At 72.4% G+C, this 57,671-nt stretch carries 40 protein-coding genes and 1 pseudogene (2 of these 41 cut by a window edge); 24 read left to right on the top strand and 17 right to left on the bottom strand.

Features of this window, described 5'->3' with window-relative positions; translation table 11 throughout:
- The 7 genes from AQJ84_RS08115 to AQJ84_RS08085 all read left to right on the top strand — a co-directional run.
- On the top strand, positions 1 to 3,583 hold the 3' portion of the coding sequence (locus tag AQJ84_RS08115; protein WP_053191981.1) for a non-ribosomal peptide synthetase. 4,064 nt of this gene lie to the left of the window's left edge; 3,583 of the gene's 7,647 nt are visible here — the last part of the coding sequence; its start codon lies off the left edge, out of view; the stop codon is at positions 3,581 to 3,583.
- Positions 3,584 to 3,589: 6 nt separating this feature from the next.
- The gene (locus AQJ84_RS08110) at positions 3,590 to 9,838 is read left to right on the top strand and encodes a non-ribosomal peptide synthetase (RefSeq protein ID WP_053191979.1); all 6,249 of its coding nucleotides are present in this window, start codon (positions 3,590 to 3,592) and stop codon (positions 9,836 to 9,838) included.
- A gap of 48 nt (positions 9,839 to 9,886) precedes the next feature.
- The gene (locus tag AQJ84_RS08105; RefSeq protein ID WP_053191977.1) at positions 9,887 to 13,984 is read left to right on the top strand and encodes a non-ribosomal peptide synthetase; all 4,098 of its coding nucleotides are present in this window, start codon (positions 9,887 to 9,889) and stop codon (positions 13,982 to 13,984) included.
- Between the two features lie 24 nt (positions 13,985 to 14,008).
- Positions 14,009 to 14,221 (top strand): MbtH family protein, encoded by a 213-nt coding sequence (locus AQJ84_RS08100; RefSeq protein WP_030044764.1) that lies wholly within the window; start codon positions 14,009 to 14,011, stop codon positions 14,219 to 14,221.
- 52 nt (positions 14,222 to 14,273) lie between these two features.
- Entirely contained in the window at positions 14,274 to 15,002 is a 729-nt protein-coding gene (locus AQJ84_RS08095) for a thioesterase II family protein (RefSeq protein ID WP_037804549.1), read from the top strand.
- A gap of 36 nt (positions 15,003 to 15,038) precedes the next feature.
- Entirely contained in the window at positions 15,039 to 15,863 is an 825-nt protein-coding gene (locus tag AQJ84_RS08090; RefSeq protein ID WP_030044766.1) for an SDR family oxidoreductase, read from the top strand.
- A 201-nt stretch (positions 15,864 to 16,064) separates the two neighbouring features.
- Positions 16,065 to 18,620: a non-ribosomal peptide synthetase gene (locus AQJ84_RS08085; RefSeq protein WP_053190684.1), complete on the top strand. Its 2,556-nt coding sequence runs from the start codon at positions 16,065 to 16,067 to the stop codon at positions 18,618 to 18,620.
- Between the two features lie 192 nt (positions 18,621 to 18,812).
- On the opposite strand, the gene AQJ84_RS08080 is transcribed toward AQJ84_RS08085, so the two are convergent.
- The 4 genes from AQJ84_RS08080 to AQJ84_RS08065 all read right to left on the bottom strand — a co-directional run bounded on the left by AQJ84_RS08080 (position 18,813) and on the right by AQJ84_RS08065 (position 24,767).
- Positions 18,813 to 20,237 (bottom strand): family 43 glycosylhydrolase, encoded by a 1,425-nt coding sequence (locus AQJ84_RS08080; protein ID WP_030044769.1) that lies wholly within the window; start codon positions 20,235 to 20,237, stop codon positions 18,813 to 18,815.
- Positions 20,238 to 20,683: 446 nt separating this feature from the next.
- Positions 20,684 to 21,448 (bottom strand): ribosome-inactivating family protein, encoded by a 765-nt coding sequence (locus AQJ84_RS08075; RefSeq protein WP_030044770.1) that lies wholly within the window; start codon positions 21,446 to 21,448, stop codon positions 20,684 to 20,686.
- A gap of 647 nt (positions 21,449 to 22,095) precedes the next feature.
- Positions 22,096 to 23,493, bottom strand: coding sequence for a hypothetical protein (locus AQJ84_RS08070; protein WP_030044771.1), 1,398 nt, complete (start codon positions 23,491 to 23,493; stop codon positions 22,096 to 22,098).
- Positions 23,490 to 24,767, bottom strand: coding sequence for a glycosyltransferase (locus AQJ84_RS08065; protein WP_053190682.1), 1,278 nt, complete (start codon positions 24,765 to 24,767; stop codon positions 23,490 to 23,492). The genes AQJ84_RS08070 and AQJ84_RS08065 overlap by 4 nt, the downstream gene beginning before the upstream one ends.
- Before the next feature lie 514 nt (positions 24,768 to 25,281).
- Between AQJ84_RS08065 and AQJ84_RS08060 the strand changes: the two genes are divergently transcribed.
- Together AQJ84_RS08060 and AQJ84_RS08055 are read left to right on the top strand one after the other, a co-directional pair.
- A complete protein-coding gene (locus AQJ84_RS08060; RefSeq protein ID WP_053190679.1) occupies positions 25,282 to 29,007 on the top strand; it encodes an nSTAND1 domain-containing NTPase in 3,726 nt (1,241 codons plus the stop codon).
- Positions 29,008 to 29,302: 295 nt separating this feature from the next.
- Positions 29,303 to 30,688, top strand: a complete 1,386-nt coding sequence (locus AQJ84_RS08055; protein WP_030044774.1) for an MFS transporter — start codon at positions 29,303 to 29,305, stop codon at positions 30,686 to 30,688.
- Between the two features lie 41 nt (positions 30,689 to 30,729).
- On the opposite strand, the gene AQJ84_RS08050 is transcribed toward AQJ84_RS08055, so the two are convergent.
- The 4 genes from AQJ84_RS08050 to lnt form a co-directional block, all read right to left on the bottom strand.
- On the bottom strand, positions 30,730 to 32,676 hold the full coding sequence (locus AQJ84_RS08050; protein WP_030044775.1) for a helix-turn-helix domain-containing protein: 1,947 nt from the start codon (positions 32,674 to 32,676) through the stop codon (positions 30,730 to 30,732).
- Positions 32,677 to 32,752: 76 nt separating this feature from the next.
- Positions 32,753 to 33,562, bottom strand: coding sequence for a 3-hydroxybutyrate dehydrogenase (locus AQJ84_RS08045; RefSeq protein WP_053190676.1), 810 nt, complete (start codon positions 33,560 to 33,562; stop codon positions 32,753 to 32,755).
- Positions 33,563 to 33,604: 42 nt separating this feature from the next.
- On the bottom strand, positions 33,605 to 34,096 hold the full coding sequence (locus AQJ84_RS08040) for an NUDIX hydrolase (protein WP_030044777.1): 492 nt from the start codon (positions 34,094 to 34,096) through the stop codon (positions 33,605 to 33,607).
- A 68-nt stretch (positions 34,097 to 34,164) separates the two neighbouring features.
- Entirely contained in the window at positions 34,165 to 35,778 is a 1,614-nt protein-coding gene (lnt, locus tag AQJ84_RS08035; protein ID WP_030044778.1) for an apolipoprotein N-acyltransferase, read from the bottom strand.
- 301 nt (positions 35,779 to 36,079) lie between these two features.
- On the opposite strand from lnt, the gene AQJ84_RS08030 reads away from it, so the two are divergent.
- On the top strand, positions 36,080 to 37,060 hold the full coding sequence (locus AQJ84_RS08030; protein WP_030044779.1) for an O-antigen ligase family protein: 981 nt from the start codon (positions 36,080 to 36,082) through the stop codon (positions 37,058 to 37,060).
- A gap of 28 nt (positions 37,061 to 37,088) precedes the next feature.
- On the opposite strand, the gene AQJ84_RS08025 is transcribed toward AQJ84_RS08030, so the two are convergent.
- Together AQJ84_RS08025 and AQJ84_RS08020 are read right to left on the bottom strand one after the other, a co-directional pair.
- Entirely contained in the window at positions 37,089 to 37,625 is a 537-nt protein-coding gene (locus AQJ84_RS08025) for a hypothetical protein (protein WP_030044780.1), read from the bottom strand.
- A 139-nt stretch (positions 37,626 to 37,764) separates the two neighbouring features.
- The gene (locus AQJ84_RS08020) at positions 37,765 to 38,550 is read right to left on the bottom strand and encodes a glutamate racemase (RefSeq protein ID WP_030044781.1); all 786 of its coding nucleotides are present in this window, start codon (positions 38,548 to 38,550) and stop codon (positions 37,765 to 37,767) included.
- A 57-nt stretch (positions 38,551 to 38,607) separates the two neighbouring features.
- Between AQJ84_RS08020 and AQJ84_RS08015 the strand changes: the two genes are divergently transcribed.
- Positions 38,608 to 39,786 (top strand): glycosyltransferase, encoded by a 1,179-nt coding sequence (locus AQJ84_RS08015; protein ID WP_198536281.1) that lies wholly within the window; start codon positions 38,608 to 38,610, stop codon positions 39,784 to 39,786.
- Positions 39,787 to 39,790: 4 nt separating this feature from the next.
- Here the strand turns inward: AQJ84_RS08015 and AQJ84_RS08010 are convergent, their stop codons facing one another.
- Positions 39,791 to 41,008 (bottom strand): TerD family protein, encoded by a 1,218-nt coding sequence (locus AQJ84_RS08010; protein ID WP_030045920.1) that lies wholly within the window; start codon positions 41,006 to 41,008, stop codon positions 39,791 to 39,793.
- A gap of 296 nt (positions 41,009 to 41,304) precedes the next feature.
- Between AQJ84_RS08010 and AQJ84_RS08005 the strand changes: the two genes are divergently transcribed.
- The 4 genes from AQJ84_RS08005 to AQJ84_RS07990 all read left to right on the top strand — a co-directional run bounded on the left by AQJ84_RS08005 (position 41,305) and on the right by AQJ84_RS07990 (position 46,172).
- Positions 41,305 to 41,754, top strand: coding sequence for a DUF6643 family protein (locus tag AQJ84_RS08005; protein WP_053190674.1), 450 nt, complete (start codon positions 41,305 to 41,307; stop codon positions 41,752 to 41,754).
- Positions 41,755 to 41,797: 43 nt separating this feature from the next.
- Positions 41,798 to 42,625: an MOSC domain-containing protein gene (locus tag AQJ84_RS08000; RefSeq protein ID WP_030045918.1), complete on the top strand. Its 828-nt coding sequence runs from the start codon at positions 41,798 to 41,800 to the stop codon at positions 42,623 to 42,625.
- Between the two features lie 394 nt (positions 42,626 to 43,019).
- Complete coding sequence (locus tag AQJ84_RS07995) at positions 43,020 to 43,625, top strand: Rv1733c family protein (RefSeq protein ID WP_030045917.1); 606 nt, start codon at positions 43,020 to 43,022, stop codon at positions 43,623 to 43,625.
- Between the two features lie 108 nt (positions 43,626 to 43,733).
- On the top strand, positions 43,734 to 46,172 hold the full coding sequence (locus AQJ84_RS07990) for a right-handed parallel beta-helix repeat-containing protein (RefSeq protein WP_053190671.1): 2,439 nt from the start codon (positions 43,734 to 43,736) through the stop codon (positions 46,170 to 46,172).
- Here the strand turns inward: AQJ84_RS07990 and AQJ84_RS07985 are convergent.
- Complete coding sequence (locus AQJ84_RS07985; protein ID WP_053190668.1) at positions 46,142 to 48,490, bottom strand: alpha/beta hydrolase family protein; 2,349 nt, start codon at positions 48,488 to 48,490, stop codon at positions 46,142 to 46,144. The genes AQJ84_RS07990 and AQJ84_RS07985 overlap by 31 nt on opposite strands.
- A 292-nt stretch (positions 48,491 to 48,782) precedes the next feature.
- Here AQJ84_RS07985 and AQJ84_RS07980 point away from each other — a divergent pair, with 292 nt between their 5' ends.
- Complete coding sequence (locus AQJ84_RS07980) at positions 48,783 to 49,613, top strand: DeoR/GlpR family DNA-binding transcription regulator (RefSeq protein ID WP_030045122.1); 831 nt, start codon at positions 48,783 to 48,785, stop codon at positions 49,611 to 49,613.
- A gap of 63 nt (positions 49,614 to 49,676) precedes the next feature.
- Positions 49,677 to 50,150 carry an SRPBCC family protein gene (locus AQJ84_RS07975; RefSeq protein WP_030045121.1) on the top strand — a complete coding sequence of 158 codons (474 nt, stop codon included), beginning with the start codon at positions 49,677 to 49,679 and terminating at the stop codon, positions 50,148 to 50,150.
- Positions 50,151 to 50,208: 58 nt separating this feature from the next.
- Here AQJ84_RS07975 and AQJ84_RS07970 read toward each other — a convergent pair whose 3' ends face one another.
- Both AQJ84_RS07970 and AQJ84_RS07965 read right to left on the bottom strand, forming a co-directional pair.
- Positions 50,209 to 50,415, bottom strand: coding sequence for a hypothetical protein (locus tag AQJ84_RS07970; protein WP_030045120.1), 207 nt, complete (start codon positions 50,413 to 50,415; stop codon positions 50,209 to 50,211).
- A gap of 54 nt (positions 50,416 to 50,469) precedes the next feature.
- Positions 50,470 to 51,594, bottom strand: coding sequence for an L-cysteine desulfhydrase Cds1 (locus AQJ84_RS07965; RefSeq protein WP_030045119.1), 1,125 nt, complete (start codon positions 51,592 to 51,594; stop codon positions 50,470 to 50,472).
- 345 nt (positions 51,595 to 51,939) lie between these two features.
- On the opposite strand from AQJ84_RS07965, the gene AQJ84_RS07960 reads away from it, so the two are divergent.
- Positions 51,940 to 52,263, top strand: coding sequence for a hypothetical protein (locus AQJ84_RS07960; RefSeq protein WP_030045118.1), 324 nt, complete (start codon positions 51,940 to 51,942; stop codon positions 52,261 to 52,263).
- 185 nt (positions 52,264 to 52,448) lie between these two features.
- Positions 52,449 to 52,982, top strand: a complete 534-nt coding sequence (locus AQJ84_RS07955) for an ATP-binding protein (RefSeq protein WP_053190665.1) — start codon at positions 52,449 to 52,451, stop codon at positions 52,980 to 52,982.
- A 336-nt stretch (positions 52,983 to 53,318) separates the two neighbouring features.
- On the opposite strand, the gene AQJ84_RS07950 is transcribed toward AQJ84_RS07955, so the two are convergent.
- Positions 53,319 to 53,594 (bottom strand): SHOCT domain-containing protein, encoded by a 276-nt coding sequence (locus AQJ84_RS07950; RefSeq protein ID WP_030045116.1) that lies wholly within the window; start codon positions 53,592 to 53,594, stop codon positions 53,319 to 53,321.
- On the opposite strand from AQJ84_RS07950, the gene AQJ84_RS07945 reads away from it, so the two are divergent.
- The 5 genes and pseudogenes from AQJ84_RS07945 to AQJ84_RS40645 form a co-directional block, all read left to right on the top strand.
- The gene (locus AQJ84_RS07945; protein ID WP_225877469.1) at positions 53,563 to 54,132 is read left to right on the top strand and encodes a TetR/AcrR family transcriptional regulator; all 570 of its coding nucleotides are present in this window, start codon (positions 53,563 to 53,565) and stop codon (positions 54,130 to 54,132) included. The two genes, AQJ84_RS07950 and AQJ84_RS07945, sit on opposite strands and share 32 nt — an antisense overlap.
- A gap of 9 nt (positions 54,133 to 54,141) precedes the next feature.
- Positions 54,142 to 54,741, top strand: coding sequence for a DUF4865 family protein (locus AQJ84_RS07940; protein WP_053190663.1), 600 nt, complete (start codon positions 54,142 to 54,144; stop codon positions 54,739 to 54,741).
- A complete protein-coding gene (locus AQJ84_RS07935) occupies positions 54,738 to 55,646 on the top strand; it encodes a phosphotriesterase family protein (protein WP_053190661.1) in 909 nt (302 codons plus the stop codon). The genes AQJ84_RS07940 and AQJ84_RS07935 overlap by 4 nt, the downstream gene beginning before the upstream one ends.
- A 124-nt stretch (positions 55,647 to 55,770) precedes the next feature.
- Entirely contained in the window at positions 55,771 to 55,947 is a 177-nt protein-coding gene (locus AQJ84_RS07930) for a DUF1272 domain-containing protein (protein WP_030045111.1), read from the top strand.
- Between the two features lie 73 nt (positions 55,948 to 56,020).
- Positions 56,021 to 56,227: pseudogene (locus tag AQJ84_RS40645) on the top strand (tautomerase family protein); the annotation flags it as partial.
- A 13-nt stretch (positions 56,228 to 56,240) separates the two neighbouring features.
- On the opposite strand, the gene AQJ84_RS07925 reads toward AQJ84_RS40645, so the two are convergent.
- A complete protein-coding gene (locus AQJ84_RS07925; RefSeq protein WP_030045110.1) occupies positions 56,241 to 56,696 on the bottom strand; it encodes an RpiB/LacA/LacB family sugar-phosphate isomerase in 456 nt (151 codons plus the stop codon).
- 69 nt (positions 56,697 to 56,765) lie between these two features.
- Positions 56,766 to 57,671, bottom strand: partial view of an ROK family protein gene (locus AQJ84_RS07920; RefSeq protein ID WP_030045108.1) — the 3' portion only. 336 nt of this gene lie beyond the right edge of the window; only the last 906 of its 1,242 coding nucleotides appear in the window; the start codon falls outside the window, past its right edge; it ends in the stop codon at positions 56,766 to 56,768.

Here is a 57,671-nt window from a genome sequence, read left to right as displayed (position 1 = left end):
CACCTTCAGGGACCTCCTCGGCCGGGTCCGGGAGACCGACCTCGCGGCCTACGCCCACCAGGAGCTGCCGTTCGAGCAGCTGGTCGAGGCCCTCAACCCGCCACGCTCGCTCGCCCGGCACCCGCTGTTCCAGGTGATGCTCGCCTTCCGCCCCGGCGGCACCGAACCCCGGCTCGACCTGCCGGGCCTCTCGACCGGCGCGCTTGCCGTGGAGACCGGTGCCACCAAGATCGACCTGACGTTCAACCTCGGTGAGCGCCGCACCTGCGACGGCTCCCCGGACGGCATCGAGGGCACCCTCCAGTACAGCGCGGACCTCTTCGACCGACAGACGGCCGAGGAGCTGGCCGCCCGGCTGGAGCGGCTGCTGCGGGCCGCCGTGAACGAGCCCGACCGGCCGATCGGCGCGCTCGACATCCTCGGCGAGGCCGAACGGCGGCGCCTGCTCGTCGAGTTCAACGACACCGCTCGTGACGTGCCGACGACCACCTTCCACCGGATGTTCGAGGCGCGGGCGGCCGAGACACCGGACGCGGTGGCCGTGACGGACACCCGTACGAGCTTGACCTATGGCCAACTCGACGCGCGTGCGGCCCGGTTGGCCCGGGCACTGACCTCGCAGGGCGCCGGGCCGGGCCAAATCGTCGCCTTCGCGCTACCGCGGTCCGTCGACCTCGCGGTGGCCGTGCTGGCGGTCCTCAAGGCGGGTGCGGCCTATCTGCCGCTCGACCCGGAGCATCCGGCCGAGCGGACCGCGTATCTGCTGTCCGACGCCGAACCCGTGTGCGTCGTCGCCGAGGAGGAGCTGCCCGTCGCCGTGGCGTGCCCGATCGTGAGCCCGGACGCGGACGCCCCCGGCATCGAGCTCGCCGAGGCCCGCCCTGCCGACCCGGCCTACCTGATCTACACCTCGGGCACGACCGGCCGCCCCAAGGGTGTCGTCGTCGAGCACCGCAACCTCTCGACGTACGTGGCGCGCTGCGCGGAGGCGTATCCGAGCCTGCGCGGTACCTCGCTGCTGCACGCCACCATGTCGTTCGACGCCACCGTGACGACCCTGCACGGCGCGCTCGCCGTGGGCGGCAGGGTGCACATCGCCGCCGTCCACGAGGCGGGCGCGGAGCCGCTGTCCGGCGGCTACACGTTCCTCAAGGCCACACCCAGCCACCTCGCGCTGCTGCCCGCGCTGCCGCACGACATCTCGCCCGCCGAGGAGTTCATGCTGGGCGGCGAGGCCCTGGTCGGGGAGGCGCTGCGCTCCTGGCGCCGGGACCACCCCGGCGTACGGCTGATCAACCACTACGGCCCGACCGAGCTCACCGTCGGCTGCACCGACCACCGCGTCGAACCCGGCGACGACCTCCCGTCCGGCCCCGTGCCCATCGGGCGCCCGATGTGGAACACCCGGGCGTATGTCCTCGACGCGTGGTTGACCCCCGTACCGGCCGGCGTCGAAGGCGAGTTGTACGTGGCCGGCGACCAGGTGGCGAGGGGTTACCGGAACCGGCCAGGCCTGACCGCCGAGCGGTTCGTCGCCGACCCCTTCGGGCCGTCCGGGGAGCGCATGTACCGCACCGGCGACCTGGCCGTGCGCCGCGCCGACGGCACGCTGGAGTTGCGCGGGCGGGCCGACGGCCAGCTCAAGATCCGGGGTCTGAGGATCGAGCCCGGCGAGATCGAGGGCGTGCTCACCGCGCACGGCCACGTCGAGCAGGCCGCGGTGGCCGTGCGCGAGGACCGGCCGGGTGTACGACGGCTGGTCGGGTACGTCGTGGGGTCGGCCGAGGTGGACCGAGCGGACGTACGGGCGCATGCCGCGCGGCAGCTGCCCGACCACATGGTTCCGGAGGCGCTGGTGGTGCTCGACGCACTGCCGATGACGCCCAACGGCAAGCTGGACCGGGCCGCACTGCCGGCTCCCTCCTTCGCCGTGGAGACGGACAGCCGGTCCCCGCGCACACCGCAGGAGGAGACCCTGCGCGGGCTGTTCGCCGAGGTGCTCGGTCTCGACCAGCACGATGTGGGCGTCGACGACGGCTTCTTCGACCTCGGCGGAGACAGCATCGCCTCCATCCACCTCGTCAGCCGCGCCCTCTCGGCCGGGCTGCGCCTGACCCCGCGTGACGTGTTCGAGCAGCGCACGGTCGCGGGCCTCGCGGCGGTGGCGGTGACCCGTCCGGCCCCGGCACCGGTGGCCGAGGTGCGGGAGCCCGCCGTCGGGGACCTGCCGCTCACCCCGGCGATGCACCGGCTGCGCGAACGCGGCGGTCCCATCGGCTCGTTCAGCCAGTCCGTGCTGCTCGTCACGCCCGCCGGGGCCGACGAGACGGGCCTCGCGGCGGCGCTCCAGACGATCCTGGACCACCATGACGCGCTGCGGATGCGCCTGAGCGGCGATTGGGAAGCCCACATTCCGCCGCCCGGCTCCGTCGACGCGCGCACCCTTCTGGAACGCGTCACCACCGTCCCGGACCTCGGACAGCTGCCCGAACTGCGGCCGGAGGCGGGCGAACTGGTCCGTGCGGTCTGGTACGACGCCGGACCCGGCCGCCCCGGACGGCTCCTGCTGACGGTGCACCACCTGGCTGTGGACGCCGTGTCCTGGCACATTCTCCGCACCGACCTGGCCGCCGTCTGGCGCGGGGAGGAACTGCGCCCGGTCGGCACGTCGTTCCGCCACTGGTCACTGCTGCTGGAACGGGAGGCCCGGGCGCGGACGTCCGAGCTGGACGTCTGGCAGCGGATGTTCCAGGCCCCCGGTCCGGTGCCGGGGGCGCGCCGACCCGACCCGGGACGCGACGTCATCGGCACGATGCGCCACCTCACTCGCACGCTTCCCGCCCCGGTCACCGACACCGTCCTCACCACCGTCCCCGCCGCCTTCCACGCCGGCCCCGAGGACGTCCTGCTGGCCGGACTGGCGCTCGCGTTCGCCCGGTGGCGGGGCCACCCGGTGCTGCTGCTGGACATCGAGCGGCACGGACGCGAGGAGGTGTCCGAGGGTGTGGACCTCTCCCGGACGGTGGGCTGGTTCACCAGTGTCGTCCCGGCGCGGCTGGACCTCACCGGGCTCGAACTGGACGACTCCGCGCAGGTGCTGAGGAGTGTGAAGGAGCAGGTGCGCGTGGTTCCCGACCATGGCATCGGACACGGTCTGCTCCGGCACCTCGACCCGGCCACGGCTCCGGCACTCGCCGCCCACCCGGCTCCGCAGGTCGGCTTCAACTACCTGGGCCGTACGGCGAGTACGGGGCGCATGGCGGACGGCGACTGGTCACCGGCTCCGGAACCGCTGCCGCACCTGGGCGGCACCGCCCACGACCCCGACCTCCCCGTCGCCCACGGCCTGGAGATCACCGCCGTGGCCGGCGAGGACGGGCTCCGGGCCACCTGGTCGTGGGCGCCCGGCATCTGGTCCGAGGACGACGTGCGCGCCCTCGCCGACCTGTGGTGCGACGCGCTGACCGCCATGATCCGCGCCACGTCGGCGGGCGGGCACACCCCGTCCGATCTGCCACTGGTGTCGCTGTCCCAAGCAGAGATCGACGAACTCGAGGCCGAGTTCGCGAGCGAGTGGAGGTAACCCACGGTGACTCGGTCCGGAATCGCCGACATCCTGCCCCTGTCGCCGTTGCAGGAGGGGCTCCTCTTCCACGCCCTCTACGACGACGACCAGAGCCCTGACGTGTATGCCGCCCAGCAGATCCTGGAGCTCACGGGCGACGTCGACCCCGCCGCCGTACGGGCAGCCGGGCAGGCACTCCTCGACCGGCATCCGAACCTGCGGGCGTGCTTCCGCCGCCGGGACGCCGGTCAGCCGCTCCAGGTCGTGCCGACGGACGTCGTACTCCCGTGGGCCGAGGCCGACGTGTCCGCGCTCGGGGAGAACGAGCGTGAGGCGGCCTGGCAGCGGCTGCTCGACGAGGAGCGTGCTCGACGCTTCGACCTCGCCAAGCCTCCGCTACTGCGTCAGCTGCTCGTCCGCTGGGCACCTGACCGCTACCGGCTGCTGATCACCAACCATCACATCCTCCTGGACGGCTGGTCCAAGCAGCTGCTCGTCCGTGAGTTCACCGCCCTGTACGGGGGTGAACACCCGACCGTCCTGCCTCACGTGCCGCCGTACCGGGACTACCTGGCGTGGCTCGCCGGGCAGGACCGTACGGCCGCCGAGAAAGCCTGGCGGGACGCTCTGTCAGGGGTGGTCGAGTCCACCTTGCTCGCGCCCGCCGCCCCGGCCACGACCGTCCTCCCACACGAAGTCGTCGTCGAACTCTCCGAGGAGCTGACCGCCACCGCCGAGAGGACGGCTCGCTCGCTCGGCGTGACCCTGAACACCCTGGTCCAGGGCGCATGGGGTGTGCTGTTGGGCCGACTGACCGGCCGCACCGACACCGTGTTCGGCCAGACGGTGACGGTCCGCCCGCCGGAGCTGCGGAACGTGGCCTCGATGGTCGGCTTCTGCATCAACACCATCCCCACGCGCGTCCGCTGGGACGACGGCGACTTGGTCGCCGATCTGCTCACCGGCATCCAAAACCGGCAATCGGGCCTGCTGCCCCACCAGTATCTCGGCCTCGCCGACATCCGGCGCGCCACCGGCACGGGCGATCTCTTCGACACCCTGCTGGCGTTCGAGAGCTACCCCGCGCCCGGCGACCAGGGCGCCTCACAGGTCACCCAGCTCACCGGCCGTGACGCCACCCACTACCCGCTCACCCTCTCCGTCCTGCCCGGCCGCAGCCTGGCGGTTCGACTGTCCTACCGGCCCGACGTCTACGACGAGGGCGGGGCCCGTGCGCTCCTGGACCGTTTCGCCGCGGTGCTCGCGGCCCTGGCGACCGCCCCGTCGCGCCCCGTCCGTGAAGTGGGGGCGCTGCTGCCGGGCGAGCGGGAAGAGCTGCTCGGCGAGACGGGTACGGCCAAGGTTCCGGATGCCGCGCTCCCCGAGCTGTTCGCCCGCCAGGTCCAGCGCAGCCCCCACAGCACGGCTGTGGTGTACGGGGGCGTCCGGCTGACGTACGCGGAACTGGACGAGCGCTCCAACCGCCTGGCCCGCCTGCTCGCCGGGCGGGGCGCGGGTCCGGAGCGCCTGGTCGCCCTGTCCCTGCCGCGCACGCCCGATCTGGTGGTGGCCCTCCTCGCGGTGCTGAAGACCGGTGCCGCGTATCTGCCGATGGACCCGGAGTACCCGGCGGACCGCCTGGCCTTCATGCTCGACGACGCTGATCCGGTGCTGCTGGTGACCACGGACGGCGCGAGTGTGACAGGCACGGTCCCCGCCGTCACGGTGGCCGAGTCGCTCACCTACCCCGCCACACCGCTGCCCACCCCGGCCGCCGACCCCGGCAACACGGCCTACGTCATCTACACCTCGGGCTCCACGGGCCGCCCCAAGGGCGTCGAGATCCCCCACCGGAACGTCATACGGCTCTTCGACTCCACCCGCCAATGGTTCGCGTTCGGCCCTGACGACGTATGGACCCTCTTCCACTCCTACGCCTTCGACTTCTCGGTGTGGGAGCTGTGGGGCGCGCTGCTGCACGGTGGCACGCTCGTGGTCGTACCGTTCACGGTGAGCCGTGAGCCGGAGGAGTTCCTGCGGCTGCTCGTACGCGAGAAGGTCACGGTGCTCAACCAGACGCCGTCGGCCTTCGGGGCGCTGCTGCGCGCGGATGCCGCGTCGCCGTCACTCGGTCAGCAACTGGCCCTGCGATACGTGGTGTTCGGCGGCGAGGCACTCGACTTCGCGCGGGTCGCCGAGTGGTTCACCCGGCACCCGCGGGAAGCGCCCGTGCTGGTCAACATGTACGGCATCACAGAGACGACGGTCCATGTCACGGGCCTCCCCCTGACCGAGGACAGGGCACGCGCCGCCACCGGCTCCATCGGGCACCCCATCCCCGACCTGCGCGCCTATGTCCTGGACGCGGGGCTGCGGCTCGTACCACCGGGCGTGACCGGCGAGTTGTACGTCGCCGGGGCGGGCCTGGCGCGCGGGTACCTGGGCCGGCCTGGGCTGACGGCCGGGCGGTTCGTGGCCGACCCCTTCGGCGGGCCCGGCGAGCGCATGTACCGCACGGGCGACCTGGCACGCCGGTCGGCGGACGGTGGGCTGGAGTACGCGGGCCGGGCCGACGACCAGGTCAAGATCCGCGGCTTCCGTATCGAACCCGGCGAGGTGGAGGCCGCCCTCGCCGACCACCCGGACGTCACCCAGGCAGTCGTCGTCGTACGGGACGAGCGGCTGGTCGGCTACGTCGCAGGCTGCGCCGTCGACGCCGACGCACTGCGCCGCCACGCGGGCCGCACGCTCCCGGAGCACATGGTCCCGGCCGTCGTGGTCGTCCTGGACCGGCTGCCGCTGACCGCGAACGGCAAGCTGGACCGGGCCGCCCTGCCCGAGCCGGTGGCACCGTCCGGTGGGGGCCGCGCCCCGCGTACCCCGCAGGAGGAGATCCTGTGCGGGCTGTTCGCCGACGTACTCGGCCTGGACGCGCACCGGGTGGGCGCCGACGACGGCTTCTTCGACCTGGGTGGCGACTCCCTGCTCGCCATGCGGCTGACCGACCGGATCAGGGCCGCCCTCGGCAGGGCACTGCCCGTACGCGCGGTCTTCGAGGGCCTGACCCCCGCCGGGCTGGCCGGGCGGCTCGGCTCCGGAGACGACGTACGGCGCCCCGAACTCGCCCCGCGGGAACGCGGGCACGCTCCGATCCCGCTGTCGTACGCACAACAGCGGCTGTGGTTCATGAGCCGCCTCGACGGGGGCAACACCACCTACACCGTCCCCTGGGCCCTACGGCTCAACGGCCCTCTCGACCGGGAGGCGCTCCAGGCGGCGCTCGCCGACGTCGTGGTCCGGCACGAGCCGCTGCGCACGCTCCACCCCGACTTCCAGGGAACTCCGTACCAGCGGATCCTCGACGCGGAGGCGGGCCGCCCGTACCTCGCCGTCGCTCCGGCGACCGAGGCGGAACTCCCCGCGCTCCTCACCGCCGCCGCCCGGCACCGCTTCGACCTCTCGGCCGAGACCCCGCTGCGCACCACCCTGTACGCGCTCGACGACGAGACGCACGTGCTGCTGCTACTCGCCCACCACATCGCCGTCGACGGCTGGTCCAGGGAACCGCTGATGCGCGACCTGGAGACGGCGTACGCCGCACGGACCACCGGGGATGCTCCGCGGTGGCGGCAACTGCCCGTCCAGTACGCCGACTTCGCGGGGTGGCAGCGCGAGGCACTCGGCTCCGCGACCGAGCCCGGCAGCCCGATGAGCCGTCACCTCGCATTCTGGCGCGAGGCGCTGGCGGGGGCCCCCGACGTGCTTCCGCTCCCGGCCGACCGTCCGAGGCCCGCCGAACCCAGCGGCGACGGCGGCCGGGCCGGCCTCACCATCGACGCAGGACTGCACGCGGACCTCGCCGACCTCGCCACCACCTCCAAGGCCACTGTCTTCATGGTGCTCCAGGCGGCGCTCGCCGCGCTGCTCACCCGGTTCGGCTCGGGCACCGACATCACCCTCGGCACCCCGGTCGCCGGACGGGACGACAGCAGGCTGGACGACCTGGTCGGTTTCTTCGTCAACAGCCTGCCCCTGCGCACCGACACCTCGGGCAACCCCACCTTCCACGAACTCCTCGACAGGGTGCGGGAGTTCGACCTCGCGGCGTACGCCCACCAGGACGTGCCCTTCGACCTTCTCGTGGACGCCCTCAGCCCGGAACGCAACCTCGCCCGCCATCCGCTCTTCCAGGTCGTGATCGCCTTCACCGGCCACGGCACCGAGCCGGAGCCGTCGCTGCCCGGGCTGGCCGTCGCCGGCGAGCACGTCGAGACCGGGGCCGCCCGCTTCGACCTCTGCCTCTACCTGCGTGAGCGCCGCCACGCCGACGGCGGCCCGGCGGGCATCGACGGTATCGCCGAGTACAACACCGACCTGTTCGACCCGGCCACCGCCGAGCGGATCGCCCGAGCGCTGGTCCGCTTCCTGACCGCCGTCGCCGCCGACCCCGGGTTGCGCGTCGAAGAGGTTGACCTGCAAGGGGACGACGTGCACCGGGAGGTGGTGCGTGAGACGGCGCTCTCCGTGCCGGGCTGCCCGGCCACGCCCGCCGGACAGACACCGGCGACCCAGGCCGAACGCGTCCTCGCCGGGCTCTTCCGCGAGCTGCTCCAGTTGCCCGAAGTCCCGCTCGACGAGGACTTCTTCGCCCTCGGCGGCGACAGCGTCTCCACGATCCGGCTGGTGAGCCGGGCGGCCGAGGCCGGGGTCGTGATCAGCGCCCGGGACGTCTTCAAGCACCAGACGGTGAGGGACCTGGCGGCGGTGGCCCGGGGGGCGGCCGGTGGAGGCACGGGGCCCGACCACGCGCCCGGGGACGGCACGGGTGCCGTCCCGCTCACTCCGATCATGCGGTGGCTGTTCGAACGCGGTGGCCCGATCGGCCGGTTCAGCCAGTCCGTCCTGCTGACGGTTCCGGCGGGTGCCGGTCTGCAGCCGCTGGCCGAGGCCCTGCAATCCGTGCTCGATCACCACGACGTGCTGCGTTCGCGGCTCACCCCGGCTCGGGAACTCCTCGTCGGCCCGGTCGGCCAGGTCCGCGCCGCCGATCTGCTCGACCGCCGGGACCTCTCCGGCACGTACGGCGCATCGGATACGGACGCTCTCCACGAGGCCGTGGCCGAGGAGTTCGAACGGGCGGTGGGCCTGCTCGATCCGGTGGCGGGGGCGATGATCCGGGCGGTGTGGTTCGACGCCGGAGCGGAGCGAGCCGGGCGGCTGATGCTGATCGTCCACCACCTCGCCGTGGACGGGGTGTCCTGGCGCATCCTCGTACCCGACCTGGAGACCGCCTGGGCGGCCGTCGCCACCGGACGGCGGCCCGAGCTGCCGCCCGTCGGCACCTCGTTCCGCCGCTGGTCCGTGGCACTGGGCGAGCAGGCGCGTACGCCGTCACGGGTGGCCGAGGCCGAGCTGTGGCTCCGCATCGCGGACGCACCCCGCACCCCGCTGGGCTCCCGGCCGCTCGACCCCGACCAGGACACCGCCGCCACGACATGTTCGCTGCGGCTCAGCCTGCCGCCCGAGACGACGGGCCCGCTGCTCACCACCGTCCCGTCCGCCTTCCGCGCCGGCGTCCAGGACGTCCTCCTCACCGGTCTCGCGCTGGCCGTGGCCGACCGGCAGGGCTCCCCGCACGTCGTGCTCGACGTCGAGGGGCACGGCCGTGAGGAGCTGGCACCCGGGCTCGAACTCTCGCGCACCGTCGGCTGGTTCACCTCGCTCTACCCGGTCCACCTGGACCTGACGGGCATCGACCTGAGCGACGCGCTGGCCGCCGGACCAGCCGCCGACATCGCCGCCGCCCGGGTCGTCGAGCGGCTGCGCGAACTGCCCGACCACGGTGCGGGATACAGCCTGCTGCGCCATCTCAACTCCGACACCGCAGCAGAGTTGGCCAAGGCGCCCACTCCGGCGATCGGCTTCAACTATCTCGGCCGGGTCACCGCCCCCGACACCGCCGACGCCACCGCATGGACCTTCGCCCCCGAGTCGTCGGCGCTCGGCACCGGTTGTGACCCCGGCCTGGCCGCCGCCCACGTCCTGGAGATCAACTCGGTCGTCCGTGACACCGGTTCGGGTCCGCATCTGGTGGCCGACTGGTCATGGCCCGACGGCGTGCTCACCGAGCCTGAGGTGCGGGCGCTGGCCGAGTCCTGGTTCGCCGCGCTCACCGTCCTCGCCACCCGGGTCGACCGGGGCGCCTCCGGCATGTCGGTGAGCGGACTGGACCAGGACGAGCTCGACGAACTGGCCGCGGGCCTCGACGGCTGACCACGTGGACCAGCGGACCACCCGGACCAGACAGCGAGACGAGACGACATGACGCAGCCCGCGACGCAGAAGCCCGCGCTGGCCGATGTACTCCCCGTGACCCCGCTCCAGGAGGGTCTGCTCTTCCACGCCCTGTACGAGCACGAACGGGACGCCCCGGACGTGTACCTCGTACAGCTGGTCTTCGAACTCGAAGGCCCCGTGGACGCCGACCGCCTCCGCGCCTCGGCCCAGGCCCTGCTGGACCGTCACCCCAACCTGCGGGCGGCCTTCCGTCGGCGCCGCGGCGGCCAGCCGGTGCAGGCCGTCCCGCACCGGGCGACGCTTCCCTGGGCACAGGCCGACCTGACGGCTCAGGGCGTCGACCCGGAGAAGGCGTGGGCCCGGCTGCTGGACGAGGACCGGGAGCACGGTTTCGACCCGGCCGCCCCTCCTCTCCTGCGCTGCACCCTGGTCCGCACGGGCGAGCGCCGTCACCGGCTGCTCGTCACCCACCACCACGTCCTGCTCGACGGCTGGTCGGTCTCGGTACTCCTACGGGAACTGCTCGCCGTGTACGCCGCCGACGGCGACCCCTCCGTGCTCACGCCCGTCCCGCCGTACCGCGCCTTCCTCCAGTGGCTGGAGGGCCGGGACCGCACCGCCGACGAGGCCGCCTGGCGGAACGCCCTGGACGGTGTGACGGAACCGACCCGGCTGGCCCCGTCGGCCCAGCCGGGCACCACGGACCTCGCGCAGGCGCGCGTCGAGCTGCCCGCCGATACCGGGGCCGCGCTCACGGCACGCGCCCGGAGCCTCGGCGTCACCATGAACACCCTCGTCCAGTCCGCCTGGGCGATCCTGCTGGGCCGGCTGACCGGCCGTGACGACGTCGTGTTCGGCGCCACCGTCTCCGGCCGCCCGGCCGAACTGCCCGGCGTCGAGTCGATGGTCGGCCTGTTCATCAACACCATCCCGACCCGTGTCCGGCTGCGCCCCGCCGACACCCTCGGCGACCTGCTCCACCAGGTCCAGGAGGGCTACGTCCGCCTCCTCGACCACCACCACCTCGGCCTGGCCGACATCCAGCGGGCCGTCGGCGTCCCTGAACTCTTCGACACGCTCCTGGTCTTCGAGAACTATCCGGTGGACCCGGAGGCGACGGGTGAGGGCGGGGTCGTGCCGGGCGCGGGCAGTGAAGGCGGGGACAGCCAAGAGCGTGAGGGCCTCCGCGTCGCCGGCTCCAGCGGCCGTGACGCGACCCACTACCCGGTGACCCTCGTGGCCCTGCCCGGCCCCCGGCCCCGCTTCCGGCTGGCCTACCGACCCGGCCTGTTCGACGCCGACTGGGCCGACGTCACGCTCGCCCGTCTGGTGCGGATCCTGGAGGCCATGGCGGCCGACCCCGAGCTCCCGCAGGGCCGCCTGGGTCTCCTCGCACCCGGGGAACTCCCCCGGCACCCCGAGCTCCCGCCGCCCCCGGACCGTACCCTCAGCGATCTCTGGTCCGCCCAGGTCGCGGCCACCCCGGACGCCGATGCCGTACGTGACCGCGGCACCCACCTCACGTACGGGGAACTGGACGCCCGAGCCGAGCAGTTGGCCGCCCGGCTCACCGCCCTCGGCGCGGGCCCCGAGCGGGTCGTCGGCATCGCCCTGCCCCGTACGGCGGAGTTGATCGTCGGCGTCCTCGCCGTGCTGAAGTCCGGTGCGGCCTATCTGCCGCTCGACCCCGCGTACCCGGCCGACCGCCTGGCGTACATCCTCGCCGACGCCCGGCCGGTCGTCGTCCTCGCCACGACGGAGACGGCGGGGGTGTTGCCGGAGGATACGCCGCTGCTCGATCCAGGCAGGGGAGTCAGTCGGCAGGCGGTTGCGCCCAAGCACTTGAACCAGTGCTTGAACCAGTGCTTGACCCCGTCCAACCTCGCCTACATCACCTACACATCCGGTTCCACCGGCCGCCCCAAGGGCGTCCTGGCCACGCACCGGAACGCCGTCGAGTTCGTCGAGTGGACACACGCCGAGTTCGGGCCGGACCGGCTGGCCAGGATGCTGTTCTCGACCTCGCTCAACTTCGACGTGTCGGTGTTCGAGATCTTCTCACCGCTGCTGTGCGGGGGCCGTATCGAGATCGTCGAGAACCTGCTCGCGCTCACCGACGGCACCGCCCGGGACGTTGGCCTGATCAGCGGCGTGCCCACGGTCATGGCGACCGTGCTCGGCGAACGACCGGCCGTGTCCCCGCACACGGTGGCCCTCGGCGGGGAACCGATCTCCGAACAGCTCCGTGCCGACGTCGAGGCCGCCTTCCCCGGGGCGCGGCTCGTCAACTTCTACGGTCCCACCGAGGCGACGATCTACGCCACCGCCTGGCGGTCGGACGCCGACCCGGACGACGGTACGGGCCCGCCCATCGGCCGTGCCCTGGCCCGCAACCACGTCCACCTCCTGGACCACGCCCTGCACCCTGTGCCCGACGGAGCGGTCGGCGAGGTGTACGTCGCGGGTGGCGGCCCGGCACGTGGCTACCTCGGCCGCCCCGGGCTGACGGCGGGGCGGTTCGTCGCCGACCCGTTCGGTGGCCCGGGGGAGCGCATGTACCGCACGGGTGACCTGGCGGTACGCGGCTCGGACGGTCGACTGCGCTTCCTGGGCCGCGCGGACCAGCAGGTGAAGATCCGCGGCTTCCGTATCGAGCTGGGCGAGGTCGAGGCCGTACTCGCCACCCATCCCGCCGTCGCGCAGGCAGCGGTCACGGTACGGGAGGACGGCCGCGGCGGGAGACAACTCGTCGCGTACGTGGTTCCGGCCGAAGGGGCACCACCGGGAGCCGAAGCAGGCCCCCGGCCCGCGGGGGCGACGGGCCCCGAGCCGGGCCCCGCAAGGAGCCCGGGGAACAGCGCGACCAGCCCCCACCAGACCGCGGGGGAGGCACCGAGGACCGCCGACGACCTCCGCGAGCACCTCGCCCGGGCCCTCCCCGCCCATATGGTTCCCTCGGCGTTCGTGAGCCTCGGCTCACTCCCCCGCACCGCCAGCGGCAAGCTGGACCGCAAGGCGCTGCCCGCGCCGGACGCACGGTTCGCCGCGAGGACGGAGCCGCGTACGGAGCGGGAGGACACCCTGCGGAAGATCGTCGCCGAGGTCCTCGGGCTCACCGCGGCTCACGTCGGCGTCCACGACAGTTTCTTCGACCTCGGTGGCCACTCACTGCTGGCCCCCCGTCTTACCTCGCGCATCCGTGCCGAGCTGGGCACCGCACTGCCCCTGCGCGCCCTCTTCGACACACCGACCGTGGCGGCCCTGGCCCGGCGGGCAGCCGAGCCGGAGGCCCTCGAAGGGGCGCGCGCCCACCGACCCGGCGAGTCCGGTACGGCGCCTCTGGGCCCCGTGCTCCCCCTGCGCACCCGAGGCGACCGCGACCCCCTCTTCTGCCTCCCCCCGGCCTCCGGCCTGGCCTGGGGATTCGCGGGGCTCGCCCGCCACATCGACCCGAGCCGCCCGCTGTACGGGCTGCAGTCCGGTGGTCTGACGCCGGGCGGGCAGCCGACCGGCAGCCTGGCCGAGGTGGTGGCCGAGCACACCGCCCGCATCCGTGAGATCCAGCCGCACGGCCCATACCACCTGCTCGGCTACTCCATGGGCGGCCTCGTCGCGTACGACGTGGCAGTCGGCCTCCAGACGGCCGGAGAGCAGGTCGCACTCCTCGCGCTGCTGGACTCCTTCCCCGGGGCCTGGCTTCGGCAGGGCCCCGACCCGTCCGACCGCCCGGCGCTGCTGCGCAGCCTCCTCTCCATCCTCGGCCGCGAGGTGCCCGAGGACGAGTCGGGACCGCTGACGGACAGCCGCTTCGCCGAACTGGTCCGCCGTGTACCCGACATGCCCGGCAGCCTCGATGACGCCGAACTGGCCGCGTTGGTGGACGTGACGGCGAACAACCGCCGTCTGCTGGGCGAGTTCGCTCCCACCTCGTACCGCGGCGACCTGCTGTTCTTCACCGCCGAGGCGGATCCGGACGCGGTACCCGGTCGGTACGGCTCCTGGCAGCCGTACGTCGAAGGCCGCATCCACAACCACGACATCACCTGCACCCACGGAGAGATGACCCGTCCCACGTCACTGGGCCGCATCGGCCCGGTGCTGGACAGCCACCTCCGGAAGTGACCACGAGCCCCCAGGAGGCGAGAGATGACCACCAACCCTTTCGACGACGACAGCATCGAGCACTTCGTCTTGGTGAACGACGAGGGCCAGCACTCCCTGTGGCCCTCGTTCGCCGAGGTGCCGGCCGGCTGGACGGTCGTCCACGGCGCCGCCAGCCGCCAGTCCTGCGTGGACCACGTCAACGAGCACTGGACCGACATGCGCCCGACGAGCCTGGTCGAGGCCATGGGCGAGTGACCCCGGAGCGGTCAGCCCCGTACCCCCCACCACCAAGGAGACAGCGACGGCCATGCCCACGAACGTCCAGACCAACACAGCCGGCACCACCAAGCTGGTGTGCCTTCCGTACGCCGGAGCGGGCGCTTCGTTCTACCGCCCTTGGGCCGCGCTGGCCGGGGTCGCGCTGGAGATCCTGCCTCTGCAACTGCCCGGCCGTGAAAGGCTGATCGACGACGAGCCTCACCGGGACGTGCACAGTGCCGTCGACGGACTCGTTGCCCAGCTGCGGGGGCGGCTCGGCGCCGGTGACCACAGAGTGGCCCTCTTCGGGCACAGCCTTGGTGCCGTGCTCGCCTACGAACTGGCCCACCGTCTGGTCGCCGAGCCCGGCGTCGAGCTCACCCACCTCTTCGTCAGCGGATCGCCGGAAGCGGCCCAGGGACGCGAACGGCGGGCCACCGGCCTGTCCGACGAGGCCTTCCTCGCGCAGGTCGGCGAGTTCGCCGGCTACCACCATCCCGCCCTGGACGACCCCGAGATGCGTGAGCTGGTCCTGCCGACCCTGCGCGCCGACGTCGAGATGCACGAGAACTACCTACCGAGCACCCGCCTCCCGCTGGACGCGCCCCTCACGGTCATCCGGGGCGAGGACGACGACCTCGTCACCCGCGACGACGCCGCGTCCTGGAGCAAGGCAACCGGACGCGACTTCGACCACGTCGAGCTCCCCGGCGGCCACATGTATCTGACCGAGTCCGCGCCCACTCTGGTCGGCCTCATCGTCTCGACGCTGCGCTGAGCGTTCGTCCCCCTCCCCACTCCCAAGGAGTACCCGATGCGGCTGCAAGGCAAGTCGGTCCTCATCACCGGCGCCGCCCGCGGACTCGGCCGGACCGCCGCGGTCGCCTGCGCGGCCGAGGGCGCCGACCTCACCCTCCTGGACATCTGCGCCGACCTGCCGGGCGTGCCCTATCCGCTGGGCACGCCGGGCCAGTTGGAGCACACCGCCGCACTGTGCCGGGAAGCGGGAGCGGCCGTCCTCACCTCCGAGGCCGACATCCGCGACCTGCGCGCTGTACGGGAGGCCGTGACACGCGCCGAGGACCGGTTCGGCCGGATCGACGTCGCCGTCAACAACGCGGGCATCGCCGCTCCCTCGGGCAAACCGGTGCACGAGATCAACGAGGACGAGTGGTCCCTGATGATCGACGTGGACCTCTCCGGGGCCTGGCGGGTGATCCGCGAGGTCGGCAGGGCGATGAGCGCCCGGCGCGCCGGCAGCATCGTCAACGTGTCGTCGACGGCGGGGTTGGTGGGCTATCGGCACTTCGCCGGATACGTCGCCGCCAAGCACGCCGTCATCGGCCTCACCAAGGCCGCCGCGCTCGACTACGCGCCCACGAAGGTACGCGTGAACGCGGTCTGCCCGGGTTCGGTGCGCGACGACGTGCGGGCCGAGGGCCGGATGCTGGCCGAGATCGCCAGGGCGCTGGAGGTGCCCGTCCACGAACACGAGAAGACCTTCCTCGAGGCACAGCCCATGAACGCGCTGATCGAACCCGAGGACGTCGCTGCCGCCGTCGTCTTCCTCGCCTCGGACGATTCACGGCAGATCACCGGGTCGGTCCTGACCGTGGACGGCGGGTTCAGCATCCGCTGAGCGCCCCTTCCCGCTCACTCGCTCTCCCGCTCTCCCGCTCTCCCGCTCTCCCGCTCTCCCGCTCTCCCGCTCTCCCGCTCTCCCGCTCTCCCGCTCTCCCGCTCTCCCGCTCTCCCGCTCTCCCGCTCTCCCGCACCAAGGAGTACGGCCGTGTCCGCCTCGCCGCCCGCCCCCCTCCCCGCCCCCGCCCACTGCCACGCGATGCGCGTCCGCCCGGCCTCCTCCCAGGAGCCCACCGGTCGACAGGGGCTGTGGATCGAGGACGTCCCCGTTCCGTCCACGGACCCGCTCGCCGAACGCCGCCGCGCCACCGAACTCGCCCGCCCGGCCCGCGGCCCCCGCCGAGTCCTGCTCCGGTACGCCGACGGCCTGTCCGACCTGATCGTCGTGGCCCCGCGACGCGGCCCCGACCGTGCGGCAGCCGCGCCGGCTCCCGCGCCCGCGCCGGCCTGGGGCATGGCCGACGACGGCCCCGACACCACCTTCGCCGTCTCCCTCGACCACGAAGGCGACGAGGCGAGCTGGCTCACGGCCTTCGCCGTCACCCTGCGCCGCTACGACCCCGAGACCCTGCCGGTCATCGGCACGGACGAGGGCCACTTCACCGTTGAACCGGCCGCCACGCTCGGCGAGTCGAAGCCGTCGCCCGCGTCGGACCCGGCGCTCGCAGGCCTCCTGTTCGGCAACCCTCTCGACGACCGTGAGGTGGGCGCGGGCGGGGTCGAGGGCGACTACGTGCCCTGCCTCGCGCCCCCGTTCCCGCTCACCGTCTCCGTCTTCCGGGACTCCGGCGGTCTGCGGCTGCGTTGTGACCACCGGAGCAGCCATGTCTCGGCGGAGGTCGCCGCACAGTTCGTACGGCACCTCGTACACGTACACCGACAGGTCCTGCACGCCCCGCAGACGCGGGTGGACGAGGTCGAGCTTCTCGACGAGGCCGAGCGAACCCGCACGGCGGCACTCGGCCAGCCACCCCGTCCTGTGGCTACCACGCCGATGAGCGTGGTGGAGGCGTTCGCCCGAGTCGTCGCCGCGAGCGCGGACCGCATCGCTGTGACCGACGGCGAGGCCGGCCTGACCTACCGCGAACTCGACGAACAGGCAGTCCGGTTGGCATCGGGCTTGCGGGCGCTCGGCGTCAACGGCGGTGACCGGGTGGGCGTATGTCTGGAGCGCTCCGCCGAACTCGTCGTCACCCAGCTCGCCGTACTGAAGGCCGGCGCGACCTACGTGCCCGTCGACCCCGCCTACCCGGCGGACCGGCTGGCCCACACGGCACGGGACGCGGAGCTGGGTGTGGTGGTCACCCGGCTTCCCGAGTTCCCGGCGGTGGCGGGGTGCGTTCAGGTGACGCCGGACGAACTGTTCGACGAGGCGGCGGCCGCGGGCGTCACGAGCCTGCCGCCCCCGTCGCCCGACGACCCTGCCTACGTCATCTACACCTCCGGCTCCACCGGCCGCCCCAAGGGCGTCGTCGTACCCCACCGGAACGTGATCGCCCTGATCGACGCGACGCGCGACGAATACGCGCTCACCGGCGCGGACGTGTGGACGTGGTTCCACTCCAGCGCGTTCGACTTCTCCGTATGGGAGATCTGGGGCTGCCTGCTGACCGGCGCGCGGCTGGTCGTGGTGCCGTACTTCGTCTCCCGTGAGCCGGAGCGCTTCCGGGATCTGCTCGTGACCGAGAAGGTCACCGTGCTCAGCCAGACCCCCTCGGCCTTCGCGCAGCTACTGGAGGTGGACCACACGGAGGTGGGCGTACGGGTGGTCGTCTTCGGCGGCGAACCCCTCGACGCCCGGGTGCTGCTGCGCTGGTTCGACCGGCACCCGGAGTCCGCCTGCCGCGTGGTGAACATGTTCGGCATCACGGAGACCACCGTCCATGTCACCGAGCAGACCCTCACCCGGAAACTGGCGCTCGCCACCACTCGCTCGGTCGGCCGCGCCCTGCCCGGCTGGCACGTGTATGTGCTGGACCGGTACGGACGGCTCCTACCCCCTGGAGTCGCGGGCGAGATCTGCGTGGGCGGTGCCGGCGTGGCACTCGGCTACCTGGGCCAGGAGGAACTGACGGCCCAGCGGTTCGTACCGGACCCCTTCACCGGAGGCACGATGTACCGCAGCGGCGACCTCGGCCGCCTGCGCCCCGACGGACGCCTCGAACACCTCGGCCGTATCGACAGCCAGGTCAAGATCCGCGGCTTCCGCATCGAACTCGACGAGATCCGCTCCGTCCTGCTGGAGGACCCCGGCGTACGCACCGCGGCCGTCGTCGTACGCCGCGACGACCTGGTCGACGCCGCCACAGCCAGGATCGACGCCTACGTGGTGCTGTCGCCCGAGGCCGACCCCACCACGATCCGCGAACGGGCCGCAGGTCTTTTGCCCGACTACATGCTCCCCGCCACGATCGCGCCTGTGGACACGCTCCCGCTGACGTCAAACGGCAAACTCGACACAACGAGACTCCCCCCGGTCGGCCGTCCACCGGCACCCGGGAACACGGCCCCCTCCGGGACGGCTACGGCCACCGACAACCTCACCGCGACCCTGACAGAGATCTGGAGCGACATCCTGGGCGTCCCGGCCGGCCCGGACGATGACTTCTTCGAACTCGGCGGAAACTCCCTCTTCGCCGTCCGTATCACCGCCGCCCTGCGCGCCCGTGGCCTCCCGCCCTTGCGCCTGCGGGAGCTGTACCGTCACCCGACGATCCGCGAAACGGTCGCGAGTCTCAGGTCTGCGGACGGGTGACGGGGGTCCCTCACGTGCTGCAGTCGAATCGCCAGGGCAGGCACGCAGCAGGGTGCGGAGCGAGGGTGTGAGACGACGGTCGGATCCGTCCCGGTCGGAAGTGGGTTACAGGAGGCTCTCCTCAGTACGGGTGGGCGCGGCTCCGACCGGTACGGTCGGAGCCGCTGAGGGGTAACGGGCCGGGGCAGTGGCTCACTGGGTGTAGAAGGTGGCGTCGGCCCGGTCGGTCGCCGTGCTGAGAGCCTGGACGTTCAGCAGGTAGTTGTAGTGGCGGATGTAGCGGCCCGGGAAGTTGGACGACTCGTACGAGACGCCGGCGGAGTCCGCGAGGCCGGCCCGGGCGGTGAAGGAGGCGTCACCGCGGAACTGGGCCGTCCCGTCGTTCTTCTCCACCCACACCTCGAAGTTCTTGTGGCGCAGGAAGTAGCCGGGGAAGTTGGCCGACTCCAGGGAGACGGTGCCGCTGCCGGCGAGGCCGGTGACGACCCGGAACTGCGAGTCGGGCAGCGGGGAGACGTTCGGCTCGATCTTGGCGCGGAACTCCCAGTGCCGGATGAACCGGTCGGGGAAGTTGTACGAGGAGAGCCGGATCGGGGTGAGACCGTCGGCGACCGGGATGCCGAAGTCGGGTGTGCCGTCGGCCTTCCAGTAGATCTTCTGGACGCGAGTGCGGCGGTTGGGGTCGTTGAGGGGGTCGCCGCTGATGTCCTTGTAGTTGCGGTCGTGGTAGACGAGGATGTCCGACTTGCCGTCCTCGGAGACCGTGAACTGGTTGTGGCCGGGACCGTACTGGCCGGTGGCGGCGTTGCTGGCGAACACCGGACCGGCGGACTTGGCCCAGGACGAGGCGCTGAGCAGGTTGGCCGACGCGGAGGCGGTCAGCATGCCCATGCAGTAGTTGGCGTCGGTGGCGCTGGCCGAGAAGGTCATGAAGACCTTGCCGTTCCGCTGGATCACGGCCGGGCCCTCGTTGACCGTCTGTCCTCCGGCGGTCTCCCACGAGGCGGTGGGCCGGCTGAGCATGACTGGAGTGCCGGTGATGGTCCAGGGGCTGGACATCTGCGCTATGTAGATGTTGGTGCCGGAGCCGACGGCCGGGTCGTTCTGCGCCCAGGAGAGGTAGCGGCTGCCGTTCACGACGAAGGTCGTCGCGTCCAGGGAGAAGGTGTCGAGCGGCAGTGCGATACGCCCCTTCTCCGTCCACGGTCCCGTGATCGGGTTCGCGGCGGTGCACTCGAGGACGTACGGCCGGATCTTCCAGATGTTGTTGGCGTCACCGGCGGCGAAGTAGATGTACCACTTGCCGTCGATGAAGTGGATCTCCGGAGCCCAGATGTGGGCGCCCATCGCACCGCTGGCGTGCTTGGTCCAGATGGTCGTCTCGGTGGCCGAGGAGAGCCCCTGGATCGTGGTGGCGCGGCGCAGCACGATGCGGTCGTACGCCGGCACCGTGGCGGTGAAGTAGTAGAAGCCGTCGGTGTGCTTCCAGATGTGCGGGTCGGCCCGCTGCTCGGCGATGCTGTTCGTGTACGTCACACCGGGTGACGCGGGCACGGCGGCGTGGGCGGTACCGGCGGAGACGCCGGTGAAGGTGGCGGCGGCCGAGCCGGCCATCATGCCGAGGACCGTTCGACGGGTGAGCGCAGGTCTCACGGGCTACTCCCTCTGGGGCTGGGGCTGGAGCTGGGGGGTGGGGACGCATCGACAGTTCACGCTGTCGGCATTTCGAACACGGTTCGTAAGCTCGGCCAGAACATAAGTTCTCGTGCAAGACCCAGTCAACGCTTCTGTCACACAGGATTCACACGGCGGGCGAAGAGGGGCGCCTTCCCCGTCTCACCAGGTGAGAGGTGCCCCGGGCGATTGAGTCCGGCAGAGCACTGTTGATCTCCGGCGCCACCGGGGTCACCATGACGACCTCCCCGGGCATGGGCGAGATTCGGGCCGTCGGCATGGAGGCATGGTGGTGCACGCACCTCCGCGCCCAGAACTCTGGGGCCCCACCACATGCACACCTCCGGAGGCGGGTGAGTACGGCCGATGAGGACATGGCTGATGCTGGTCTAGGTACGTATCAGGCCGACCTCCTGTGCGGTGACGAAGACGTTGGACCGGTTGTCCATGCCGTTCGCGATGCGGTTGGCGATGTGGCCGAACCGTGAGGCCTCGGTGATGGCGATGATGTAGCGCAGCATGCCGAGCGCCTGGGCGGTGCGGTCGGTGCTGCGGACGCCGAGGTCCCTGAGGCTGTTCTCAAGGCTGGACTCGCTCAGGTTGACGGCCGTCAGCGACTGGTTCGCGACACGGGCGAGGGCGTCGTAGCCCTCCTTGCCGAAACCCCAGTTGTCGTCGGTGGCGTCCTCCTTGACGTGGACGTCGGAGGCGAGATTCAGGACGAAGTCGTGCGGGGTGTCGTCGGAGAAGAACCGCACGACGTAGAAATCGCTGAGCCGTACGATCGCATGAAGGGTCCGGGTGGTGTTGCCGCTACCGATCACAACGTCGGCGAAACTCTGGTTCTCCGAGTCGTCGGTGATGACGACTTCCACCCCGGTATCCACATCGGATACGACGCGGCCGTTGGCCGAGGTTTCGGCGAGGTTCCGCAGTTGGTCGAGCATTGTCAGATAGGCACCCGAGCCGTGGTTGATGTTCCAGCGGATCTGTGGGAAGTCGACGCGCTTCTTGCCGTCGACGGTTTCGGCGTTGATCGTCACATCGTCCGCCGCCGTCGAGCCGGATGTCTCGGTGTCCCCGGTCGGCAGCACGATCACCAGGAATCCGAGGAGGACGGACAAGGCGACGGCGATGAGGACGCTGGTGGGCATGGTGTGCTCCGGTGGTTCGACGCGCAGGGATGTCACGACCGACGCTCACAGCCGGAAGGTTGTCTGGCAGGCCCCTTTTGCCACCGCATACAATTCCGGAGGGGCGGGCTCCACATCACTTGCCCGGATGTCAGGCTGTCGTTGCTTCACACCTCTGCCTCACGGGCCTTCAGCCCGACGGCACGACGGTGGACCGGCGGTGCGACGGGGCGCGGAGCTCGCCGCGCGGCTCAGTATCGACACCTTCGAGCAACATCCTGCGGGCGACACGACGGTGCAGGACGCCTTCGGCTTACGGCGGCTGCCCGGCAACCTGCTCGACGCCCCGGCCGGACGGCGACGGTCGGGCCACGGCGGTGTGAAACAGGCTGTGGGAGTCGTTCGTGCAACAGCTGATGTCAGCGACCGAAGGAAATCGTCGCTGCCGTCGGGGCGGAAACCGTCCTGCTGCCACAGATCGCGCCACGCGCGCTCCACGAGCAGCGGGAGTCGTGCAGCCCATCCAACGTTTGCCGTACGGGGCGGGGCATGCGCCGGGCGCTGCACTGCTCGGGCCCGGACGCGAAGGCACCTCGGGAGCCGTCAGCGCCAAAGTGGACCTCGGGGCCCCTTACCGCTCTACCGGCCCCGAGCCGCACTGCCGGCAGTCATGGACGCACGACGACGGTCCATCCGGGGTTGTAGGTGTCCGGAACCGGAAAACGTGGCCAGTCGCGGGCCCAATGCGGTGGGTTCCGCTCGCGAAGGACCAGCGCACTGGGGTGCGCGGGGGGATCCGTCTCCGTGACGGAGCAGCCCGCGGTGTGGGCGATGGGAATCGTCGAAGTGTTCCCCGCGAGGACACACGGCGGGTGCACCCCGTGCTCGCGCAGCACGGACTCGATCCGGTCCCAGTCTCCGCGGGCCCGCTGCTGGATGCCCGCGTGAGTGTGGACGAGCCCTGCCTGGATGCCCCAGTGCCCGAGGAGTGCCAGGGCGAGCACCGCGGCTGCCGGCAGCGAACGGCGGTTGCGGGCCCGGTGGACGACGGCGAGGAGCCCGACAGCGGCTGGGAGCGCCAGCAGGGCGTAGGCCGGCAGCAGGAACCGCGGCGCGGCGTAGGGGACGAGGAAGAGATACGGCGCCGCCGTGGCCACCGCCACCGCCACGGACAGCCACAGCGGGGCAACGGACCGGCGCGCCCGGCGCTCCGCCCACAGTCCCAGGCCGACCAGCAGCGGCAGCAGCACCCACCACTCCGTGACGGGCAGCCGTACGGTGTCGCCCGTGCAGGGCCGGCACAGCAGCGGGCCGTCCAGCGCGGTGAGATGGGCGCGCAGGGAGAAGACGGCCCGCAGACCGCCCTGGACCTGGTCGGCCTCCGCGAGCCGGTTCCGCACCCCGCCGAACCGCACCTCGGCCTCGACGACCCAGGGCAGCGCACCCGCCACGAGTCCGGCCGTCACGGCCGACAGACGCCCCCGAAGTCGGTTGTGGTCGCGCAGTGCGGGCATCAGTACGGCGGCCAGGAGCAGCGGCGCGGCGACGGCCACGCCGTCGTTGGGCCGCATCAGGGTCACCACCGCCAGGCCTGCCGCGACACCCGCGTACCGGGGACGCGGCGCGAGGAAACAGCCCACCGCGGCGGTGGCACCCATCGCGGTGTAGTGGTTCGGCATCGCGGAACCGGCGTAGAACAGAGTGATCCACAGGCTGCCGTACAGCCCGGCCGCCACCCACACCGTCGACGGGCGGTGCACGATGCGCAGCCAGGGCCGGAATCCCAGCCAGAGCGCACCGCCGGCCAGCAGGAGCAGCCACACCCTGAGCAGCACCGTCGAGTCGCTCCAGGAGGCGATCGGAGCGAGCAGCAAGGGGACCCCGCGGGTACGCGGGGCGCTGAAGGGGGTCGCGGGACCGTACGGTCCGAAGCGGCTGGCGTACACGATCTCGTCCCAGCCGAGCGGCAGTGTGAGCGGTACGAGGACGGCCGACACCAGACAGAAGCCGGCGGCCACGATCCACAGCATCCGCTGTGCCGAGGCCGCTGTGCGATCCGCGTTCATCCGACCCAGCCCAGCTTGCGCCGCCCGCGGCGCACCGCTCCGCGGGCGAGGATGCCTGCCGTGGCGGCGAGCACGGCGGCACGGTCGCGCCAGTCGGCCGGGCCGGGTGGTGGAGGAGCGGACCGCCCGGCCCGCTGCTCCACCAGAGTGTCGAACAGACGCTCGTAGCGGTCGGCGACGCCCTCCGGGGTGAATCGTTTCTCCGCACTGGCCCGGGCGGCCCTGCCCATCTCCGCACGCCGTCCGTCGTCCTGCATGAGTGCCAGCAGCGCGTCGGCCACGCCCCGGGTGCTGTCGCGCGGGACGAGACAGCCGTCCACACCGTGGCGGATGATCTCTCCGGGCCCGTGGGGGCAGTCGGTGCTCACCACGGGCAGGCCGCAGCGCATGGCCTCCACGATCGTCATCCCGAACGACTCGTGCGCGGAGGTCACCGCCGCGATGGAGCCCTTGACCCACTCGGCCTCGATGGGAGTGGCCGAACCCATCAGGAAGACCCGGTCACCCAGGCCGTGATGGGCAATCCGGTCGGCTATCCGGGCGCGCTCCGTGCCGTCCCCGTAGATGCGCAGGGACCAGTCGGGGCAGGCCGCACCGGCCAGGGCGAACGCGTCGACCAGCATCTCGTACCGCTTGACGCGGGCCAGCCGTCCCGCCGCGACGACGACCTTGGCCGCCGCGTCGGCCGGCGGCACCGAGGGTTCGGGGACGCTGTTGGGGATGGCCAGCACCCGGGTGCGCGGCAGCCGCATGCCGCGCCGGTGGTCGCGCGCGTCGACCTCGGTCATGGTGACCAGCGCGTCGAGACCGCCGTACCGGCGCTGGAGTTCCATCCGCAGCCCGTGCGAGTGGTTGTCGTGGGTGAGGTGCTCCTGGCCGACGAGCACGGCATGTCGTGGTCCGAACCGGGCCAGCAGCGCGTTGAGTCCGGCCCTGGTGCCCACGACGACGTCGGCGTCCGTCTCCCGCAGCCAGTCGATGACCCGCTGCTCGGCGAGCCGGTGGTACTGGTGCGAGCGGCTGTCCCCCTTCGGGAAGACCTCCCCTGCCTGCCGGGTGAGGGGGTCCGCCGCGTCCTCGGATCCCTTGCGCCGGTCCACCAGGGCCCGCAGCGGTACCTTCGGCGACCGCCCCAGTTGTGGCTTCTCACGGTGCCGGAAGACCGACACGAGTTCCACCTGGTGTCTCGCGGCGAGCGTTTCGGCGAGTGTCATGGTCGTCCGTACGGTGCCGCCCATCGCGTAGGCGTTGTGCAGCAGGAAGGCGATGCGCACGTGCGGCGTCCCCCGGTTTCCGTTGATATGGCTGGTCGGTGCCACTGTGTGCACCTTCGGCGAGGCGACCGCACCCGTGCTTTCAGGTGCGCTGCCAACCGCACTCACCCCCGCCCGCACATGGCCGCCGGCGTTCTTGCAGGTGCGGTCTCGCGGCGATGGCGCCGACTGTCGAGGCGCTTGCGATCCGAGGATCGTCATCGCTTCGGGGGAGGACATGCGCTCTTCCCAGGGGAGGGTTCGGTGTGCCGGGATCCGGCCTTGCCGCACCGACACTGGCAACCGGAAAGTTGTTTGGCACCTCCCTTTTGCCAGGTCAGACAATCCTGTGGGCGGTGTACGTCGGCTTCGGGACCCGACCCTGGTGGTGACAGGAGCTGCTGTCCGCCGCTTGCTGCCGCCTCCGCGAGCCCACTGGCGAACATCACATCAGAAAGGGTTCTCGTCCGAGGAGGACGAAAAGTACCTTGGGCCGCTGATCGGCATGTTTCCTTGTATGTGAAAGAGGCTCGCGATGGGACGTCCCGAACTACCGGTCGACCCGGCGGCGGGCCCCGTGCAGCGACTGGCCCACGATCTTCGGGAGCTGCGCCGCTCGGCGGGGGGCGTCTCGTACCGGACCATGGCGAAGAAGGCCGGCTTCTCGGTGACGACCCTGGCGAAAGCGGCGAGCGGCGAGCGACTGCCGTCGTTGGCCGTGCTCCAGGCGTACGTCCGGGCATGCGGGGAGGACCCCGTTCCGTGGGAGGCACGGTGGCAGGAGGCCGAGGCGCTGGCTGGGGAGGGGAGGCAGGAGGATGCCGACGCCGCACCGCCCTACCGTGGTCTCGCGCGTTTCGAGCCGGACGACCGTGAGCTGTTCTTCGGCCGGGACCGACTGATCGACGAGCTGAGCGAGCTCACGTGCGGGTCCCCGTTCGCCGTGGTGTTCGGGGCGTCCGGCAGCGGCAAGTCCTCCCTGCTGCGGGCCGGTCTGATTCCCCTGCTGCGGGAGAAGACCGCGCAGCAGGGGCGTAAGGCGGTGCTTCGGATCCTCACTCCGGGAGCCCGGCCCGCCACCACCTACGGACATCTGCTGACACCGAAGGCCGACGATCCGGAGAGCTGGGTGGTGGTGGATCAGTTCGAGGAGGTCTTCACCCTCTGCCGCGAACGCGCCGAGCGGGACCGCTTCCTCGACCTTCTGCTCACCGCGCGCGACCCGGGAAGCCGACTGCGCGTGCTCATCGCGGTACGGTCCGACTTCTACGCGCGGTGCGCCGAGCACCCGCGTCTGGCGGAGGCGTTGCACGGGAGCGGACTCCTGGTCAGGTCCATGACCGCCGACGAACTGCGCGAAGCGGTGATCGGTCCCGCGCAGGCGGCCGGTCTCATCGTGGAGCGGGCACTGACCGCACGGATCGTCGAGGACGTTCTCGACGAGCCCGGCGGACTGCCGATGCTGTCCCATGCTCTGCTGGAGACCTGGCGGCGGCGTAAGGGACGGATGCTGACCCTGGCCGCGTACGAAGCGGCCGGCGGGGTGCGCGGCGCGATCGCGGTCAGCGCCGAGGAGGCGTACGGGGAACTCTCGCCGGCGCAGGCGCACGCTGCCCGGCACCTGCTCCTGCGGATGGTCGAGCCCGGCCAGGGCAACGCCGACACGCGCCGCCCGCTCAGCCGGGAGGAAATGGCCGGGTGGCAGGACCCCGAAGTGCGAGCCGTCGCCGGGCGGCTGACCCAGGCGCGGCTGCTGATCACCGACGACGACGGAGTGCAGCTCGCCCACGAGGCGCTCATCACGTGCTGGCCGCGGCTGCGCGAGTGGATCGACGCGGACCGGGAGCGGCTGCGCCACCACCGGCAGCTGACCGATGCCACCCGCACCTGGCTGGAGCATGACCGCGACCCGGGCACGCTCTACCGGGGCACCCGCCTGGCGCGGGCCGAGGAACTGTTCGCGGGCGACGACCGCGGCTACGACGGTCTGACGTCCGACGAGACGGCCTTCCTGGTCTCCGCGGCGGAGCAGCGGGCGACGGAGGAGCGGGCCGCCACCCGGGCTCGGCGCCGGAGCCGCACGCTCACGGCCTCGCTCTGCGCCGTGCTGGCGGTGGCCCTGGTCGTCGGCATGACCGCCCTGCGACTGCGTCAGGACAGCGAGAAGCAGACCACCGACTCGGCGGCCCGCCGGGTGGCCGCGGTCGCCGACGCGTTGCGTACCACCGACCCGCGCACGGCGATGCTGCTCGGAGTCGCCGCATGGCGCACTTCTCCGCTGCCGGAGTCCCGCCGAGCGCTGCTGGGCGCGCTGGCCCAGCCCGAACTGGGCAACTTCACCGACCCGGCGCCCGGTGACACACCGGAGCGGTTCCTCGACGTCTCCGGGCGCACTCTGCTCAGCATCAGCGACGACACCTGGCGAACGTGGGATGTGGGCACCCACCGCCGTACCGCCTCGGGGCCGGTACCTCACGGGGCGGTGCTCGCCGCGGGCCCGGGCGGCCGGGTGCTCGTCATCCAGACCGCTGACAGGACCCAGCGGCTGTGGGACACACGAACGAGACACTGGATCGGGGGTTCCCTGCCGTTCAGGGACATCGTGAGCTTCGGGGCGAGCGGCCGCAATTACCTGGTGAGGAGCCCGGACGACGACCGGGCTGGGCTTTACTCGGTCACCGACGGCCATCTGGTCTTCCGGACCCCGTCGGCCGGCAGGGGGGAGCTCGCCCACGCAGCGGCCGACGACGACCGGCTGCTGGCCGTCTGCCCGCGCGGCCGGGCCCCGCAGGTCTGGGACACCTCCGCGCGCAGCGTCCGCTCCGGCGCCTGGACGAGCGCTCGCGGCGTCTGTGGTGACGACACCTTCCTGGGCCTCACCGGCGGCCGGCTCCTCGCTCTCACCGGGAACCGGGTGCGTGTATGGGACACCACGTCGGGACGAGAGCTCGCCGACGTCGCCCACCAGGGTGCCGATAACGCCGTCGTGAGCAGGGACGGCTCGTTCCTGGCGACCGGCGGCGGCCAGGAGATCCGAGTGTGGCGTCTGCCCAGCGGCGGCGCCCCCGTTTTCCGGCACTCCTTGGACAACGAGACGCTCTCCGGTCTCGCCTGGGACTCCTCGCGGCCCCTGCTGCGATACCTCGAGGGGGGCACGGTCCACACCCTCGACCTCACCGCGACGCTCACCCGCGCCTGGCGAACGAGTCCGCTCACCGGGGTCCGGCTCAGCCCCGACGGCAGGACGCTCGCCACCGCCGAACGTATCGGCGACCGCTACGTCTTCCGGTTGCGGAGCACACACGACGGCCGTTTGCTGCGGACCCTGCCGGACCCGCCACATCCCGTCTTCCGCACCGGCATACCGACGCTCCCCGCGGACGTCCCCGAGCCCTTGCTGTCCTTCAGCCCCGACGGCGGCATGTTCGCGTACGGGGTCTCCGCCTCCGGCTGGGACACTGGGCCTCACAGTCTGACGGTGTGGGACGTGGCCGCCGGACGGGCGAAGACCACTGTGGACCTGGCGAAGGCGTCCGCGATGCCGCCGGACTCGATCGCCCTGGGACCGGGTGGCCGTACGCTCCTCACCGCACGTCTGACCGACGACGGCTTCGTCAACGAGACATGGGACACCACGCAGCGTCGGAGGACGGCGCTCCTCCCCGGCCCGGCCGGCCGTCATCTGGCCGTCAGCCGTGACGGCGGGCTCCTCGTGACCGACAACCGCGTGGTCCGAGCGGGCCTGTCCCACGCCCACGACCTCGTCCAGCACGACGACATCGCAGCCATCGCCTTCGCTCCCGACGGCTCCGGCCTGGCGGCCGGCGACGGGACGGGACGGGTGGCCGTCTGGGACGGCGACCTCCGGCACCGGGCGGGCATCCTGAGGAACGTCTTCCTGGCACCCGTCGATCCGTCCTCCGACTCAGCCGAGACGATCACGGCCCTCGCGTTCAGTCCGGACGGCAGCACGCTCGCCGTGGGCGGCGACGCGGGCACCGTCCAACTCTGGGACATCTCGACCCAGCAACCTCTCGGTCCTTCTCTGCCCACCTCCGGTGAGAGCGTCGACACGCTCGCCTTCAGCCCGGACAGCACCATGCTGTACGCGGGCGGCGAGCACGTCCCGCTCCAGCGGTACGTGGTGGATCCGGACCGAGCGGTATCCCTTGTCTGCTCCCGTGCCGGGAACACGGAGCTGACCCGCGCGCAGTGGCGCACTTACATTCCCGACCGGCCATACCGGCGGGTCTGCCCCTGACCATCTCCCTGGATCATGAAAGCGGCCGGGTCGGCGTTACCGCGATCTGCGGTCTGGGCCGTATGCCTCGTGAGTGGGTTGGTCTGGTCCTGTGGTAGTCGGTCATGGCGGTCATGTCCCTCGAAGACGCCTGCCTGGAATCGTTTGTGCCTCGGTGAGCCTGCGGGCGGCATGGTGGCTGCACGCATAGCCAACCCTCGAACTATGTTGCCCCGCCACATGTGCGCCTGACCTGCGGGTTCCTACGGTGTGGCGACACGCAAACGTCCCCGTCACATCCCAGGAAGTGGTGCCGATGTCGTCGCCCGCAACCGCTCCACCGGCCCCGAACAACCTCAAGCGCATCGTCGCCGCCAGCCTCATCGGCACCACCATCGAGTGGTACGACTTCTTTCTCTACGGATCCGCCGCGGCCCTCGTCTTCAACAAGCTGTTCTTCCCGGGCTCCGACCCCCTCGTCGGCACGCTGCTGTCGTTCCTGACGTACGCCGTCGGATTCGCGGCGCGACCGCTGGGTGCCCTCGTGTTCGGGCACTACGGCGACCGGCTGGGACGCAAGAAGCTGCTGGTGTTGAGTCTGTTGCTGATGGGCGGGGCGACCTTCGCGATCGGTCTGCTGCCGACGCACGCGACCATCGGCACGGCCGCGCCGGTGCTGCTGACCGTGCTGCGGCTGGTCCAGGGGTTCGCGCTCGGCGGCGAGTGGGGCGGGGCGGTGCTCCTGGTGTCCGAGCACGGGGACGCTCGGCGGCGCGGCTTCTGGGCGTCATGGCCGCAGACCGGGGCCCCCGCAGGGCAGCTTCTCGCGACCGGCGTGCTGTCCTTCCTCACCGCCGTCCTGTCGGACGCCGCGTTCGGCAGCTGGGGCTGGCGGATACCGTTCCTGCTCTCCGGCGTGCTGGTCGTCGTCGGTTTGTGGATTCGTCTTTCTGTCGATGAATCGCCGGTCTTCAAACAGGCGTTGGAGCAGGCCGAGGCACGCAAGGCGGCAGGGCCCGGCGCCCCGGAGAAGCTGCCGATCGTCTCCGTGCTGCGTCACCACTGGCGGGACGTCCTGGTGGCGATGGGCGCGCGCATGGCGGAGAACATCAGTTACTACGTGATCACCGCGTTCATCCTCGTCTACGCCACCACCTCGGCCGGCGTCTCCAAGCAGACCGCGCTCAACTCGGTGCTCATCGCGTCGGCCGTGCACTTCGCGGTCATCCCGTGCTGGGGCGCGCTGTCGGACCGCGTCGGCCGCCGCCCGGTGTATCTCCTCGGCGCGGTCGGCGTCGGGCTGTGGATGTTCCCCTTCTTCTCGCTCATCGACACCGGCGGCTTCGGCAACCTGATCCTCGCGGTGACCGTGGGCCTGGTGTTCCACGGCGCGATGTACGCGCCCCAGGCCGCGTTCTTCTCGGAGATGTTCGCGACCCGGATGCGCTACTCCGGCGCCTCCATCGGCGCCCAGTTCGCCTCGGTCGCGGCAGGCGCGCCCGCCCCGCTGATCGCCACAGCGCTGTTGTCCGACTACGGCAGTTCCACGCCGATCGCGCTGTACGTCATCGGCGCGGCCGTGCTGACCGTGCTCGCGGTGGCCGTGGCCAAGGAGACCCGCAACCGGGACCTGTCAGAGGTCGAGTCCGCCGCCGGGCCGGAGGTGGTGCCCGCCCGCACCGCGGACGCGCACACCGTCTGATCCTCGCGTGACTGACCCCCGTACGCCCGTGCGTACGGGGGTCAGTGCTGTGCCGGTGCCGACAAGCGGTGCAGACGCAGGGCGAGTTGGATCTCGAGGGCGCGTGCGGGACTCTGCCAGTCGTCGCCGAGCAGACGCCCGATCCGGTCCAGGCGCTGGGCGACCGTGTTCACGTGGACGTGCAGGTCGTCCTTCGTACGAGCCGGGCTCATCCCGCAGGCGAAGTACGCGTCGAGGGTGCGCACCAGGTCGGTGCCACGTCGTTCGTCGTAGGCCACGACCTGACCGATCGTACGGCCGACGAAACCGCCGATGTCCCGGTCCCCGGCGAGCAACAGGCCCAGGAACCCGAAGTCCTCGGCGGCTGCCCCGTCGCCGGCTCGGCCGAGCAGCCGCAGGGCGTCGAGACAGCGGCGGCCCTCCCCGTAGGCGGCGGCCACGGCGTCCGGATGGGCGGCGAGGTCCTCGACCGGGGCGGAGGCGCCGACGGTGACCGCCTCGTGCACGGCGGTGCCGAGGTGACGGGCGGTGCGGCGCGCCAGCTTCGTCGCCGTGTCACCCGAGTTCAGGGGCAACAGCAGGACGGTGCCGCCGTCCCGGCTGGAGGCCAGGCCGTGCCGGGTGGCGGCGAGGTGGGAGGCGGCGGACCACAGCCGCCTGCGGGCAGCCGCCTCCTGGTCGGCGTCGGCCGCGGCCGCGTCCAGGCGGGCGGCGAGTACGACATGGGTGGTGTCGAGGTCGGCGTGCAGCCGGGTGGCCCGGTCGCGCAGCAGGCGCGGGTCGCGGTCGCGGGCGTCGAGCAGGTCGTCCAGCAGCTCGCCGCGGACGCGCTGTTCGGCCTCGGCGGCGGAGCGCCGGGCGAGCAGCAGGAGCGAGGTGACCATGGCGGCGCGTTCCAGGGTGCGCTGGTCGACGGGGTCGAGGCCCGGATGCCCGCGCAGCACGAGCGCGCCGAGCAGTTCGCCGCCGGCCGCCACCGCGGCGATCCAGTCGTCCGCGTGGCGCACCGCGTGTCCCTCGGCGCGGGACACCTCCAGGGCCTCGGCGGCTGCGTCGGCGGCCTCGGCGAACTCGACGGTGCCGTCCAGGATCTCGGAGACTGCCGCGGCCACGTCGTGGACCCCGCCGCCGCGCAGCACGAGTTCGGCGAGCCGGTCGTGGACGTCGGAGGCCCGCTCGATGACCCCGTTGTGGTCCCGGATGATCTCGTTGGCCCGCTCCAGTCCGGCGAGGGCCGAGCGGGTCTCGGTGAGGAGGTTCGCGGTGTCGATGGCGGCCGCGGCCAGCGCCGCGAAGGAACCGAGCAGCGCGATCTGCTCCCGTTCGAAGACCCGGGCCCGCCGGTCCGCCGCGAAGAGGACCCCGATGACGTGGTGCCCCAGTGTCAGCGGCACGCCGAGGATGGCGACCAGGCCCTCGTCCCGCACACCCGCGTCGATGGTGCGGGTGTGCTGGAAGCGTTCGTCCTTGAAGTAGTCGTCGGTGACGTACGGGCGGGCCGTCTGGGCGACCAGGCCGCCGAGCCCCTCGCCCATGCCGAGCCGCAACTGCTGGAAGCGGGCCGCCACCGAGCCCTCGGTGACCCGCATGTAGGTGTCGCCGCGTTCCGGGTCGTTCAGGCTGAGGTATGTCACGTCGGTGCCGAGCAGTGATCGGGCACGCTGGACGATGGCCCGCAGCACCGCGTCCAGGTCGCGCAGCCCGGCGAGGTCGTGGGCGGTCTCGAAGAGCGCGGACAACTCGGCCTCGCGCCGGCGCCGCCCCTCCAGCTCCGAGCGCACGCGCAGCGCCAGCAGCTTGGCCTGTTCGAGTGCGCCGATCCGTTCGGCCGACTGTCCCTCGGCGCGGGCGAGCAGGACCGGCTGCTCGTAGGCGTCGGCGGATGCCCCCCGGGCCAGCAGCTCCAGGAACGGCGCCTCGGCGCCGGCGGCCGGCGCTGCGGCGGCTGCGTCGGAGCGCTCGGCGGACTGCACGTGATCGCGGGACATGCTCACAGGATTCACCATCACCCGACCGCCCCGTCAGCCCTGTGGAGAACTCCGCCGCCGGCCGGCCCCGACCTTCTCAGTGCGCGGTCCAGCCACCGTCGAGGACGAGGGAGGCACCGGTCACGAAGGACGCCTGCGGCCCGCACAGATACGCCACGGCCTCCGCGACCTCCTCGGGCTCGATGAGCCGCTTCACGGCACTGTCCTGCAGCAGCACCTCGGACAGCACACGGTCCTCGGGGATGCCGTGCGTCCGGGCCTGGTCGGCGATCTGCTGCTCGACGAGCGGGGTGCGCACGTAGGCGGGGTTCACACAGTTCGAGGTGACGCCGTGGGGCGCGCCTTCGAGGGCGGCCGTCTTGGACAGGCCTTCCAGTCCGTGTTTGGCGGCCACATAGGCCGACTTGTAGGCGGAGGCGCGCAGTCCGTGAACGGAGGAGACGTTGACGACGCGCCCCCACCCCTGCCCGTACATGTGGGGCAGCGCGCCGCGGATCAGCCGGAACGGGGCCTCCAGCATCACCGTCAGCACCGTGTGGAAGACGTCGGGCGGGAACTCCTCGATGGGGCGGACCAGTTGCAGCCCCGCGTTGTTGACGAGGACGTCGGTCCCGGCGGCGGCGAGTTCGGCGGCGTCCAGGTCGGTCAGGTCGAGGACGTGCGGTTCGAGGCTGCCCGCGAGGCCCTGGGACTGAACGGCGAGCGCGTCGAGGCCCGCGGCGTCCCGGTCCACCGCTCTCACCTTGGCCCCGGCGGCCGCGAGCCGCAGCGCGCAGGCGCGGCCGATGCCGCCGGCCGCGCCGGTGACGAGAGCGGTGCGGCCGCCGAGGTCGAGCGTGGGGGTGGAGGCGCCATGGGGTGCCGAGAGGGCGCTGCTAGCGGTCATGCCCTGACCCTAGGCAGCACCCAAGCCGCGCCCCATGTGGTCTCAACCCACACTTCCCTCGCTACTAGTGGGGTCGAACCATGTGGGTGCGTCCGACAGCGCCTGCTTGATCCTCAGGTGTGCGAAGTCGTTCAGCTCGGGCAGGGCGTCCACCTCGAACCAGCCGACTTCGAGGGACTCGTCGTCGTTCACCCGCGCCTCGCCGCCGAGGGCACGGCAGCGGAACGAGATGTCCATGTACTGGCACACGTCGCCGTTGTCGTAGGCGACGGGCCGCAGCGACTGGACGACGATCACCCGCTCCACCTCGCAGTGCACCCCCGTCTCCTCCTCGACCTCCCGCACCGCGCAGGCCGCGGGCTGCTCCCCCGGCTCCGGGATGCCGCCGATCAGTGCCCACCTGCGGGTGTCGGAGCGACGGTTGAGCAGCACTCTGCCCGCGTCGTCGAGGACGACGGCGCTGACGCCGGGCAGCCACAGCAACTCGTGGCCGATGGAATCCCGGAGGGCTCGGATGAAGTCAGGAGTAGCCATGGCCCCGACCCTAACGGGCCGGTTCCGTGGCCCAGGCGGTCTTCCCCGGGCGCCCGGCAGGCGTACGGCTACACGCCACCGGCGCGTCGCCCGCGCACACCCGCGCCGATCGCCCAGCCGAGTCCGCCCGCGGCGACCAGCACCAGGGCGATCTCCGGAAGGATGCCCAGCCGGGTCGCGGGGGTCTGCGAGGAGCGCAGCGGGACCTTCTGCACCAGCGAGTCGGCGACGAACATGCCGGTCTTCTGCGTGATCATCCCGTCCGGCATGATGATCGCGCTGACGCCGCTGGTCACCGGAACGGTGACGGTCCGGCTGTGCTCGACGGCACGGACGCGGGACATCGCGAGCTGCTGGTAGGTCATCTCGCTGCGGTCGAAGGTCGCGTTGTTGCTGGGCACGGAGATCATCTGGGCGCCGTCGGTGACCTCGGAGCGCACGGCCCAGTCGAAGGCCGCCTCGTAGCAGGTGACCAGGCCGACCTTGGCGCCGTCCATGTCGAACACGCCCGGCTTGCTGCCCCGGCTGAAGTCCTGGCGGACCATGGAGGTCCAGTTGTCGTTGATCGCGCCGATGAGCGAGCGCAGCGGGAGGTACTCGCCGAAGGGCTGGATCTGCCGCTTGTCGTAGGTGTCCACGGGCCCCTTGACCGGGTCCCACAGGATCTGCTCGTTGTAGAGCCTGCCGTCCCGCTCGACGACACCGCCGACGGAGACCGGCACGCCGATCGCCTTGGCCGCCTGGTCGATGACGGTGCGCGCGTCGCTGTTGGCGAAGGGGTCGATGTCGGAGGAGTTCTCCGGCCACAGCACGAAGTCCGGTTTGGCGACCTTGCCCGCCTTGACCTCGGCGGCCAGCCGCTCGGTCTCGCGCGCGTGGTAGTCGAGCACGGCCCGGCGCTGGGCGTTGAACTCCAGCCCGGCCCGCGGCACGTTGCCCTGGATGACCGCGACGGTCACGGTGCCGTCCTCGGCCTTGTCGCTGACCAGCGGGCCGGCGGCCACCGCCCCGACCACGGGTACGGCCACGCTCAGGAGGGCGACGGCCGCGGCCGAGCGCCGTACCGCGCGCGTGCGCCGGCCCTCGACGACCAGGCGTACGACCTCGTGGAGACCGAAACCGCACAGGACGACCGCGAAGCCGAGCACCGGGGTGCCGCCCACCGCGGCGAGCGGCAGGAAGACACCGTCCGCCTGGCCGAAGGCGACCTTGCCCCAGGGGAAGCCGTTGAAGGGCACCCGCGCGCGTGCCGCCTCGCCGGCGATCCAGATCGCCGCCGCCCACACCGGCGCGCCCGGCAGCCTGGACACCGCGGCGATGCCCGCGCCGACCAGCGCGACGAACATCGCCTCGATCACGACCAGCGCGATCCAGGGCCCGGGGCCGACCTCCACACCGGTCCACACCAGCAGCGGCAGCAGGAAGCCCAGGCCGAAGAGGTAGCCGAGACCGAGACCCGCCTTCCAACCGCGGCCGCGCAGCACCCAGCCGAAGACGGCGAAGGCGGGCAGGGCCAGCCACCACAGGGTGCGCGGCGGGAAACTGACGTAGAGCAGGACTCCGGAGAGCGCTGCTGCGGCGGCGGGGAGGAGACGACGCAGGAGCCGCGCCCCGCGCGATGCGGGCGCGGTCGGGGGCTTCACCTGGTCCGACTCGTCCACGGAGGTTGCGGTGACGGTCACCTGGGGAGTGTACGGCGGCTGACCTCGGAGCCGACAGCGCGGTCCCTCCGGTCCCGGGGGATGTCCCTCCGCGCAAGGGGAGCATCGTTCCTGCGCAACTCGGTCCAACTCGTCCACAAACCGGTCATCAGCCGTTACGGTGTGCCGAAGTCTCTGTCGTACGGGCCGGTAACGCCCGCGGCGACCGGGACCGTCACAGGTCGGGGGCGACCGGCGTTCGGGGGGCGGGGTGGGTTCCACAGGGATGACGGCGTTGGCCGGTCCGGATGAGGACGGCGACAGACGAAACGTTTCTGACGCGATGGGTGTCGCGGTCCTGACGGCTTGCGCCGTCTGGTCCCTCATATCGGCGGCCGCGCACGACGGTCGCCCCGAGGGCGTGCTGCTCGCGGTCCTGGCCGTGGGCGCCGGATACGCGGCGGGACGGATCTGCGGAGCACTCGTACCGGTCGCCGCGCCCGGCGCGGCCGCCCTCGCCGGGCTCGGCCTCGCGGTGGGCCGGTCGCACGTGGGTCCGGGGCCGGAGATCGTCGCGCCGCTGGGGCAGGCCGGCGCCACCGCCGCCCTGCTGACTCTGTCGGCCGGCGCCGCGTGCTGCGCGGCCTGGTCCGCCGGGGCGCCGGCCCTGCGGGGCGCACTGCGTGCGCTGGCCGTCGGGATCGCGGTGACCGCGGCCGTTCTCGGATCGGTCAGCGGGTTCGTGGCCTGCACGGCGGTCCTGTTGTGCTCGCTGGCCGCGGGCCGGCTGCGCCACCGCGCCCCGGCTCTCGCGGGACTGGCTCTGTCGGCGGCCCTGGCGACCGGACTGACCTGGGCCGTCGCCGGCCACGCGGTGCCGGACGGCCTCGAGGTGTCCCTGCGCGGCGGGCTCACCCAGCACCGGATACAGCTGTGGCACGACGCGCTGGGCATGGCACACCGGGAGACGGCGCTGGGCGTGGGCCCGGGCCGGTTCGGGGAGCTCAGCACGACGGCGGCGCAGACGCTGGTCTCCGACGGCAAGCCCCACTCGGCGCCACTTCAGCAGGCGGCCGAACAGGGAGTCGTCGGCGTGGCCCTGCTGGCGGTCACCTTCTGCTGGATGCTCTACGCCCTGTGGCGCACCGGGCGGCCGACACCCGTCGCTCTCACCGCGGGCGCGGCCCTGACGGCGCTGGCGGTGATCTCCTGCGTCGGCAACGCGTTGAGCTTCACCACGGTGTCGGCGGGCGCGGGGCTTGTGGCCGGACTGGCCACGGCACACCCCTTCACGGAGGAGCCTGCGGAGTCCTCGGGCCGGTGAGCCAGGGGGCACGGCCGGGACCGTCGGCTCAGCGGGCGGCGCCCGACCGCAGCCGGTCCCGGATGACCCGTACGGCCGCCTCCGCGTCGTCCACCGTGATGGTGAACGTATGGCCGTCCCACAGTTGCAGCACGACGCCCTCGCCGCGTCGCACGACGACCGCGGTGCCCATCTCGGGCCGCCAGCGGTAGCCCCAGCCGCCCCAGTGGCGAGGCGAGACGTGCTGGGCGAACTCGGCACCGGCGACGTGCGCCAGCGGGATGCGGCGGCGCGGCAGGCCCATGTGGCCGCAGCGCACCTCCAGGCACTCCGCGTCGACCTTCAGAGCCACGTGCACGAAGGCGAGGGTGCCGAAGAGGACCAGCAGCCCGGCCGCGATGCAGCCGACGACGGACATCACCAGCGGGGCGACGCCGGACGTCCACTTCGAGTCGACGGCGAGCTCGACGCCGAGCGCCACGCAGGCGGCGCCGAAGAGCGCCAGCAGCCACTGGACCCGGTTGGAGGCCCGTCCGGTCCAGACGTCGGGGTGCGAGGTGTTCTCGCCCTGGGGGTGGTCCCTCATGGATATGAGACTACTCAGGAATCGCTGTGCGGCCAGCGCGTCGCGCAGAGTGACTGCTCCGGGCGGGGGTGACGGCGGACGCCCGTCCCCTTCTGTCGCGCCCGGCGCGCGTGCCCCGTACGGGGACGGCCGCCCGGGGTTACCTGGCGGGGCTGACGTCCTGGAGGAGCCGGCCCTCCTCGTAGGCCAGGGCGGCCTCGGGCAGGTTCCCCTCGCGGCCGCTGAGCAGCACCGTCAGGGTGCCGTCGGCCTCGGCCCGGGGGGCGGGCTGCTCACCCAGCCGGCGCAGCGCCTGGGCGGACACGGCGCCGGCGGAGCCGTGCAGGACGAGCGGCGGGAACCCGGGACGCTGCACCGCGGCGCGGATGCGTTCGGAGACGAGCTCGTAGTGCGTGCAGCCCAGGACGACGGTCGTCACGTCGGCCGGCGTCAGGGCCGCGGCCGCGGCCACGGCCGCCTCGATGGCCGCCTCGTCGGCGTGCTCCACGGCCTCGGCGAGACCATGGCAGGGCACCTCGGTCACGGCCACGCCGTCGGCGAAGTCCTCGATGAGACCGCGCTGGTACGGGCTGCCGGTGGTGGCGGGCGTCGCCCAGATCGCGAAGGGGCCGCCGCCGGCCGCGGCGGGCTTGATCGCGGGGACGGTGCCGATGACGGGGATGCCCGGTTCGAAGCGGGCACGCACGGTCGGCAGGGCGTGCACGGTGGCGGTGTTGCAGCCGATGATCAGGGCGTCGGGCCGGTGCGCGGCGGCGGCCTCGGCGACGGCCACGGCGCGCCGTGTGAGGTCCTCGGGGGTCCTGGGGCCCCAGGGCATGCCGTCGGGATCCAGAGAGAGGACGAGATCTGCGTCGGGGCGCAGACGCCGTACCGCGGCGGTGGCCGCCAGCAGCCCGATTCCGGAGTCCATGAGCGCGATCTTCACCCGGCCACGATAGACGATGGGCCCTTGACGGCCGGTCCGGTGGGGCAGACTGCGCGCGTGAGCGTCTTCGCGTGGACCGCCGCCGGATCACTCGCCGCCTGGGTGTGGCTGCTGCTGTGCCAGGGCTTCTTCTGGCGTACCGACGTCAGGCTGCCGGCCAGGAGTGATCCTCCGGACTGGCCGTCGGTCTGTGTGGTGGTACCGGCCCGCGACGAGGTCGAGGTGCTGGCGGCGAGTCTGCCGACCCTGCTGCGCCAGGACTACCCGGGGCGGGCTGAGGTCTTCCTCGTCGACGACGGCAGCAGCGACGGCACCGGGGAGCTCGCGCACGAACTGGCACGGCGGCACGGCGGGCTGCCGCTGACCGTGTCCTCGCCCGGGGAGCCGCCCGCCGGCTGGACGGGCAAGCTCTGGGCGGTGCGCCACGGGATCGGACTGGCACACGTGCGTGCCCCCGAGTACCTGCTGCTGACCGACGCCGACATCGCCCACGCGCCGGACAGCCTGCGGGAGTTGGTCGCGGCGGCGCGCTCCGGTGGTTTCGACGTCGTCTCCCAGATGGCGCGGCTGCGGGTGGCGAGCCTGTGGGAGCGGCTCGTCGTACCGGCCTTCGTCTACTTCTTCGCCCAGTTGTATCCGTTCCGCCGGATCGGCAGGCGCGGGGCGCGGACGGCGGCCGCGGCGGGCGGCTGTGTCCTGTTGCGCACCGCTGCGGCCGAGCGGGCGCGGATCCCGGACGCCATCCGGCACGCCGTGATCGACGACGTGGCGCTGGCGCGGGCGGTCAAGGGCGGCGGCGGCCACATCTGGCTGGGGCTGGCCGAGCGGGTGGACAGCGTGCGCCCGTATCCGCGGCTGAGCGACCTGTGGCGGATGGTGTCGCGCAGCGCGTACGCGCAGCTGCGGCACAGCCCGCTGCTGCTGACCGGGACGGTGGCCGGGCTGGCACTGGTGTACCTGGTGCCGCCCGTGGTCCTGGTCGCGGGTGTGGTGACGGAACGTACGGGGGGCGCGGTACTCGGCGGGCTGGCGTGGCTGGTGATGACCGGGACGTACGTCCCGATGCTCCGCTACTACCGTCAGCCGCTGTGGCTCGCTCCCCTGCTGCCGTTCACCGCGTTCCTCTATCTCCTCATGACGGTCGACTCCGCCGTGCAGCACTACCGGGGACGCGGGGCCGCGTGGAAGGGCCGTACCTACGCGCGGCCGGACGCCGTCGTGGGGGACGAGACCTGAGGCGTCACTTCCTGCCGGGGGTCCAGTTCATCCCCCAGCCATAGGCGTGGTCGACGGTCCGCTGGGGGCTCACGCCGCGCTCGGGCACGAGATAGCGGGCCTCGCGCTGCACGACCAGGTCACTGCCCGTGCTGGTGATCAGGGCGAGCGCGCACACGGTCGAGGGGACCGTGCACTCGTCGAGGGAGAAGTCGATCGCCGCGCCGTGCTGAGGCTGGAGGGTGACCCTGGCGTGCAGATCGGCGAAGGACCGTGCTCCCTCGTAGATGGTGACGAAGACCAGGATGCGACGGAAGGCCCGCCGCTGGTCGAGGTTGACGGTGAGGTTCTCGCCGCCGGAGACGGCGCCGGTGCGGTCGTCGCCGTCGAGGTGGATGTACGGCGGGCGGTGCAGGGCGCCGAAGGCGTTGCCGAGCGACTGCACGACTCCCTTGCTGCCGTCGGCGAGTTCGTACAGGGCGCACAGGTCCAGGTCGAGGTCGGCGTGCAGAGCCGCCGGGCGGCCCAGCTTGCCGCCCCACCCCGAGAACTGCTTGCGCACCTCCCAGTTGAGGTTCACGCGCAGCACGCCGGAGGTGCCGCCCTGCTTGGTGAGCGACACCGAGGGCGCGGCCTTGGTGAGTGTCACCTTGGTGAGCTGAACCGGGGCCGCGGGAGGGGGCGGTGGCGCGGGGGCCGGGGACGCGACGGGCTCGGCCCGCTGCGGTTCGTCGACGGTGATTCCGAAATCCGTGGCAAGGCCTTCCAGGCCGCTGCCGTAGCCCTGTCCGACGGCCCGGAATTTCCACGCTCCCTGCCGCCGGTAGAACTCCCCGAGAACGAAAGCGGTTTCTACCGTCGCGCCCGTGCTGTCGAATCGAGCGACGACCGTTCCGCGAGCCGCGTCCCGCACTTCGATGTAGAGGTCCGGAACCCCGGCGAAGGTGCCGCCGTCCGCGGAGGCGGCGAGGACGACGGTCTCGATCGCGGGCTCCATGCCGGCGAGGTCGACGAGGAGCGTGTCGGTCACCCGGCCGCCCGCGTCCCGCTTGCCCTCGTGGCGGACCGCTCCGGCGGCGTGTGCCGGCTGGTTGTAGAAGACGAGGTCGGCGTCGGAGCGGACCTTCGTACCGGCCAGCAGCAGTGCCGAGGCGTCCACGTCGGGGACGCCGGGTCCCGAACGCCATCCCAGTTCGACGCGGAGCGCCGTCGACGGCACCGGGACGTTCGAGCCCTTCGTCATTGACATGTCCGCCCCCATCGCGTGTCACCGCGCCGGCCCGCCCCGGCGTCGCATCCGGCTGTCTACACGGTCAACCTATTCCTCAGGACAGGGAACTCCCATCGCACGCACAGCGAGACCGGTGATCAACCGCCGGTAACCCCCTGGGAACTCGGGCTTTACATGAGAATCGCCCTGCATGCCGCCCCTTTTTGCCAAGTTCGCTCGCATTGGGGATCCCAGGTCACTGCCGACACGGAAAACAACCCTCTTATCGGTCTCCCCAACCAGCACATCGTGGGCTTAACTTATGTGCCATGACCTCCCCCCGCTCCACTTATGGCGGCGGCTACTACTCCGCCTCCTTCCCGGACACTCCGATCTACGACTCGCTCGTGGCCGAGCGGGGCACCCCGCAGATCGCCCCGATCCGGGTCCCCGCCGCATACGACATGCCGGGCAGTCACCTGCCCGCGCTGCCGTCGGCACTCCCCGCCCTTCCGGCAGGTCCGTCCCAGCCCGCCTACGGCAACGGCTACGGCTACCCGCAGGCTCAACAGCCCTCTCCTCTCCAACAGGCGCCCGCGGCGTACATCCCGCAGCAGGCCGCCGCGCCACGCGGCTACCCCGGGCAGCAGGCGCAGCAGCCGCGACCGGCGAGCCCCGGTATGGGCACGGGGTACGAGGCGATGCGCCCCGCGGCCCCCCGGCCCGCGCCGGCTCCCTATCAGGACCCGTACAACAACCAGCAGTACCGCGGCTACTGAGCTCCCCCGCAGGGCTGTCGTCGCCTGCTGGCACGATGGCCTCATGGGGAACGCGCAGCTGCAGTCGATTCATGTTCATCCGGTCAAGGCGTTCCGGGGCCTCTCGCCCCGGACAGCCGCGGTGGAGCCCTGGGGGCTGGCCGGAGACCGGCGCTGGGTGCTGATCGACGACGGGGGAAAGGTCGTCACACAACGTCAGCAACCGCGCCTCGCACTGGCCGTCGCCGAGCTGCTGCCCGGCGGCGGCGTTCGTCTGTCCGCGCCCGGCATGGACGACCTGACCGTGCCCGTGCCGCGGTCGGACGACACGGTCTGGGTAGAGATCTTCCGCGACAAGGTCGAGGGCGTTCCCGCGGAGGGCACCGCCGCGCACGCCTGGTGCAGCCGGTACCTGGGCGCCGAGGTGCGCCTGCTCCACATGTCCGACCCCGCCACCAGCCGGCCCGTCGACCCGGAGTTCGCGCTGCCGGGCGAGACCGTCTCGTTCGCCGACGGCTATCCCCTGCTGCTCACCTCGACGGCATCCCTCGACGCCCTCAACTCCCTGATCGCGCGGGGCGACCACGCGGCCGAGGGCCCGCTGCCCATGGACCGCTTCCGGCCCAACGTGGTCGTCTCCGGCACCTCCGCCTGGGCCGAGGACGACTGGTCGCGCGTCCGCATCGGAGACGTCGACTTCCGGGTCGCCAAGGTGTGCGGGCGCTGCGTCGTGACCACGACCGACCAGAGCACCGCCCGGCGTGGCACGGAACCCCTGTACACCCTCGGCCGGCACCGGCGCCTCGGTGGCAGGCTGGTCTTCGGCCAGAACCTGGTGCCCCTCTCCCCCGGCACGATCCGGGTCGGGGACCCGGTGACCGTCCTCGCCTAGGGAGTGTCCGCGACGTCCGCCCGGAGCGCGGGCCCTCCTGCGTCCGGTGCCTGCTCTCGGCGTGCCGGGCGGACGCCCGCGTAGTGGTCGTACTCGGGTGTTCGCCCGGTGCGGCGAGTGGGGTACTCCCCTGCTGCAGCGAAGCCGAGAACTTGTGGGAGCGTGCCGGGCGCCGCGGCGCAGGCGGGACTCCGCGGACACCCGCCAGGGCCGTCTGACACGTATCGGCCATCCCGGCCGCAACCGGGAACCCCGATCCGGGGCCTGTGCGTTGGAGTTCGCGAGAAGTCCACGAGGGACCGGTCGCGGGTGATTTCGCTCTCTCTTTGACCGTCCCGGCAGATGTACGGCTCCGCCAGGGGCTATCACGGAGCGGGAGAGGGGGTGCGAGACGGTGCGAGCGATCAGCGGACTCTGGCGGTGGCGGCACAACCCGCTGCGGCGCGCGACCGATCTGGCCGAGGCCTGGGTGGCTTTCGCGGCCCTGCTGCTGATCCTGGTCGTGGGGCCCGTCATCGGCTCGCTGGTCGGCACTCTCGCCCAGGACACCCTGCAGCGCTCGGCCCGGGAGCAGCGCGAGTCGCGGCACCTGGTGGCGGCCACCGTGGTCCGCAAGCTGGACCCCTCCCCTCTCGACGCCGATCCCGAGACGTCCTCCGGCCGGGATCTGCGCAGCCGGGTGGTGGCCGACTGGACCGCGCCGGACGGCACCGCGCACCACGGCAAGGTGCTGGCCCCCCTTCAGGACCCGCACCGCGGCGACCACTTCACGCTGTGGACGGACGAACACGGACGCATAGTGGCCCGCCCGCTCGACGCCGCCACCGCGACCACCCACGCCGTGCTCGCCGGGTTCGGCGCCGCCCTCCTCACCACGGCCCTCGTCGAGGTGGGAAGACGGCTCACGGTGTGGCGCATGGTCCGTCGCCGGTACGCCGGTTGGGACCGCGCCTGGGAGCGGGCGGGCCCGGACTGGGGCAGGACCGGCACCGGCAGCTGACGGCCTTCCGGCTCTGGTCAACCCACCGCCTGCGCGCACGCTACGGTGGACCGGCCGAACGCACTCGGCATCAACCCGCGTACCACGAGGTGGGGGCACAGCAACGCCATGGCACAGGGCACGGTCCAGGTGACGCACACCGGCACATCGAGGTGGCGGCGCCGCACGGGTGAGTACGCATCGCTCGCCGCCGCCCTGGAGGCCGCGGCCGAGGGAGACGTCCTCACCGTCGCCCCCGGCACCTATCGGGAGAACCTCGTCGTCCAGCGAGCGGTGACCCTGCGCGGCCCCGAGGGCTCCCCCGGCTCGGTGCGCATCGCGCCCCTGGACGGGGTACCCCTGACCGTGCGGGCCTCCGCGGTGGTGCAGGACCTGCACGTGGAGGGCCAGGACGCGGCGGCGCCCGCCCTGCTCGTCGAGGAGGGCACGCCGGAGCTCACGGACATCCGGATCGTCACCCGCTCCGCGGCCGGCATCGAGGTGCGCGGCGGTGCCCGGCCCACCGTGCGGCGCTGCACCGTCGACAACCCCGCCGGCATCGGTATCGCCGTGGTCGACGGCGGTGGCGGCGTCTTCGAGGAGTGCGAGGTCGTCGCGGCCGGCCAGGCCGGCGTGGCGGTGCGCGGCGGCGCCCATCCCCGCCTTGACCGCTGCCGGGTGCACCACACCTCCGGCGTCGGCCTGTCGGCGACCGGCGAGAACTCCGCGCTGGAAGCGGTGGGTTGCGAGGTGTACGAGGTCCGCGGCAGCGGCGTTCAGATCACCGGCCGCGCCACCGCGCACCTCACCGACTGCGATGTGCACCGCACCACCGCGGACGGCGTCACGCTCGACACGGACGCCGTGCTGACCCTGGCCGACTGCCGTATCCACGACATCCCGGAGAACGCGGTCGACCTGCGCTCGCGCTCCGTCCTCACCCTGACCCGCACGACGGTGCGGCAGTTCGGGCGCAACGGCCTGTCGGTGTGGGACCCCGGAACCCGGGTGGACGCCAACCAGTGCGAGATCTTCGACAGCACGGGCGACTATCCGGCCGTCTGGGTCAGCGACGGCGCCACCGTGGTCCTCGACTCCTGCCGGGTGCACGACGTGCCGGACGCGTTGTTCGTCCTGGACCGGGGCTCACGCGCGGACGTCGTGGACAGCGACCTCTCCCAGGTGCGCAACACGGCCGTGTCGGTGAGCGACGGCGCCACCGCTCAACTCGACGACTGCCGCATCCGGGACGCGGCGACGGGGGCCTGGTTCCGTGACCACGGCAGCGGCGGCACCCTCAACAACTGCACGGTGGACGGCACCCAGACCGGCGTGATCGTCACCAAGGGCGCCGACCCGACGATCGAGCGCTGCACCGTCGACTCCCCCGCCGAAGCGGGCTTCTACGTCTCGGCGGGCGGCCGGGGCAGCTTCCTGGACTGCCGGGTCACGGGCAGCGGCGGCTACGGATTCCACGTGATCGACGGCTGCCGTACGACACTGAGGAAGTGCCGCACCGAACGGTGTGCCCGCGGTGGGTACGAGTTCGCGGACGCCGGCCCCGACACGGCGTCCGGAGCCGGCCCCGTGGTGGAGGACTGCACGAGCGACGAGAGCGGCGGCCCGCTGCGGGCTCCCGCGGCGGAGACCGCCGTCCAGACGGTGTCCCCTTCCTCCGGCCTGCTGGGCGCGATCCCCGGGCAGCGCGCCACCGAGCAGGAGCCGCTGGTCACCCCCGCCGCGCCGGAGCAGCCGTCGCGGACCTCGAAGGCGGTGCTCGGTGAGCTGGACGCGCTGGTGGGCCTGGACAGCGTCAAGCGCGAGGTGCGGGCGCTCACGGACATGATCGAGGTGGGCCGGCGCCGGCAGCAGGCGGGCCTGAAGGCGGCCTCGGTGAAGCGGCACCTGGTCTTCACCGGCTCACCCGGCACCGGCAAGACGACGGTCGCCCGGCTCTACGGCGAGATCCTGGCCTCCCTCGGCGTGCTGGAGAAGGGCCACCTCGTGGAGGTGTCCCGCGTCGACCTGGTCGGCGAGCACATCGGCTCCACGGCGATCCGCACCCAGGAGGCCTTCGACAAGGCGCGCGGCGGGGTGCTGTTCATCGACGAGGCGTACGCGCTGTCGCCGGAGGACTCGGGCCGGGACTTCGGCAAGGAGGCCATCGACACGCTGGTGAAGCTGATGGAGGACCACCGGGACGCGGTGGTCGTGATCGTCGCGGGCTACACGGCCGAGATGGAGCGGTTCCTCTCCGTCAACCCCGGTGTGGCGTCCCGCTTCTCCCGCACCATCACCTTCAGCGACTACGACCCCGACGAGCTGCTGCGGATCGTCGAGCAGCAGGCCGAGGAGCACGAGTACCGGCTGGCGTCGGGTGCCGCGGAGGCCCTGCTGAAGTACTTCACGACGCTCCCCAAGGGACCGGCCTTCGGCAACGGCCGCACCGCCCGGCAGACCTTCGAGGCCATGGTCGAGCGGCACGCGAGCCGGGTCGCCCAGGTCGAGGACCCGAGCACGGACGATCTGACGCTGCTCTACGCGGAGGATCTGCCCGAGCTGTCCTGAGGCCGCTGCGCCGGCACGTCGGGCCGCAGCCGGGCCAGCAGTCGCTGCCGCTCCTCGGCGAACGCCGGGTCGGCCTGGTAGTCGGAGTGTCCGAGGATCGGCGCGGGCAGTGGATGCGCGCCGGTACGGCCGTACGCCAGTGGGTCCTTGAGCGCTGCGCGGTCCACCTCGGGGCCGCAGTCGCCGGGCAGCCGGACCGGGCCGCCGATCGGGTCGGTGGGCCGGTGCAGGTTGCGCCAGCAGTCGACGTCGTGGTGCAGCGCGCTGAGCGCGGCCGGGCCGAAGTGGGCGGGGAACCAGCGGCCGTAGAGCCGCTCCAGGGGTGAGCCGTACGTCAGCAGCGCGACGCGTTTGCGGACGGACGGCTTCAGCTGCCAGGCGGCCGCCGCGGCGAGGACGCTGCCCTGGGAGTGTCCGGAGATGACGAGGCGTCCGCCGGTGGCGCCGGTCCAGGTCGCCACGCGCCAGGTCAGGTCGGGCACCGCGCGTTCGGCGTAGCAGGGCGGCGCGAAGGGGTGGGCGGCGCGGGGCCAGAAGGTACCGACGTCCCAGAGGATGCCGATGGTGCGGCGGGCTCCGGCGTCCTTGTAGGCCCGCCGGCCCCAGGTGACGAACAGTATGAAGCCGAGTCCGATCAGCCAGGAGCCGAGCGCCTGCGCGGTGTCCGCGGCGCCCTGGACGAAGGTGTGCGTGCCCTGGGCGGCCTCCGCGGGTGCCTTGTCGGTGGTCAGGGCGCCCACCAGGGCTCCGGCGCCCAGGAGGAGGGTGGTGGCGGCGGTGACCGCGACGAGGAGGGGGCCACGGTCGGTGAGGGTGGCCATGGCCCGGGTCCGCGCGATGCGTCGGGTGCGGGTGGCGTCCGCGGACTCCCCGGGATAGTCCTGTTCCATCGTGGCCAGTTCGGCCCGCTGCAGCAGCCAGGTCCGCCGCGCCAGCCAGCCGCAGAGCGCCAGCAGGACGACGAGCACCCCCGGGATCACCGACGCCTGCCAGGTCAGCAGGACCGGCGGACCGGCGATGGTCACGCCGGTGCCGTCCAGCCAGTCGGCGACCCGCTGGGAGACTCCGCCGGACATCACCCCGCCGAGGGCGCAGGCCAGCGTCGCGACGGCGGGCCCGCCCAGGCCCCGCATCGCGGCCCGCGGGTCGGGGTGCGCGCGGTGCAGGACGTGGGCGACCACACCGAGGGCGATGACGAGCGCACCCTGGACCAGGGCGATGGCACCGAAGGTCGTGTCGCCCGGCAGCCGGCCCTCCGACTCCCACCCGGGGCGCTCCCACCCGGCGTACACGGCGGCGAGAAGGAGCAGCGCGAGGGCGCCGAGCGGCAGCCGTCGTACGAGGTGGGCGTCGAGCTCACGATCGAGACGGTGTTCGCTGCGGCCACGTCGGCAGACCACCCACACCACGCCCGCCGCGGTGGCGGCGAGCGCCGCTTCGAAGAGCCGGCCGAGTACGTCGAGCAGCGCGGGACCGCCGGGACGGTGGTCGAAGCGTGCGGCCGCCGTCCCGACCGCGGCGGCGACCGTCAGCAGGCCCGCGGCGGTGTGCGCGGCACGCAGCCGGGCCACCAGGCGGCGGCCGTACCAGAACCCGGGGCGGTTCAGCGCGGTGCGTCCGGTCTCCTCGTCGGGCTCGGGTGTCCGTGACATGGGCTGCTGGGACTCGTACGCGCTCCAGGTGCGGTGGGACAGGTACCACAGGAGGGCGGTGAGCACGGCCGGGACCAGGGCCGCGAGGGCCAGGCGGCGGCCGGGCCCGCTCCACCAGCCGTCGTCCGAGACGGCGGGCGAGAGGAAGCCGAGCCAGGAGTGCCGCTCGGCACACGCGCGCGTGCCCGCGCACTGCCAGGCGGTGAGGTCGAGAGCGACCTCGCAGACGGCGGCGACGAGCAGCACGGTCAGGCTCAGTCCGGCGAGCCTGACCAGCAGGCCGTACAGGCGCACCGTCCTTCTGCGGCCGCGTGCGGTGGGGCGCATCCAGTGGGCGAGGTTGACGACCATGAAGGGCAGCAGCAACAGCCACAGGGCGCGGGTGCCGTTGCCGGAGGTGAGGTTGCACCAGACGTACGCCTCGGGCACCGGGCGTCCGCCGTGATCGGGCGGCTGGGTCTCGGCGTCGGCGTCCTCGGCGCGCCGGAAGACGGCCGCCGTGTCGTCACCGGTGATCCTGACCGTGCGCGGATCGTCGAGCATCTTCTCGGGTGTGGTGCCGCCGACCCCGTGGACCAGGAGCTCCAGGGCGGTCTCGGACTGCTCCGGCCGTGTGGCGGTGCCCTCGGCGCCGGTGGCCGAGACCCGTTTCTGCGCAGGTTCCACTCTTCGCACTTCCCCCGTGACGCGGCGTTGGCATCTTCTCGTGCGAGCCCAGAATCGCGGTTCGCGGCGTGTCGCACACCTCTCGTCACGGAATCTCCCCGAGTCCGGGTGCCACCCGGCGGGCCCGGATGCCGGCCCGGTGACATGCGCGCGTCGGTACAGCCAGTGGCGCCACCCGGCCCGGCCCGTGCGAGGATGGGACGCCCGCGCACCGGTGACGGGCAGAATGTCCTTGTCACAGGGGGTGCGCAGGGCGTGTCGAACGGGTTGAGACGAAAGGACCGGAGCGTACGTGAGTGAGAATCAGAACCTCCTCGCGGAGCAGCGGCGCGCCCTGATCCTGGACGAGGTGCGGCGCCGGGGTGGCGTCCGTGTGAACGAGCTGACCCGCAAGCTCGGCGTGTCGGACATGACGGTACGGCGTGATCTCGACGCGCTGGCCCGGCAGGGCGTCCTGGAGAAGGTGCACGGCGGCGCGGTGCCGGTGGTGGAGGCGAGCACGCACGAGCCGGGCTTCGAGGCGAAGTCGGGTCTGGAGCTGACCGCCAAGGAGGACATCGCCCGGGCGGCCGCGGAGCTGGTCGTGCCGGGCAGCGCCATCGCGCTGTCGGGCGGTACGACGACGTTCGCGCTGGCGCACCGGCTGGTCGACGTGCCGGATCTGACCGTCGTCACCAACTCGGTGCGGGTGGCCGACGTCTTCCATGTCGCGCAGCGCACCTCGGGTCCCCGGCAGGGCGCGGCCACGGTGGTGCTGACCGGCGGGGTGCGCACGCCTTCCGACTCGCTGGTGGGGCCGGTGGCGGACCAGGCGATCGCGGCGCTCCACTTCGACCTGCTGTTCCTGGGTGTGCACGGGATATCGGTCGAGGCGGGTCTGTCCACCCCGAACCTCGCGGAGGCCGAGACCAACCGGCGCCTGGTGCAGTCCGCGCGGCGCGTCGTGGTGGTCGCCGACCACACCAAGTGGGGGACGGTGGGCCTCAGTTCGTTCGCCGCGCTGGCCCAGGTCGACACGCTGGTGACGGACGCCGGGCTGCCCGGCGAGGCGCGCGCGGAGATCTCGGAGCATCTGCGGCGGCTGGTGGTGGCCGGCGAGCCCGACGAGGGTGCAGACGACTGACTGCTCGTCAGCTAGGGTGACGCTGCCCGGTCGACGCCCGCCTCCCCCAAGGGGGTTCAGTCCATGGCCCGTCAGTTGCGCCCGGTAGGGATCGAGTTCGTCGAGACCGCTCCGGTACGCCTGGTGTTCGCGAGGGAGATCTCCGCCTCGCCCGGCGCGGTCTTCCACGCGCTCGCCGAGGACGTGCCCGGCTGGGCCGACTGGTTCGGGGCGGTGCGGCGGGCCCGGCCCCTGGACGAGGGCGCCCGGCGCGAGATCCGGCTCAAGGGCGGTACGCGCTTCCTGGAGACGGTTCTGGTCGCCGAGAAGGCTGAGGTCTACACCTACCGCGTCGACGAGACCAACGCACCGGGACCCCGAGCCCTGGTCGAGGAGTGGCGGCTGACTCCGGCGGGCACCGGTACCAGGGTTAGGTGGACGTTCGCGGCGGACGGTTCGGCGCTGTTCCGGCAGGCCCTGACGCTCGGACGCGCGGGTCTCGGGCGGGCCTTCCGGGACGCCGTCACCTCGCTCGACCGGCGGCTGGCGTCGGCGTAGGGCCCGCGGACGAGCGGCTGCGGCGGGGTCGGCGGCCACGGCCCGAGCCTGCCGGCCCTCAGTAGTCCATGGCCACCACGGCGTACAGGCCGGCGATCAGCACGGCCGCCACGGCCACGCAGACAACCACCACGGCGATCAGCGCGATGCCGAGCAGCCCGCCCGCGCCGACCATCGCCGACCAGGCGAACCGTGTCGCGCGCTCGGCCCGCTCGACGGCGTCGCGGTGATCAAGGCCCTCGTCGTATCGATCACGATCACTCATGGTCCCCCCTGTCGGAGCCTGTCGCCCGCCGCCGGGCGACAGGCTCCGGGCCGCTCACTCGGGCCACACACCGGTTTCCAGCAGTGAGGCGATCGCGGCCGAGTACGGCTCGATGTCCAGGCCCTGGGCGGCCAGCCAGGCGTCCGAATAGTACTTGTCGAGGTAGCGGTCCCCCGGATCGCACAGCAGGGTCACCACGCTCCCCTGCCGGCCCTCGGCGACCATCTCGGCGATCAGCTTCAGCGCACTCCACAGCCCGGTGCCCGTCGAGCCGCCCGCCTTGCGGCCGATGGCCTGCTCCAGGGCGCGCACGGCGGCGACGCTGGCCGCGTCCGGGACCTTCATCATCCGGTCGATCGCGCCGGGCACGAAGCTCGGTTCCATACGCGGCCGGCCGATGCCCTCGATGCGGGAGCCGCAGTCGCACGTGACGTCCGGATCGCCGGTGGTCCACCCCTCGAAGAAACACGAGTTCTCCGGATCGGCCACACAGATGCGGGTGTCGTACTGCATGTAGTGGACGTAGCGGGCGAGGGTCGCCGAGGTGCCGCCGGTGCCGGCCGTGGCGACGATCCACGCGGGCTCCGGGAACCGCTCCAGCCGGAGTTGGCGGAAGGTGGATTCGGCGATGTTGTTGTTCCCGCGCCAGTCCGTGGCCCGTTCCGCGTAGGTGAACTGGTCCATGTAGTGTCCGCCGGTCTCCACCGCGAGGCGTGCGGACTCCTCGTACATCTTCCGTGAGTCGTCCACGAAGTGGCACTGCCCGCCGTGGAACTCGATCAGGCGGATCTTCTCGGCGCTGGTCGTGCGCGGCATGACGGCGATGAAGGGCACGCCGATCAGCTTGGCGAAGTACGCCTCGGAGAGCGCCGTCGAGCCGCTGGACGCCTCGATCACCGGGCGGCCCGGCCGGATCCAGCCATTGCACAGGCCGTAGAGGAAGAGGGAGCGGGCCAGTCGGTGCTTGAGGCTGCCGGTCGGGTGGGTCGACTCGTCCTTCAGGTACAGGTCGATGCCCCACTTCTCCGGCAGCGGGAAGCGCAGCAGATGGGTGTCGGCCGAGCGGTTGGCGTCGGCCTGGACCCTGCGGACGGCTTCTTTGAGCCAGCCGCGGTAGGCGGCGTCGGTGTGGTCGACGTCGAGGGTTGCGCCGGTCCGGGTGGTGTGAGGGGTGGTCACGGCGGAGCTCCTTAGGGTGCGCGCCGACGGCGCGTCGCGCGGCCGCCACATCGATCATAGACATCTTCCGCACGCTCCTCACCTGCATAAACACACCTTTGAGCGCCTCAAAGGCACCCCTGGGGCAATGAGGTGTCCCGGCGTGGGGGCGCATTCGCGTGAGTGCTCCGGGCGCTCTGGGTGAGCGGGCCGTGCGTACTGGTGCTCGACGTCGACGGCAGGCAGACTGCCCGACGGGACGAAGGTGCCGGACGGGGGCGCACACTGGATCGCGACACGAACAGGACGACGGCCCACAGGGCAGCACGGGCCGGGACACCCACACGCACAAGGGGGCGGGGCGGGATGGCGGAGCCGGAGTTCACGGCCACGGGCGTGCGGATCGGGAAGCGGCTGCGTTCGCTCACCCGGGCCGGACAGGTCCGGATCAGCGACGGCCGGCTGGAGTTGCTGACCAGTTACGGCAGTGAGATCGACAGCGCGCCGGTGCAGGCGGTCCGTGCCTCCAAGCCGTGGTTCGCCGCGGACGACCGGGCGCTGGCCGACCTCAACGGAAACCGGTACCTGCTGACCCTGGGCGACCACGACCCCGCCCCGGGCGAGCCCGGGCCGCCCGCGGCACGCCGGTTCATAGAGGCCGTACGACGGGCCGCGGGCCGTAGCGGCTGAAGCACCGCGAGTTGCGGGACCGCGCCCCCTGGGCCACGCTGGTCCCACGTCACTCTGGGTTTACCGGCGATAACGCTGCGAACCAGCCCGCCGGCCACGACAGCAGGCGGCCGTGTCACAGGCATCCTGCTGGATCGATCCGAACTCCGTGTTCTTCCGGACCTCTATGTCGGGGAGTCGCAGCCGTGATCACTCACCCAAGCAGGCACTGCGCGGTAGAGCTCCAAGCCCTGCCGTCGCGGATCGGCCAGGTCCGCAGAATCGTATCGGCGCAGTTGCGCTACTGGCATCTGGATCCCCTCATAGACCGGGCCGCACTCGGCGTGACCGAGCTGCTGACCAACGTCCACCGCCATGCCCGGCCCGACAAGACGTGCACCGTGGAGATCGAGCTGCTGCTCGACCGGCTCATGGTCTCGGTGCGCGACCACGATCCACGTCTGCCGGTCGTCGAGGACGCCGAGACGCTCGCCACCTGCGGCCGTGGGCTCGCGATGGTCGCCGCGGTCAGCGAGAGCTGGGGCGCGCGGCCGGACGGCGAGTCCGGCAAGGTCGTGTGGTTCTCCCTGCCGACACCCTCGCCCACGCAGCCGGTCTCCGCGCGCCCGCAGCGCCGGGCGGTCACGGAGAAGCCCGCGCACCGGTTCGTGGAGGTCACGCACACCGTCGACCTGCACAGGCCCGAACACGCTCCCGCCCGGTCGGCCGTTGCAGGCTGACCGGGCGGTGACCACTGTCCGCTCAGGGGCGGTCGTTCGGCGGTGACGGCCCGCGGCGCGCCCGGACGCGCCGCCCGCCGGGGCGTGAGCCGCAGGCCCCGCCGGGGTCCACCGCGCGTCGCGTGGGCGGTATCGCGAGGTCGAAGGCGAACCCGCCTCAGGGCGAGCCCCCGACCGCGCCGAAGGCGGCGACGAGGTCCGGCTCCCCGCGGAGTACGGCCCGCGGCCGGGACCGGACCAACCGACACCGGGATGTGCGCGCGCCTCGGCTGCAAAACCGGCCGGGAGCCGGGCGCCGCCCGCGCGGCGGGGTGCCGGTGACGGCGGTCGCGGTGGTCACGTCGCACCGCCCCTGCCCGTGCCGCCGAACTGCTCGTCCAGGACGGACAACCGGCGCCAGTACTCGTCCTCGCCGATCTCCCCGGCGGCGAAGCGGCGGCCGAGCATCGCGATCGGCGAGTCGCCGGCCGGGGCGGAGAGGCCGACCTCGGCCGGCACGCGCCACGGGCCACGTCGGCCGCGCCACACGGTCCGCCCCCAGGTCTCGACTTCTGTAACTACTAGTATGTACAGTGCGGGTATGAGCACCTCGGAGCGCCTGATCGAGTCCACCCGCGAGCTGTTGTGGGAGCGCGGTTACGTGGGCACGAGCCCCAAGGCCATCCTGGAGCGCGCGGAAGCCGGGCAGGGCAGCATGTACCACCACTTCAAGGGGAAGCCGGACCTCGCCCTGGCCGCGATCCGGCGCACCGCCGAGGAGTTGACGGCTACCGCCGAGGGAGTACTCGGCGGGCCGGGCACGCCGTACCAGCGGATCGAGGCGTATCTGCGGCGCGAGCGCGACGTGCTGCGCGGCTGTCCGATCGGGCGGCTGACGATGGACCCGGACATCGTCGCCAGCGAGGACCTGCGCGCACCGGTCGACGAGGCGCTCGACCGGATCCGCGAGCGGATCGCCGGAATCGTCGAAGAGGGCAAGGAGCAGGGCCAGTTCGCGCCCTTCCTGGACGGTGAGGACATCGCCGCGGCCGTCCTCGCGACCGTCCAGGGCGGGTACGTCCTCGCCCGCGCGTCCGGTTCGCCCGCCGCTTTCGACGCGGGCGTCCGGGGGCTGCTGTCACTCCTGTCGCCCGACCGACGACCGGCCTGAGGAGAACCCGTGCACGCCATGCAGTACGAACTCACCCTGCCCGCCGACTACGACATGGACGTCGTCCGCGGCCGCGTCGCCCGGATCGGCCACCTCCTCGACGACTGGGAGGGCCTCGGCATCAAGGCGTACCTGATGCGCGAGCGGGGTGTGGGCGGGTCGCCGGTCAACCAGTACGCGCCCTTCTACCTGTGGAACACCGTGGACGGGATGAACAGCTTCCTCTGGGGAGGCGCCTTCCAGGGGCTCAGCGACGACTTCGGGCGGCCGCCGGTCCGCCAGTGGACGGGCCTCGCGTACGAGCCGGCTCCGGCCCACGAGGGCGACAGCGCGAGCTTTGCCGCCCGGGTCGCTGTGCGCCACCGGCGACCCGTGCCCGACGGCGTCGAGTTGTCCGCGGTGAGGGACGACGCGGTGCGCGAGACCGCGCGGCTGGCCGAGCTGGACGGCGCGGTGCTGGCGGCAGCGGCCGTGGACACCAGCCGCTGGGAGCTGGTCCACTTCTCGCTCTGGGAACACGAGGCACCCCAGGCCGAGGGTGAGGTGTTCCAGGTGCTGCACCTGTCGGCACCCGGGCGGCACCGGCTGCCGCGGGGGCGACGCCGGTGAGCGCGGTCCGTACGGTGCTCGGGGACGTACGCCCTGACCTCCTGGGCGTCTGCGACGCGCACGACCACCTGTTCTTCCGCAGCCCTCGACTGCCGGGGCAGGAGCTCGGACGGGCGTCCGCCGCCCGTGCGGAGCTGGCGGCGTTCGTCGCGCACGGCGGTGGCAGCGTGGTCCAGTGGACGCCGTACGGACTGGGGCGCCGGGCCGCCGATCTGCCGGCGCTGTCCCGGGAGACGGGCGCGCTCGTGGTGGCCGCGACCGGACTGCACCAGGCCGTCCACTACGACGACGGGACGCTCGCCGGGTTGCGCGGCCGGCTCGCCGAGGTCTTCGTCGCCGAACTGACCGAGGGCATCGGCACGTCCGGGGTGCGGGCCGGGCTCATCAAGGTCGCGGGCGGTTTCCACGCCTTGGACGCGCACGCCCGCTGGACCATGAGGGCGGCGGCCGAGGCCCACCACGCGACGGGGGCGCCGATCGCCGTCCACCTGGAACTCGGGACCGGCGCCCTGGACGTGGTGGACCTGCTGTGCGGCGAGTTGGGGGTGGCGCCACCGCGGGTGATCCTCGGCCACCTCAACCGCTCCCCGGACGTCGTGGTGCATCTGCAGGCCGCAGCGGCGGGCTGCTACCTGGGCTTCGACGGGCCGTCGCGCGCCCACCACGGCACGGACTGGCGGATGCCGGGAGCCGTACGGGCGCTCGCCGACGCGGGGTACGCCGACCGGCTGCTGCTCGGCGGCGACACCACGACCGCGGGGGCGCGCTCGGTCAACGGCGGGCCCGGGATGCCCTACCTGCTGCGGCGGGTGCGGCCGCGGCTCGCCGTCGAGCTGGGTGAGGAAGGGGTGGATCGCGTGCTCACCCACAACCCGGCCCGGGCCTTCGCCGTGGACTGGCCCTGACTCCCGGGCCGTAGGCCCGATCGTGCCGATCATTGGCCTCACGTCGCCTTTCAGCCGGGTCCGCCGTCCGGAGGATGGGAACAGCGGGCCGTCGAGCCCACCGACGACGAGGAAGGCGAACGACATGGCACTGGAGATGCGTGAGCGCTGCGAACGCTGCGTCACGGCGGCACTGCCGCCCGACGCGCCGGCCCGGATCTGCTCGTACGAGTGCACCTTCTGTGTGCCGTGCGGCGAGGCGATGCGGGACGTCTGCCCCAACTGCGGCGGGGAGCTGGTTCCCAGGCCGCGCAGAACGTGATCCAGACCGAGCGGAGTGAGAGGAGGGTCCACAGTGCCCTTCGTTCGGACAGACGCGCTGGGAGCCGACGCCGATCGCGATCACCCTGCGCTCCGGCCGCACGCCCGCACGGAAACGGCCCCTGTACCGGCGGATCGCCGAACTCGCCCACGCCTACGCGGGGACCGAGCCGCGGAACGTCTTTCACGCTCACCGAGAACGAGTCGATCGACTGGTCCCTCGGCCACGGGGGGCGCAGTACGCGCAGGCCGACCGCCGACCGGCCGCCGGGTCGTGGTGACCCGGCCGGGGAACTACGGCGTGGTTCTGCCGGCGTCGAGGCGGTCGACGCGGGCCACGTTCTCGCGGTCCTGTGCGTCCTGGCTGGCCGTGGCGGCGAACCATGCGTCGAGGATCTCTCCGAGCAGTGGCTCGGAGGTCAGCCGGAGGCTGAGGGCCAGCACGTTGGCGTCGTTCCAGCGGCGGGCTCCGTCGGCCGTGTAGGCGTCCGTGCACAGGGCCGCGCGTACTCCCGGCAGCTTGTTCGCGGCGATCGACGCGCCCGTGCCGGTCCAGCAGCACACGACGGCCTGGTCGGCGGTTCCGGCCGCGACCTCGGCGGCCGCGGCCTGCGAGCAGGCGGCCCACTGGGGGTCGTCGCCGGGGTTCAGCGCGCCGTGGGGCACCACCTCGTGGCCGAGGTCGCGCAGCCTGCCGACGAGTGCGCGTGCCACGGGCTCGTCCATGTCAGAGGAAACGGAGATCCGCATGTCACGAGCCTACCCGGGACGGCTCACGCCCCAGAGGGTCGCGAGGGGGGCGCCGAGAAGGCGTGAGCGTCACCCGGACAGCGCGCCCAGGGGATCGTCCAGTACCGGCTGCCACGCCAACTCGGCCGCGCCGACCAGACTGTTGTGATCCAGGGCGCACGCCAGGATGGGCACGCCGCCGCTCTGCCCCCACAGGCTGCGGTCGGCGACCACCGCGCGCAGGCGGTCCGGGTCGGCGTCGAGCAGCGTGCGGTGCAGACCGCCGAGGATGATCCGGTCCGGGTTGAGGATGTTCACCAGGCCGGCCAGGCCCAGGCCGAGGCGGTCGATCAGCGCCTCGGTGGCGGCGCGGACGGACGGGTCGTCGTAGTGGTCGCGGACGAGCTCGATGGCCTGCTGGAGAAGGGAGACCTCCGGGCCCGGGTCGCGCCCGGCCGCGGTGAGGAAGGCGAGCGGGTCGGCCTCGACGTCGAGACAGCCTCGGCTGCCGCAGTGGCAGGGGCGGCCCTCCGGGTTCACGGTGAGGTGTCCGACCTCCAGGGCCAGCCCCGAACTCCCGGTGTGCAGCCGCCCGTCGAGCACCAGCGCACCGCCCACGCCCCGGTGGCCGGTGGCCACGCACAGCAGGTGCCGGGCGCCGCGGCCCGCGCCGTGGCGGTGCTCGGCGAGCGCGACCAGATTGACGTCGTTGCCCGCGAAGGCCGGCCCGGTGATCCCGGCCGCGCGCACGCACTCCGCGAAGATGCGGCGCACCGGGGCGCCCACCGGCCACGCCAGGTGCAGCGGGTTCAGGGCGAGTCCGTCCGGTTCGGCGACCGCGGACGGCACCGCGAGCCCGGCGCCCACGCACCGCCGCCCCGTCGTGCGCAGCAGGTCGGCACCGGCCTCCACGACGGACCCGAGGACCTTCGACGGGTCGGCCTCCACGGTCTCGCAGCCGGGCGCGGTGGCGACGATACGGCCGCCCAGACCGAC

Origin of the sequence: Streptomyces resistomycificus, assembly GCF_001514265.1 — a bacterium.
Lineage (GTDB): Bacteria > Actinomycetota > Actinomycetes > Streptomycetales > Streptomycetaceae > Streptomyces > Streptomyces resistomycificus.
Note: the sequence above shows the minus strand (reverse complement) of the source record. Positions and strands in the feature narration are given on the sequence as shown.

Bases quoted from the DNA above. Each gene is read 5' to 3' on its own strand.
- AQJ84_RS08000 (WP_030045918.1), top strand. From the start codon at position 41,798: ATGGGGAACGCGCAGCTGCAGTCGATTCATGTTCATCCGGTCAAGGCG.
- AQJ84_RS08090 (WP_030044766.1), top strand. From the start codon at position 15,039: ATGCGGCTGCAAGGCAAGTCGGTCCTCATCACCGGCGCCGCCCGCGGA.
- AQJ84_RS08075 (WP_030044770.1), bottom strand. From the start codon at position 21,448: ATGCCCACCAGCGTCCTCATCGCCGTCGCCTTGTCCGTCCTCCTCGGA.
- AQJ84_RS07990 (WP_053190671.1), top strand. From the start codon at position 43,734: ATGGCACAGGGCACGGTCCAGGTGACGCACACCGGCACATCGAGGTGG.
- AQJ84_RS08105 (WP_053191977.1), top strand. From the start codon at position 9,887: ATGACGCAGCCCGCGACGCAGAAGCCCGCGCTGGCCGATGTACTCCCC.
- AQJ84_RS07930 (WP_030045111.1), top strand. From the start codon at position 55,771: ATGGCACTGGAGATGCGTGAGCGCTGCGAACGCTGCGTCACGGCGGCA.
- AQJ84_RS08025 (WP_030044780.1), bottom strand. From the start codon at position 37,625: ATGAGGGACCACCCCCAGGGCGAGAACACCTCGCACCCCGACGTCTGG.
- AQJ84_RS08030 (WP_030044779.1), top strand. From the start codon at position 36,080: ATGGGTGTCGCGGTCCTGACGGCTTGCGCCGTCTGGTCCCTCATATCG.
- AQJ84_RS08045 (WP_053190676.1), bottom strand. From the start codon at position 33,562: ATGACCGCTAGCAGCGCCCTCTCGGCACCCCATGGCGCCTCCACCCCC.
- AQJ84_RS08080 (WP_030044769.1), bottom strand. From the start codon at position 20,237: ATGATGGCCGGCTCGGCCGCCGCCACCTTCACCGGCGTCTCCGCCGGT.
- AQJ84_RS08100 (WP_030044764.1), top strand. From the start codon at position 14,009: ATGACCACCAACCCTTTCGACGACGACAGCATCGAGCACTTCGTCTTG.
- AQJ84_RS07970 (WP_030045120.1), bottom strand. From the start codon at position 50,415: ATGAGTGATCGTGATCGATACGACGAGGGCCTTGATCACCGCGACGCC.
- AQJ84_RS07975 (WP_030045121.1), top strand. From the start codon at position 49,677: ATGGCCCGTCAGTTGCGCCCGGTAGGGATCGAGTTCGTCGAGACCGCT.
- AQJ84_RS08060 (WP_053190679.1), top strand. From the start codon at position 25,282: ATGGGACGTCCCGAACTACCGGTCGACCCGGCGGCGGGCCCCGTGCAG.
- AQJ84_RS08005 (WP_053190674.1), top strand. From the start codon at position 41,305: ATGACCTCCCCCCGCTCCACTTATGGCGGCGGCTACTACTCCGCCTCC.
- AQJ84_RS07960 (WP_030045118.1), top strand. From the start codon at position 51,940: ATGGCGGAGCCGGAGTTCACGGCCACGGGCGTGCGGATCGGGAAGCGG.
- AQJ84_RS08050 (WP_030044775.1), bottom strand. From the start codon at position 32,676: ATGTCCCGCGATCACGTGCAGTCCGCCGAGCGCTCCGACGCAGCCGCC.
- AQJ84_RS08010 (WP_030045920.1), bottom strand. From the start codon at position 41,008: ATGACGAAGGGCTCGAACGTCCCGGTGCCGTCGACGGCGCTCCGCGTC.
- AQJ84_RS07925 (WP_030045110.1), bottom strand. From the start codon at position 56,696: ATGCGGATCTCCGTTTCCTCTGACATGGACGAGCCCGTGGCACGCGCA.
- AQJ84_RS08055 (WP_030044774.1), top strand. From the start codon at position 29,303: ATGTCGTCGCCCGCAACCGCTCCACCGGCCCCGAACAACCTCAAGCGC.
- AQJ84_RS08040 (WP_030044777.1), bottom strand. From the start codon at position 34,096: ATGGCTACTCCTGACTTCATCCGAGCCCTCCGGGATTCCATCGGCCAC.
- AQJ84_RS07945 (WP_225877469.1), top strand. From the start codon at position 53,563: ATGAGCACCTCGGAGCGCCTGATCGAGTCCACCCGCGAGCTGTTGTGG.
- AQJ84_RS08095 (WP_037804549.1), top strand. From the start codon at position 14,274: ATGCCCACGAACGTCCAGACCAACACAGCCGGCACCACCAAGCTGGTG.
- AQJ84_RS08070 (WP_030044771.1), bottom strand. From the start codon at position 23,493: ATGAACGCGGATCGCACAGCGGCCTCGGCACAGCGGATGCTGTGGATC.
- AQJ84_RS08085 (WP_053190684.1), top strand. From the start codon at position 16,065: ATGCGCGTCCGCCCGGCCTCCTCCCAGGAGCCCACCGGTCGACAGGGG.